Here is a 44,641-nt window from a genome sequence, read left to right as displayed (position 1 = left end):
TTGCTCGGCTAGTTGCTCATTGATTTGGTTGAATAAGGGTTCAATGAGTCCAAGTTCACCTAGGTGTTTGTGGTATCGCCAGATGGTGCTGTGGTCGGGTACGTTATCGGTAAGTGATAATCCAACAAAGCGACGAAATAGTAAATCTCTTGCCAGTTGTTTTTCCATGGCTGGGTCGGATAGGTTATAGAGTTTTTGTAGTAGTAAGATTTTAAACATGATGACAGGGTGAAAGGCACTTTCGCCACGGTCACTGCTATGGACGTGGCGTAGAGTGTGTTCGATAGTTTGCCAGTTGATTAGGTTATGTAGTTCATCGAGTTCTTCGATGGCTTTGTGAGCGTTAATGAGACTGTCTGCTAGGGACAGTTGCCCTGTTTGTTTCCATGCCATATCGGTGTCTTTTGCTATCTGGTTGATTTTACTGTATTATATCATTTTTACAAACTTTTGTGCATTTGTTCGTGCAAAGGTTTCTTAATGGATAAAAAATAGAAAACTAAATACAGAACTTGCAGCAGTAGCCCTGAAGCAATAATACGAAAAAAATCATTTTTTTTAAGTGTAGGTATTACAGCAGGATATTCTTTTTTGGATGAAAATATCATGATAAGCATAGATAGTGCCAAAGCTGACCTTAAAAAAAGAAAGCTACAAACGTCTGCATATTGTAAACCTAGCTTAGAAAATAGCGCCCCTCCACTCCAAATTATTAAAAAGACAAACGGTACAAGTCTATTTACTAGATTTGCTCCACCGAGTTTATTTGAATTAGCTAAACTCATAATTGTTACTCTAACCTAAAATCAACTGGATAATCAGGATGTGGCTTAGTAGAATCATAAGGAAAAGAGATATGCTTATCTAAGCAGGGTTTTCTAGTAAAAAAAATCAGCATATCCCTGGTTGCCCGTTTTGTTAGATTTATTTGAAAAACAGGGCTTAAGCTATGCTTAAATTCGTTATCTTTTATTAACCGACCATATAAGAATTTTTTATGTTGTATTGATTTCACAAGATTTTCTTTTTTTGCCTCAAAAAATAAATTAAAGAATAACCAATACAACAAGTGAACTGTAGCCAAAAAATATTCAAAAATATGCCAAAAAGATTTTTTATGCGAAAAAAATGACGCTGATTTAAAATTTGTTGTCTTGTCTTGTCTTGTCTTGTCTTGTCTTGTCTTGTCTTGTCTTGTCTTCGTCATTGAATTGATAAGACCTTTGAACCGCGCCAAGATTGTCGCCGCCATCAACATTTGAGACAATACCGCCCCAAATCTCAACCAATCGCAACCAAATGACCGCCACCAAACCACCAACCGCAAAATCCAGTCGGATTTATCTACCGCACGACACCGCCTATCTACAAGGCACATTGCTGGATTTTTTTAGCCAGCATTTTGCCCATATTCCGCGTGACGACTGGCAAGCACGGTTCGCAGATGGTTTGGTGACTGACACCAACGGCAACCCTCAAACAGCGTCCGCGCCATATCGGGCAGGGCAGACGCTGCAATATTACCGCGCTGTGGCAAATGAACCATACATTGCCGCCGAGCCGACCCTATTGCACCTTGATGAACATCTGTTGGTCATCGACAAACCGCACGGGCTGCCTGTCATCCCAACGGGGCAATATGTCGAGCAGACTGTCCTTGCCAAGCTGCGCGGCCATCCTGACTTGTTGGCGCGTCATGCCGCAGGGCAACTTGATATCATGGCGATATCGCCCTTGCACCGTTTGGACAAGGACACGGCAGGCGTGATGCTGCTGTCGGTCAATCCTGCCAGCCGTGGCATTTATCAACAAGGTTTTGCCAACCACACCATGCACAAGGTCTATCACGCCATCGCGCCCACGCGCACGGATTTGGCGTACCCGTATCGCGTGGCCAACCGCATTGAGCGCGGTGAGCCGTTTTTTTTAAGCCAAATTGTGGCAGGCGCGCCCAACGCGGTGACGGATATCAAACTGATACAACACGGCGGCGCGGTGAGCCTCTACGAGCTTACCCCATTAACAGGCAAAAAACATCAACTGCGCGTCCACATGGCAAGCCTTGGTATGCCGCTGCTCAACGACAACCTTTATCCAACCGTGCAGCCCATCGGCACAAGCGACTTGTCGCGTCCGTTACAGCTACTGGCAAAAACCATTGACTTTATTGACCCCATCAGCGGACAGGCGCGTCAATTTATCAGCCAACAGACGTTGGTATTATGCAGTGAATCATAAGTAACACTTGGTCACACAAGGTTAATTTATCATAAAACGCTTGACAACTACCCACCATCGGCTAAAACTAGCTTACTGGCACAACACACAACACACAACACACAACACACAACACCGAGTCCGAGGCAACGATGGCAACCAATTTTCAAATCGCAGGCGTAAATGGCAGTATTGAAGGCGACGGCGAGCAAACACTGGTCATGATTCATGGCTGGCCAGACACCAAAGCTCTATGGCAACAACAAGTTGCGTTTTTTAAGGATCATTACCGCTGCGTGACATTTACCTTGCCTGCGTTTGACCAGCCTGACGCACCCCCACGGGTATTTTCGTTGCAAGAAGTCATCGACACCATTCGCCAAGTCATTGATCACGTCAGCCCCGAGCAACCCGTGATTTTGATGACCCATGACTGGGGCTGTCTGTATGGCTACCAGTATGCGCTGCGCTATGCTAAGCGCGTTAGTCGTTTGGTTGGTGTCGATGTTGGCGACGCTTACAGCAAGGCGTTTAATGCAAGCTTGACGCTCAAAGATAGGCTAGTGATTGCAGGCTATCAACTGCCCTTGGCGGCCGCGTTTCGCATCAATGGCCGCATCGGTGATGCCATTGCCGAAACGGTGGGTAAGGTGCTGGGCGCGCCTGCCCCTGCCAAGTCAATTCATGCCAACATGGGCTATCCGTATTACGCGGCATGGACAAAAGCCAAAGGCGGATTTAACGACTTAAAACCGCTGGATTTTGCCTGCCCATTTTTGTTTGCTTATGCTACCCAAAAGCCGACGATGTTTCATTCAGCGGCATGGCTGATTGATGTGGCCAAAAAGCCTGTCAATCAAGTCAGCGGTTTCAAAACATCGCATTGGGTGACGGTGGATGAGCCCGAGCTATTTAATTACACCGTGTTGGCATGGCTAAAACGGCTTGATTCAACGCCTTAGACAAGGCAGAAAGTCAAACTGTTAGGGTAGGCGGCTATGACGTTTTAGCCATAAATATTTTAGTCATAGCCGCTGGTTTGAGAGCACGGTGTTTAAGTTAAGCGCACTTGCCAGTATTTGACCGCGATGTATTCATCGATGCCGTATTTTGAGCCCTCGCGCCCAAAGCCCGACTGCTTCACACCACCAAAGGGCGCAACCTCATTAGAAATTAATCCCGTATTTTGCCCGACCATGCCGTATTCTAGCTGTTCGGTGACGCGCCAAGAGCGTGCCAAATCGTTGGTATAAAAATAACTGGCTAAGCCAAACTCGGTCGCATTGGCGCGCGCGATGACCTCGGCTTCATCATCAAACGTTGCTATGGCCAGCACAGGCCCAAAAATTTCTTGCTGGCTAATCGCCATGTCATCGGTCACACCCTCAATGACAATCGGCTCAATCAATAAATTGGGTGCGCCATTGGCAAGTTTGGCAGGCGTGTCGGGTAGGGGCTCGCCCAACACCAACTTCGCCCCATTGGCCAATGCGTCATTGAGCAAATCGCGCACCTTGTCCACCGCGTTGGCATTGATAAGCGGCCCGATGGTGGTGCTGTCATCCATGCCATTGCCGACTTGCAGGGCGCGCACCTTGGGCAACAACACTTGTAAAAACGCCTCTTTGATATCAGCTTGCACAAACACGCGGTTGGCGCACACGCACGTTTGCCCTGCGTTGCGAAATTTAGATGCAATCAAGCCATCGGCAGCCGCGTCCAAATCCGCGTCATTAAACACGATAAACGGCGCGTTACCGCCCAATTCCATCGACAGCTTTTTGAGCGTATCGGCAGATTGCGCCATCAATAGCCGCCCCGTTTTGGTAGAACCTGTGAATGATAGTTTACGAATCCGCGCATCGCTTGTCAGCACACCGCCGACCACAGCGGATTTACCCGTCACCAACTGCAGCACGCCTGCAGGCAAGCCTGCGCGCTGCCCCAATTCGCCCAAGGCCAATGCGGTCAGGGGTGTCAACTCGGCAGGTTTGACGATAATCGCACAACCTGCCGCCAAGGCAGGCGCGACTTTGCGTGTAATCATCGCCGCAGGGAAGTTCCATGGCGTAATCGCTGCACACACGCCAACAGGCTGCTTGAGCACCAAAATACGCGCGTCGCTGGCAGGCGCAGGGATGGTGTCGCCATACACGCGCTTGCCTTCATCGGCAAACCAGCGGATAAAGCGGTTGGCGTAGTCAATCTCGCCACGCGCTTCACCAATCGGCTTGCCTTGCTCAAGCGTCATGATGGTTGCTAAGTCGTCGCGGTTGGCATCAATCAAATCGGCCCATTGGTGCAGAATCTTGGCGCGTGCCTCGGCCGTTTGTGCCGCCCAGTCGGCTTGTGCACGGGTGGCATGGGCAACAGCAGCGCGCACGTCATCGGCAGACAGGCTTGCCACTTGTGCAATGGTTGCACCATCATACGGATTGGTCACCGCAAAGGTTTGCCCATCGCTGGCAGCTTGCCACGCGCCGTTAATCAAGCAGTCGGTTTGTAGTAGGCTTGGGTCTTTGAGGTGTTGGCAAATGGTGTCGGTTGGTTGGTTTGACATGGTTTGTCCTTTTTTATTTGTGGCAAAAAAATCGGTTTACGCCCAGCTATTGTAGGCGATGGTACAACAGGCGTGTGTAATGTTTGTTGGGTGATTGTTATCGCTTAGATATTTTAAAAAAACAATCAAATCTATAAACTATACGTGAAGGAAAAAAATCCGTCAAGGCTGCACCCCAAGCCTAATACAATCTTTAAAAACTAGCCCTCATTCATCCACAGCCGCTTTAACGCGGCCGCAGCCGCGCGGCTATCATCTGCGCCCAAAATCGCTGACACCACGGCAATGCCACTGGTTTTGACCCCCGTGATCAGTAAGTTTTGTTGTAAGGTGGGTAAGGTTTTGGCATTGATACCACCAATGGCTACCATCGGCACGTCCACCGCCGCCCAAATAGCGGCAAGCGTCGGCATGTCCACCGTTTTGGCATCGTGTTTGGTGTGGGTGGCAAACACCGCGCCCACGCCGATATAATCCGCACCATCCGCTTGGGCTTGGCAAGCTTGTGCCACCGTGCGCGCTGACACGCCAATGATTTTATCCGCGCCCAGCAATCGCCGCGCGACAGCAGCAGGCAAGTCACTTTGCCCGACATGCACGCCATCGGCATCGACCGCCAGCGCGATATCCACGCGGTCATTAATCAGTAGCGGCACATTGTGGCGGTCGCAAATGGCTTTGATTTGTAACGCTTGTTCATAAAACGCGCGACTATCAAGGTTTTTCTCGCGCAGTTGCACCAACGTCACGCCGCCCACAATCGCTTGTTCAACCGCATGTGCCAACGTCACGCCTGCAGGCAGGCAGCTTTGGTCAGTCACCAAATACAGACGATAATCCACAGGCTTACGCATGGTTGTATCCTTTTCACAATCGGTGTTATGCCATCAGCTATCAAGCGTGATGGTGGGCTTTGCGCCCTGCTCACGATGGTGGCGTGCAATCATCCGCCGTGCCACCCACGACAGGCTAAACATCGGTAATTGCGCCGCACCCACCAGCGGCAAAAACATTGTACCCAAAAACGGCAGCGCAATGGAGTAGGTTAGCATCAAGTTGCGCCCACCGCTAATCAGCGAGGCGGTGATGTATTCCTCCAGCCCCTTTTTGCGATACAGCATATACATGCCAAAATAATACAACACCACCAACGCCACCGCGATGACAAACAACAAAACACCCGTGCCCAGATCGTCGTCAAGCTCACGCCGAAAACCGCCCACCAAGCCCAGCGGAAACGCCATCAACAAAATGATATTGTACCGCGCCACCAGCGGATAGGCGGTTTGCAGCCAGCGTGTGGGCAACGTGCGCCGTGCCACCGCCGCCAATATCATCGGCGCAATGACATACACCGCCAGCCGCCGCCCATACAAGGCAAAATCCACCGTCGCGCCATCTGCCGCTAGCAGCGTCAAAACACCCAACAAAATCGCGGGCATCAACAACGTTGCGGCAATCGTCATGGCCATAGCCTCAAGCGCATCAAACCCAAGCGCATTGACCAACGCACCACTACCAAACAACGGCGCGGTCACCGATACCGCCGCAATCGCCAGTAGCAAATCTCCACGCGCACCGCACAGCCACGCCACCCCCGTGGCAATCAGGGTCATGCCTGCCGTTTGCATGACCGCAAACCGCCACGTTTTGGGCAACGCCATGTTGCGTAGCAGCTTACGTTCATCCAACCCAAGTAAAGTAAAAAACATCAAAAAAAACAAAATTGCAGGCAGGGTCTTAAGCACCATCGTCGATAAATCGGGCAACACCATACCCAGCACACACAACGCTGGCATCACAATCGTGCTATTTTTGGCAATCCATCGCAACATCGTTTGATTCTCCCTAACCTTGCTGCCGCAACACAAAGCCAAATCTTACCACGCAGCACCCGCTTGGCGAGAAATATTTCTTGGCTTGGCGGTGCAGATATTGTCACCAATCTGACCGCTATGCTATAGTAATTGGTCACCAAAAGGCTTGCCAAATCGGCATGGGCACAAGAGGGCATATACGTGGCGATGACTATTGATTTGCAGCAGTTGGCGGACATACTGGCGCTTGCCGAACAAGCCAATATCGATGTTTTGGAGCTGCGCCAAGGCGATACCCAAATTCGCATTGTCTGCCATGCGCATGAGACAACCGCCTCAAATGCTGCCACCGCACCCACCCACGACATCCATGCACCGCGTCCGCCACACGCTCAACCAAAACCTGTGCAAACCGCCAATCCATCTCCCCAAGCTGCCAACGCTGACCCGATAGCCACGCCATCTCAACCAGCCACCAACACGGCTGCCGCTGCGCCCATCACCTCACCGATGGTTGGCACATTTTATCGCAAGTCCAGCCCCGACCACCCACCGTTTATTGACGTGGGTCAAACGGTGGCGGTGGGTGATACCTTGTGCATCATCGAGGCGATGAAAATCATGCACGAGGTCAAAGCCGAGCGCGCAGGCACGGTGCGCGACATTTTAGCCAAGGATGGCGATATGGTTGAATACGACCAACCGCTGATTGTGCTAGGCTAGTTGTTCATATTTGGTTTACATGGCGCGACCAAATTGACGCGCATTTGCCCACGCGCGTGACATACCGCGTGGGTTTTTATTGTTTTTATCGTTGGAACACCCCCATGACTGCAACTGCTCACAACGCTTTGACCAACCCCGCCACCAATCGCCCATATTTTGACAAACTATTGATTGCCAACCGTGGCGAGATTGCCCTGCGGGTGATTCGGGCGTGCCGATTACTGGGTATCCGCTCGGTGCTGGTGCATTCAACCGCTGACCGTGATTCATTGCCCGTGCGCATGGCGGATGAAACCGTGTGTATCGGTGGCGCACCTTCTACCCAAAGCTACCTCAATCAAGACGCGATTTTGGCGGCAGCAGAATTGACGGGCGCGCAAGCGATTCACCCAGGTTATGGGTTTTTGTCAGAAAATTCCGAATTTGCTGAGCGTGTGGCGCAGGCAGGCTTGACGTTTGTCGGGCCAACCGCTGCCAATATCCGCCAAATGGGTGATAAAGTTGCCGCCAAACAAGCCATGCTGGCTGCAGGCGTGCCGTGCGTACCAGGTTCGGACGGTGCACTGCCTGACGATGACGCAGCGATACTGGCATTGGCAGAACAGATTGGTCTGCCCGTGATTATCAAAGCAGCAGGCGGTGGCGGTGGGCGTGGCATGCGCGTGGTGACCCAACAAACTGAGCTGCTTGCCGCTGTGGCAATGACCCAAAAAGAAGCCAGCACCGCGTTTGGCAATCCCACCGTGTATATGGAGCGTTATTTGCAGCAGCCGCGTCATATTGAGATTCAAGTTATCGCCGATAACCATGGCAACGCCGTGCATTTGGGTGAGCGTGACTGCTCAAGCCAGCGCCGTCACCAAAAAGTTATTGAAGAAGCGCCTGCCCCACACATCAGCGCTGCCGAGCGCGCCAAAATCGGGCAGGCTTGTGTCAATGCGTGCCGCCAAATGGGCTATCGCGGCGTGGGTACGTTTGAGTTTTTGTATGAAAATGGCGAGTTTTTCTTTATTGAGATGAACACGCGCATTCAAGTTGAGCATCCTGTGACCGAGCTTGTAACGGGCATTGATTTGGTTGCCGAGCAAATCAAGGTCGCAGCAGGTGAGCCCTTAAGTTTTTGCCAAGATGATGTGACGCTTTTAGGGCATGCCATCGAATGCCGTATTAATGCTGAGCATCCGTTTAGCTTTATGCCGAGCGCAGGCAAGATTGACTATTGCCACCTGCCTGCAGGCAATGGCGTGCGCGTCGATAGCCATATTGAATCGGGCTATCGCATACCGACGCAGTATGACAACCTAATTGCCAAACTGTGCGTGTACGCACCGACCCGTGAGCAAGCCATCACAAAAATGCAAGCGGCATTATCAGAGCTGACCGTGACGGGGATTTTGACCAACAAGGCCTTGCACCAAGCGTTTTTGGCAGATACAGCCTTTGTCCAAGGCGGCAGCAGTATTCATTATTTGGCAGAATGGCTAGCGGCAAATCAAGCCAATCTACCGATGAACGGCGCAGATTTACCCAAAGACCGCTTGATCGCACCCAATGCGTAACCACGGGCACATTTGCTGTTCACCATATCAAACCATAGGATAAAAACCATGCCAACGGACGCTAACAACCTTATGCCGCATGAAACATGGCAAATTTGTGGTGAGCGATGCTTGACGCTGTTTTTGCCCAAACCTGTCACCCTTGAGCAGCAGCAGTTATGTTGGCGTTGGGCGGAGGCTATCTTGACGTTGGCAGGCGTCGGGCCGTGGGTGGTTGAAACGGTTGTTGGCATGAATACGCTAAGCGTGTATACCCACGCGTTAAGCGTTGCTCAATTGCACCATTTGCAACGCGCCTTGCAAGATTTTACCGACCATAACCGTAAGCCCAAGCAGATTGACGGGCAACACATCAAAATTCCCGTACGCTATGGCGGTGAATACGGCCCTGACTTGGCGGCCGCGGCAGCGATGAAAAACCTAAGCGTTGCCGAGCTGGTCGCGCAGCACACTGCGCCGATTTATACCGTGTATTTCATTGGTTTTCAGCCTGGTTTTCCGTATTTGGGCGGCTTGCCTGCCGCGTTACACATGCCACGCCACGCCACACCGCGCAAGCAAGTGCCTGCAGGTTCGGTCGGTATTGGTGGCGAGCAGACGGGCATTTATCCGTTTGCCTCACCAGGCGGTTGGCAGCTACTGGGGCGCACGGATTTGCCGTTGTTTGATATTGCTAAGCCTCAGCCGACGTTGCTCAAAGCAGGCGATACCTTACAATTTGTCGCGGTTGATGTGCTTGAATAGGTTAAACGACCATTTACATTCAAGTAATTTTTTAAACAATACCAAAAAACTTAAAAATCGAGTAGGGGATGCCAACCATGCAGCCGCAGCATGCAACCACACCAACCAACGCCAAGCCTGTGTTAAATATTCAAGCCGTCAGTGGCTTAGCCAGCGTGCAGGATTTGGGACGCTTTGGACAGCGCGGTTTTGGTATCGGTATCAACGGCGCGATGGACACATGGGCATTGCGTGCAGGCAACGCGCTATTGGGCAATGCCGACCATGCTGCCGCGATTGAAATCACGTTGGGCGGATTGACGCTAACCTTTAGCCAAGATACGGTGTTTTGCTTAACTGGCGCGCTCTTTGAGGCGTATTTAAGCAGAGTTATGGACGACAAACAGCGTGTGCCAAACGGTTGGCGCACGCAGGCGCGGGCAGGCGATACCCTAACGCTGGTGCGCGCGGTGCAAGGCATGCACGGTTATTTGTGCGTACAAGGCGGTATTGAAGTGGCAAGCGTGCTGGGTTCGGCAAGCACCAACAGCAAGGCAGGTTTTGGCGGCTATCATGGGCGCATGCTACAAGCAGGGGATAGCGTGACAGTCGTTGCCGACAGCCATGAACGCGGTCGTGCCAATAGCCAGCCGATTGGTGTAACGCCATTTGTGCCAACCTTGAGCCAAGATTTGCAAGCAATCGCTGCCGACCATCCTGACACACCGCTGATACGTGTGCTAAAAAATAGTGAATTTGCTGCATTTAGCCGCCGCGCACAGCAGGATTTTGTCAATACACCGTGGAAACTCACCAGCAGCAGTAACCGCATGGGCTATCGCCTTGAGGGGGTAGAGCTGACGCTAGACGCACCGCTACAGATGCATTCACACGGTGTTGATATTGGCATGGTTCAAGTGCCGCCACAGGGGCAGCCCATCGTACTGATGGCAGATACCCAAACCACAGGCGGCTATCCCAAAATCGCGACCATCATTGAGGCTGATATCGGGCGTTTTGCCCAGTTGCGTTTTGGGCAGGCGTGCCGTTTTGCTTATGTGGAATTGGCACAAGCGATTGCCGCGCGCACGCAATACGAGCGTTATGTGGCGCAGATTCGTCGGTATGCAAGTTTATGATTTTTAAATATTTTTTATAAGGATTTAACATGAACCCAGCATTGCGCATTGATTTAAACGCGGATGTGGCTGAAGAATGCGGGCAAGACGCGGCATTGCTTGAGATTGTCAGCTCTGCCAATATCTGCTGTGGATTGCACGCAGGCTCTGCCGTGACAGCGTACCAAACCTTGCAACTTGCCAAACAACACGGCGTGCGCGTTGGGGCGCACCCAAGCTATGATGACCGCGCAAACTTCGGGCGAACCAACCAATATCTAGCCGCCAGCGATGTTGCTGCCGTGCTAAGCTACCAACTTGGCGCAATACAAGCCTTATGCAAGCAAGTCGGCGTGACGCTATCTTATGTCAAACCACACGGCGCGTTGTACAACCAAGCCGCCAAAGACCCAACGCTTGCCGCCGTTGTGGCGCGTACCATTCAACAGTTTGACCCAAATCTATCCGTCATGGCATTATCGGGCGGTGCATTGATTGATGCCGCGCGCGCGCTTGGCTTGGCGGTAGAATCCGAAGTCTTTGCCGACCGCCGCTATGAAGACAACGGCGCGTTGGTCGCGCGTAGCCAGCCCAATGCCGTAATTGAAAACGACGACGAAGCCTTGGCACAGGTCCTACAAATGATTACCCAAGGCACGGTCACCAGCATCAATGGTCAAACCATTGCCGTACAAGCGGATAGCATTTGCCTACATGGTGATTCGGCACACGCGGTTGCCTTTGCCCAGCGGATTTTTGCCACACTAAACGAACAAGGCATTGCGATTGCCGCGCCCAGACGTGCTTAAACTTTTGCCAAAACCTAAGAGACCAAATTATGCTAAATTTTGACACCGCACAATTACGCACCGTGGTGCAGCTGATTGCCCAAAGTCAGCTTGTCAGTGTTGAGGTTGCGGTGGGTGACACGTGTGTGTATGTTAAAAACCGCACTGACCGCACGCTGACCAATGTGCCAGCTCGACTTATCACCGCTGAACACACCCCAAACCCAGAGCCACACCAACACCAAGAGCCGCTTGCCATTCGTTCGCCCTATGTTGGACGTTTCAAAACCGCGCCCGATGCCATCAGCCCTGTGTGTGTGCAAGTTGGTGATTGTGTGCAAGTTGGTGATACCATCGGCTATGTTGCATCATTGGCGCGGCTGCTACCAGTGGTCAGTGAATACGCGGGCACGGTGACAAGCGTGTTGGAGCATGATGCCAAGGTGGAATACGACAGCGTGTTGCTGACGCTGGGTTAATTTGCGTACGTTATGTATCAGCCCGTTTATAGATACGGGCTTTTGTTGCGCGATTTCTGGTCGATTTTATCATATTTCGCATAATGTATATTATGTTAAATAATATATACCAATGTTTGCCGTCTGATTGGTAAAAATATGTTTAGTTTAGCATATACGGTGCATTATACAACCCTATGGGTTTTTTAATAAAAAGCCCAGCATATTCGGCTAGGCTTTTTTGATTTAGTTTTAGGCTGGTTGGCGCAAGCCTAACCATACAACCCTGCGGCAAACATCTGACGCATGACCTTTTTGTCCAATTTACCGACGCTGGTTTTGGGCAGTTCGGGCAGAATTTTAAGCTCGCTTGGAATGGCGTATTTGGCAATCAGTCCACGCTCTGCCGCTTGCTGTCCCAATGCCAAAATATCCTCGGCATTGGTGTTGGCATGGTCGGGCTTGAGGGCAACTATCGCCAATGGACGCTCGCCCCATCTGTCATCGGATACGCCAATCACCGCGATATCGGCAACACTGGGATGCAACGACAAAATTGTTTCTATCTCAAGCGATGATACCCATTCACCGCCCGTTTTGATAACGTCTTTGAGGCGGTCGGTGATTTGTACGTTGCCTTGTGCATCCATGTGGGCAATGTCTTGCGTGTGCAAATAGCCACCTTGCCACAATGATTCGCCTGCATCACGGTTTTTATAGTAGCTTTGGGTAAGCCAAGGTGCGTGTACCACCAACTCGCCTGCGCTGCGCCCATCTTGTGGCTGGCGTTGGTCACCCTCCCCCCAAATATGGATTTCGGTCAGCATCGCGGGCGTGCCTGTACGAATGCGGCGTTGGATGGCTTGGTCGGGGTCGGGGTCATCATCTGCACGAAATGTCGCCGTCGCGATAATTGGCGCGGTCTCTGACATACCATAAGCGGCTGCCACTTCAATACCCTGTGCCACGGCTGCACGCGCCAGCCCTTCGGTTAGCCGTGAGCCGCCAACCAACATTTTTAAACCATTAAACCGTCCGCCACGGCTTGTCATTTCTTTGAGCAGCATTTGCACAATGGCAGGCACGCCGTGAGTGAACGTAACTTGATGCTGTTCAATCAAATCTACCAACCGTGCAGGGAGATAACGCCCTGGGTAAATTTGCTTGAGCCCCAACATTGTCGCCAAATACGGCGCACCCCACGCATGCACATGAAACAGCGGCGTAAGCGGCATATACACATCACTGTAGCGAATGCCGTGCGGATCACAGTTTGGCGCGACTGTTGCCACCAGCCCAAGCGTGTGTAAAACCAACTGACGATGGGTAAAAAACACGCCCTTGGGGTCGCCCGTCGTACCGCTGGTATAAAACGTCGTCGCAATGGTGTTTTCGTCAAAATCAGGAAAATCAAACGTCGGGCTTGCTGCGGCCAATAACGCCTCATATTCGCCCACAATATCGTTATTGCTAGTTTTGGTGGCATTTGGGATGGGCGTGCCGTCATCACTCATCCACACCACATGCTCAAGGCTTGGCACATCGTCACAGCGATTGGCAACCATGGGTGCAAATTCGGCATTCAAAAATAACGCCTTGGGTCGGGCGTGATTGAGCGTATAAAGCACCTTATCAGGTGATAGCCGCACATTGACAGTTTGCAAAACCAACCCACACATCGGCACAGCAAAATATAATTCCAAATAGCGCGGCGTGTCCCAATCCATCACCGCGACAATATCACCGCCTTGTAACCCTAAGCCCATCAATACATTGGCTAAGCGGTGGATACGAGCAAAAAATTCGCGATAGGTGTAGTGGGATTTATCAGCGTAATAAATACGCTCATCATTGGCCACCGCGCGCGCACGGTACAGCAATGATTTGACAAGTAGTGGAAAATAATGCGCCTGTGAAACAGCGTGGTAGTCGTCGTGTTGGTTTAAAATTGCACTCATACCTTCCTTGGCTCCTGTATTGAGTTCATCACTGCATGACACGGCTAAGGCTTGTCAATCACCACGACAACCGCCCTACCCAAGCCGCCCATGCTTGCCAGCGTCCTTGCGGCAATTATTATTGATATTAGGGCGTGTTGTGCTTAACATAACTGAAAAAATCACGCTTGTAAAGTACTGCGCCACCCACCCGATTAAACCCATTCCATCAGCGACAACTACCGACCCACCGCCAGCTATGCTACAATCACGCCAATCTTTAACCGCCCGATTAGACCAAATGATGCCAACGCCTACCCCAACCATTCCGCTATGCCTACCGCCCGACATCACCGCTGAGCAGTTTTTGGCAGAATACTGGCAACAAAAACCCCTACTCATCAAAAACGGCTTGCCGCAACTCATCGGCAGATTTGAACCCGATGACATCGTGGCACTGGCACAAGATGACAACGCCACCGCGCGGCTAATTAGCCAACAAGACCACCAATGGCAGCTACAAACCAGCCCATTTAGCCCGAATGTTTGGCAACACTTGCCCGAGCATTGGACAGTATTGGTACAAAACTTGGAACAATGGTCGCCCGAACTTGCCTTGCTGTGGCAGGCATTCGCCTTTGTGCCGCAATGGCAGCGCGATGACATCATGGTATCCTACGCGCCTGCAGGCGGCGGCGTGGGCGGTCATTATGACAATTATGACGTATTTTTGGCACAAGGCTACGGCAAACGCCGCTGGCGACTGGGCAAAATGTGCGACGCAAACAGCGAGTTTTTGCCCAATCAGCCGCTGCGTGTGCTAAGCGACATGGGGCAAATCATTTTTGATGACGTGCTATCGGCAGGTGACGTGCTGTATGTACCCAGCAATTTGGCGCATGATGGTGTGGCGTTGGATGATTGCCTGACATTTTCATTTGGATGCCGCCGCCCGTCGGTACTGACGTTGCTAGATGCGCTGGCAGATGTGGCGACGCATGAAGACGCGCTGGCAATTCCGCTAAAAATCGCCCAACCGCCCCACCCTGCTGCCCATCGGTCGGTGGGTATGGTCGCGCCCGAAAGCCTTGCTGACATCAAGCGTCAGCTACTTGCCATGCTACAAAGCGCACAAGGCGACGCACTGCTTAGCCGCGCCATCATGGAAACCGTCAGCAAACGCCAATACGATTTGCTACTGCCCGAGCTTGATGACGATTTGACCGATTTGGATGCATTGGCGCAAGCCTTGGCAGACGGTGCAGGCGTGCGGCAAGATTTGGCAGGACGCATGGTGTATCAGCCGCGTATCAATACCGCAAACCCTGACAGCTTGGCTGTTGATTTGTTTATCAATGGCGAATACATCGCGCCCGATGACATCGCACCCAACGCGCAAGCGCTGCTGCGCCGCCTTGCTGATGGGGAGCGTTTGACGGCGGCGGATTTTGACGCGGCTGGCGTGCCGCTAGATGACCTTGCCGACTGGCTAGAAAATGGTTGGGTGTGGTTAGACACAGACACAAGCTTTTAACGCTTAACAAATGATAAACATCTAAAACCAACCGCCTAAAGCCAAGCGTGCAAAAAACCACCGATTTCAGCGGTTTTGTTAAAATTGGTTGGCTAAACTTGTTCTGTGATTGTTCTGCCGATATTATCCTGTTAAAGTTATTGTCTAAAACCAAACACCTTATCCTTGTCTAGGTGCAGTTTTACTTTATTTAGATAACAACACGTGATGATTATGACTTACTATTTTGGTTTTCACCCCTCACAAGATTTGTCCGATAAAATCGACGAAGCCTACGCGCTGATTGAAGGCGGCGCGGATGTAAACTATGACACCTACCGCGACCAAATCACCCACATGGTCAATCAAGAATTGCTTGATGCCATGCTTGGCAAACTCATTGAAGCCATGCCCGAGCACTCCGAGCGGCGCGCGCATTTGGTCAAAGCCAATGACACCATCCATGTCACCGTTGATAAGCTGATTAACACGCTACTATCGCCTGCGGATAATGCACAGGTGCTGCCGAGTTTTGAATTTTTGGACAAACAAGTCTTGTTTCGCGATGCAGACGGGCAACGCCGTATCAGTGTGCCGCTAGATGACCGCTTAGCGCGTGAGCTGTTGGCGTGTATTGAGCGCGTGCAGCAAGGCCAAGGCGAAGCCGAGCGCGACAACTTAACGCGCCTATTCACCCAACTGGTGCAGGCGTGTTTGCAACATTTTATGGGCGATTTTACCAAAACCCTGCCGCTTGGTATGATTAAACGCCGCGCCATTCCCGTTGCTGAAGGTGTGATTAATAAAGTGGTATCGGTAGCCTTGCAACGGCTGATTCCACAAATGCCGCAAGATGCGCTGGCACGCTTTAGCGCGTATTATGGCACATTGATTTTTGAAGCTTGATTTTTTACGCCTGATGGTTGGCGCAGATTTTTTTAGTTTAGCCACTTAGCCAAATTTTGTTTAGTGTAAAGGAAACACCATGCCCGCGCTTAGTAATCAAGAGATTGAACGCGTACTGCGTAATTCAGAATGCTTAATCAGCCGTATTGAGGTACAAGCCGCGTATGAACGCCTTGCCGCCAGTGTCAATCTGTACTACGCAGGGCGCAATCCGATTGTGATGGTGGTGATGAACGGCGGTCTCATCCCTGCAGGGCAGCTTTTGACCCAATTTACCTTTTATCATCGCATGTACTACATCCACGCCACGCGCTACCGCGATAACCAAGGCACTGACAAGCTAACGTGGCTACACCGCCCCGATGTCAATTTAGCAGGCGAAGATGTCTTATTGATTGATGATATCTTTGATGAAGGCATCACGCTCAAAGCCGTGGTGGATGAATTACGCGCCGAAAACCCTGCCAGCGTGCGCACATGTGTGCTACTCAACAAAGTCCATGCACGCAAAGTGGCAGATTTTACGACAGATTTTGTTGGACTTGATGTTGCAGACCGCTACGTGTACGGCTGCGGCATGGATTATCACGGCTATTTGCGTCACATGCCGGGTATCTACGCGCTAAAAGAAAACGCGGTTTAGCGATTTAGCAGGTCACCTTTTAAATTTTTAGATACTCTAAAACTACAGCGTGTCAAACTGCAAGGTTAAGCCCGTTTGGCGGTTACCTTGTTGGGTAATCGCTTGGCCCAGCGTGGCTGCACTGCTCACCAGCGTCAATGCCCCACGGCTGCGCGTGATGGCGGTATAAACCAGCTCTTGGCTTAGTAGCCGCTGGTGGCTGATGTCAATACAGACCGCCACATGATCAAATTCTGAGCCTTGGGATTTATGAATGCTTAGCGCGTACGCCCATTCGCAGCTTTCTTGACTTAGGCGGCGACTGTCAATCACCTGCTCGGCAAAACACACCCACACGGTGTTTGCTTGCTGTACACAAATACCAATATCACCGTTAAACAGCCCCAGCTGATAGTCATTTTTATTGACCATAATCGGCACACCGTGATAGAAAAAATCTTGCGTTGCACTCATATGGGCAAAATTAAAATACGCTTGGCGCAACGTTTTATTAAGCGTTTGTGTGCCTAGCTGCCCCTGATGGCCGGCACTGAGTACACGGTAGGCATCAAATTTGGCAAATAGCCGCTGGCGGTCGGCCGCGTCATGCACATCTGCGCCACTACTTTGCCAATCACGCATCAGCGCAAAAAAGTCATGAAACGGCGCAGCGATGATGCGATATAAGTCAGCAATTGGCGTATGTTGGCGTACCTCAAACCAGCGCAAAGTTGGCTGATTATCGGCAGCAACTTGGCCAAGTCCTGTCTTGATGTCGGTTTTGGTCAATCCTGCTTTGGCTTGCCTGAATTTAGCCTGTTTGTCAGCGGTGGTGGTATTTGGCAACAGTACCACGCGCGCAAGTTGTCCCAAGGCAGAGTCTGCGGCAAAGCGTTTGGATTCGGTCAGCTCGGTATGATACGGCTGCAATGCAGGTACTTGGCACAAATCCGACAACACCGCGCCTGCCTCGACCGCCGCCAACTGATTGGCATCCCCCAACAAAATCAGCTGCGTGCTAGGCTTGATGGCATTGACCAATTGGCTGGCAAGCTCAAGCCCAAGCATTGAGGCTTCATCGACAATGATCACATCATACGGCAATGGATTGTTTGCATGATAGCGTGGTACGCCTGTTTGCCCAATACCCAACAGACGGTGTAAGGTCTTGGCATCATCAAGTGTGGAAATGGCATCTGGCATGCTGTTGGCAAGTGACTCGCGCATGCGTTGGGCGGCTTTGCCTGTCGGTGCGGTCAGCGCAATTGCTAGCGGTGGCTGATTGGGATTGATTTTGCGTTCACGTTCGTGATTTGCCAAACGCGCCTGTACAAGCTGCGCCACGGTAAAAGTTTTACCCGTACCCGGCCCGCCTGTGATGATGCTTAAGGCATGTTGTTGGGCATTGTGGATGGCTTGCTGCTGTTGGGCATTGGGTTTGGGTGCGTTGTTTTGCATGGTGTTTGGGGATATCGTCTGCCCTATTGCATCGGCTTGCTGGCGAATCTGCTGGCGTGCGATGGTCATCAGCTGCGCTGCCAATTGACGCTCGGCTGCCCATTCGCGCTGTAACCAAAATACGGCTTGGGTTTGGACATGGTTCAAGTATTGCATAACAAGCGGCGTATTTACCTTCCCCAATGCAGTTTGAGCGTTAGGATTTATCACCGTAAGCCAGTGCTGTTGCTGCCAGTGTGTGATGTTATCGGCGTTGATTTGGTCATTATGCAATGCTGGTTGGTAAACGGTATGCCCTTCGCTTAGGTTCTCGCTAAGTTGTCCAAAAAGGTTTTTTAAGTCATTGAATGAGTTGAGTTCGGGCTTTTCTTTGGTGTTGTTGGCTTTTGTATTTTTATTTTTGCTTAGGCTATTTTTATCGGCTTGTCGAGCCAAAATAAAATCTGCCACCGTCTGTAATTGCTGGCTAAACGTGCTGTATGGGTTTTCAATATTTTCAATAGCCGCTGGCGGCATAGGCTGCTCGTTTGCTTGATTATCATCTGTTTGATTCGATGGGTTTTGTGGCTGCATGTCATTGTCCTAAAAGTTTTTTATCAAAAAGTCATGTCAAAACGCGCCAAACAGCTGGTCGAGTTCTTGAATTAAGTCAATATTACTGGGCAACTGCAATTTGCCCGTGTGCTCCGCTTCGCGCGACACACCGCGCAAAAATACATATTCAACCCCGCCTAAATGCTCCGTGATGGCATAGTTTGGCAAGCGCAGTTTTAAAAACCGATGTAACGCGACTTGATAAATGTACGCCTGTAACCAATAGCCATGCTTATCCATCTCACGCGTCATGGCAGATGGGTCATAATCCTCAAAACTTGCGCCCAAAAAATTGCTTTTATAATCAACCACATAAAACTTATTTTGATATTGATAGACCAAATCAATCTCGCCGCGCAAATACCGCCAAATTGCGTTAGGACTGCCCTGCCCTTGCAAATTGAGCGTGATATCATATTTGGCGAGCAGTTTATTGAGCGCATTGATGGATAAGTGATGCTGCAGACGCAAACTAAAGCCCATTTCGGCAATTTTTTGTTTATGGCCAATTTGCACCAAACTTTGCCCCGTCGCGTCAAACGGTGTGTGAATGATATCAAACAACCATGCACTAAGCGCGATGTAGTCATCTTGTGGTTCGTCAATCAGCCCGTCGTATTTGATTGGCTGGTGGCTTGCAGCAAGGGTCGAAAAATACTTGGCAGGCATTTGCTGGTTGCGCAAGGCACGGTCAATCATCGCAGCCCAACGCGCTGATTTGAACAATTTATCAGTATCAACCGCGCCTTCTGACGGTGCTTCATGGTGGTATTGGGCGATGTCCTCTAGCACGCGGTGCAAAAATGTGCCTGCGCTGATACCTTTATCAAAACGAAACCGCATGGGCGCATCGGGTGAGATGGCAGCACGTGCGGCTATCGTACCATGAGGTTGCTGGTTGGCGTTGTCGTCGTGCGCGTTGTTATCGTCGCCACTTCTTGCCACATCGTCCTGATGAATGGCGGCGGCTTGTTGGTTAGGGTCTAAAAATTTTGCCAACGCGGTAAAGCTGGTATTTGCCCAACCTTTAAAATTTTGTACAAAATCCGCTTGCTGCGCTCTGTAATCCACGGTTTGGCGCGGCGTGCTATCGTCTTTGGGCGTATGGTAGCGGTAGGTTTTGCCCAAAAATGGTTGTAGCGCGTTGATATCAACCAACTTGACATACGGCTGTAACTCATCATGTAAGCTCAGGGTTTTGATATCTTGTACAAACGCATTGAGTATGTAGTCATCGCCCGAACTTGCTTTGGTGCTGGTTGTCACCACATACAGCCGCTCACGCGCGCGTGTCATGGCAACGTACAATAAGCGTAAGCTATCTTCATAGACTTGCCGCTTATGAATAGCGACCAAGTCGGTTTGGCTGGCGCGATGCTGCGGACTGGCCGACAGCCGCTGCCCTTGTAGGCCAATTTTGCTGCGATCGGTGCTAGGGTCAATGTCATGCGCGTCATAGCGATACAACAGATGCTGGTTGGTTTTGTTCTTGTTGGCTTGTCCACTGATACCTGCAACAAAGACAATGGCAAATTCTAACCCCTTAGAGCCATGCATGGTCATCAATTGTACGCCCTGCTCGGATGCCAACGTGTGCTGTTTTGCCCAATCGTCTTTGGGCGGCGCGCTGGTGAGCTGGCGCATCCAATCCACCAGTTGATAATCGTTGGCTTGCTGCTCGCTGCCTTGCTCGTTGATGATGTCAAGCAGTTGGCGCAAATCAACCAACAACCGTTCACCGTCACGATGACGGGCTAGGTTTTGCCAAAAATTCAACGTATGTTTGGTAGATGGTAGCGCGGTTTGGTGCAAAAGCCACTGTATCGCTGCCAAAAAACCCTGCCGCTGCCACAGCTCGCCACTGTGCGCCAAGATGGTTTGGAGATGTGCGGCATCGCGTTGGGGGGTGAGCGCGTTGCCATCGAGATGCTCGCTTACGTTGCTGTCAGTATCTTCAAGCACAATCTGCGCTTGCTGTATGGTCAGTTGAAAAAAGCTGGTCAGCAATAAGGCTTTGAGTTTACCACGTTGATAGGGTGCAAGCATGGCTTGCATCAGGGTGAGTAAATCTTTTGCCATACGGTCGGCAAACACGCTTTGGCTGCCGACGCGTATACTGGCAATACCGCGTTTGGTTAGCGCGCGCTCAACCTCGGTCAAATCTTTGCCAGTCCGTGCCAATACGCACACATCACTTGCTGCCAGCGGCTTGCCATCTAGTGCCAATGGCTTGCCAGTCTCACCTTGACTGAGCAAAGCGGCGATTTGGGCAGCGATGACTTGGCCTTCGGTGAAGTCTTGGTTGTCGTTTTTGTTGGCTTGTTGGTCGGTTTGGGCGGTGCTACTGGCGTCTGTGCCTTGTGGTTGTGCCTGTTTGTTGGCTTTTGGCTTTAAAATTTGCAAGTGGTACAACGTTGGCAAGGGCATGTCGCTATCGGCTGGGTCGGCAAGCGTCAATTCGGGTGTATCACGGGTGGCTTGAATATGCTGATAATAAATTTCATCGCCCAAATAATACCGCTGGTTGGCTGGCGACTTGTCACCGTTAGGCAAGGTTACTTGCGCGTTATCGGCTGGCGTTGGCGCACCAAACCACACATTCAGCGCGTCAATCAATGGTTTGGATGAACGGCGGTTTTGGGTCAAGGCCATCGGCTTGGTAGGAAACAACCGTTTTAGCGCGTTGTAGTTATAGACATCGCCACCGCGAAAGCCATAAATCGCCTGTTTGGGGTCGCCAACCAACAGCAAAAACCCTGCCGCCTGCCGTGCCGTTTGGCGTGATTTGTCGGCATGATTGGCAGGCGTGTCATGGCTGTCCAGATAAATCCGCTGAATCATCAACGCCTGCTCGGTGTTTAAGTCTTGTGATTCATCAATCAAGGCATTGGGGTATTGGTGGCGGATGTAACGCGCCAGTTGTAAGCCCCGCTCGCCTGCCAGCGCGTTATTTAGCCGTGCCAGTTGTAGGCTATAGGTGGTCAAACGCTGCGCCTCTAGCACATTGGGCAATTGCTCACGTACATAGCGGCTGATAAATTGGATAAAATAATAGCCGATATCGGCCAGATATTGTTTGGTGGCTTGTAGGGTCTCATAAAGCGCGTGCAACCGCTGAACCGTTGGCAACTGTTTAAAAGTTTCGCGCTTATCATCTTTATTTTTATTAAAACCTTTATTTTTTTTAAAAACTTCATCAATCGCGATTAACCACGCGTTTGACAGCTCATCAACCCTCTGTAAGTTCAGTAATTCTGCTAAATTCCAATGTGCCAATTTTTGTTTTAATTCTGTATAGCTATCAAATTTTTTTTCTAAATTAGTATTTGCGTTTATACCCTGTTTTCTACGAAAACTTTCATCCAAATATGGCAAAATATCACTGTCATCGGCTTGCGCAATTTCGCGCGCTAAGTGCACAGCGTGCGCAACGTCCAAGTCAAAATTTAGCTTGATGGTATCAATCGGTGCGCTATAAAATGACTGCGCCTGCTTGACTACCGACAAATAACCCTGTGGTTGTGACAATATATTTTGCTGCTTGAGTAGCTGATACAGTGTAGGATTGCTGTTATAAGCCTGTGCCAAAAAAGCGCGTAACTGATCGTGAATCATACCAAGCATGATATCATCGACATTCTCACAAATTTGAATATCTGGCGAAAAGCCCGTATCGCTGCTAAATTCACGCAACCATTTTTGACATAAGCTATCAAGCGTACCAACAAACAAACGGTCAAGCTGATTGAGCGCGGTTGCGGTGCGTTGATACGCGATGCGAAAATCCACACTGGGCATAGACTGACTGACCACATGGCTTGCCAGCCAGCGTATAAGATGCGTGTTGATTGGGTCTTCAAGCTTACTGGCTAAGCCATGATGGGTCGCAAGCGCGGTCAGCTGCTCAAAAAACGTGTCCACGGCCGCGCGCTGCTTGGTGGTTAAGGGTAAGTTGCCATCATGGTTGTTCGCGGTGGGTGATTGGCTAGCAGGCGTGTTGGCCGCCTGCCCGCGCTTGGCCAACGGGCGCGGCAAGGTTAGATCATGGCTGCGTACCAACTGCACCACACGGTAAAAATCCTGCAAACGCTCGCGGATACGTTGGCGCATTTCAGCCGCCGCGCTACGGGTGAAGGTCGTTGCGATGATACGATCACACGGCTGCCCCCCTTCAACAATCAAGCGCAACACCACGCCCGTCAGTGTCCATGTTTTACCCGTGCCTGCTGAGGCTTCAATCAGATGTTTGCCCACCAAAGGCAAGGCAATAGCAGGCGGCAAGACGGCAGCACTTAAGTCAGTTTGGGCGGTGGGTTGGGCGATTTGGTTTGGCATGGTCATTGTGCGTTGTTATCAGTTGTTATCAAATGGATTGATTGATTAAATGGGCTGATTTATCAAGTAACTATAAATTGGCTTGTTTTAAATTGTCCAACATTGGTTGATATAGCAGGCCTGTTAGGTGCTGTAAAAATGGCACAATCACCCATGGGTTGTCATCGTCTAACAACCATTGCCATAAGCTATAGGTGGCATGCTCTACCTCGTCATAGGTAACGTGAGTTTGCAACCAAACATCCAGTTTTGGCTTATCGTTCGGCTGTTCGGTTGCCTTTTGGATATAATCACAACTCACCTGTGGTGGCAAAATTGTAATTTGCGCTTGCATGAGTTGCCATACCATCAAGCAGTCTTGCAAATAGGTGTACGCTTGTTGGTGTTCGATGGGTGGTAAATACAGCAACGCGTCATGATACTGCCACAACGCGCTACCGTGATGCTGTGCCACTTGTTCATGACTGGTTTGGCGCGCGATTTGCCAGCACAAATGATGCAGCCAAAAATTTAGTTGATGTCTGGCTTTGTTTTTTTTGGGTAAATAATGCAGCCACACCGCCGTTTGGATATCTTTTGGCAACCATGCCTTGAGCACGTAGCCTTGCAGGGTCTCGCTTGGCATGGCGTTGTCATCCAGCGTTGGCACATCAACACGCCCAACGTTGGTTTCTTGGCTGATGGTCAGCCAGTTGTGAAACTGCTTGCTGGCAGGTTGGTTTGCAGGTATGCCCAAATGCTGCGCCAGTATCGGCAAGATGGTTTCTAAATTTTGCAAACGTGCTTCATGCGTGGCTTCATCGGTCAGGGCACTGTTTTGCGCTGCCTGTGTCAGACGCTCGCTTAAAGACTGTAGCGCTTGCTGAATCTGTGTTCGCTGCTCGTTTAGAGTCAAATAGCGGTTGATGCCTGCAGGCAATAGCGCGTTGTAAATGGCACTGCTGGTGTCATCCATCGCATCACGCCAATCATCCGCCAATAATTGCTGTATCAGCAAATCGTTAAGCCGATAGCTGTCCAAATGGTCAATCGATAGCGGCTCAAGGGCGGCTTGGGCTTCATATTTTTTGATAAAATCAATACATTGAGCGCACAAAAATGCCTGGGCAGGGTCTTGAACATCCCGAATGATAGCCGATAACTCACGGTAATGGACGCTTAGGCTGTCATGTGGCTGCTGGGCTATTTGAGGTTTGCGCGCTTGCCACGCTTCTAGCCACGCGGCAAGCTGGGCATTGCCCCAAATGTCTGCCAGCGCATTTGGTTCGGTTTTGTCTTGGTACAAAGCTTGATACACCTGCTGCCAAAGCCGTGCAGGTGGTGCTAGGTGCTGTTTGGCTTGGTGGATTTGATTGAGCTGCGCTTGTTGCACGGGTGTATCATCCGTGGTCAGCAATGGCTCAAAATACCGCGCATCAAATGGTAGGGCTTGGTGATAGGTTACCAAATACTGCGCCACTTGTTGGCCAAAGGTTCTGGATTGGGTCAAATTACTTAGGCTATTTTGTTGTGTCGCATTGTGTTGTTCAGCACTTTGTTTGGCGGCGCTAGAGGTTGGTGTGTCATACTCAACTTCATCTTGCAAAAAGTTTAGCAGCTCCTGCACGGGGCTGGCTGGCAAATGCTCGTGGGTTTCGGTCGTACTTTTGGCATTGTAAAATAGCCAGCACGCCTCACGCGCGCACAACAATGCATCCAAAAACGCGCCCAAATCATCGGCTTCACGAAAACGGTCGCCGCGCTTGCCCAATGCCGCTTGCGTCAAGTCATAGCGATTGAGCGGCTCGCGCTTGGGAAAGTCATTGAGATTGAGGTTGAGCATCGCCACCAGTTTGTACGGCACACCGCGCACCGCGCCAATCCGTGCAAAGGTAATCACGCCAGCAGGCTCAGCGCTCACTTGCTGGCTGGCTAATTGCTCGGCAACACTGTGCAAGACAAAATCCAGTTTTAGCGGCAATTCGGTTTGGGTTTCGCTTTGCGCGGGGTCAGCGGTGACCTTAAAATGTGCCTCGATGTTACGCCGTAAGGCGTTGAGCGCGGCAAAAATCGACAGCAACGCCTTGCCTTGGACAAACTGCCTAAACACGCCTTGAATGGTGTCCTCAATCTCGCGCAGCCACGCGCCAATCAGCTGCGCTTGTCTGCCGATGTCGCGTTTGGCATTGAGCATTTGGTACAAGTCACACAGCATGGCAATGATGGGCGTATCTGCCAACGTCACGCCTGCCAGCGGTACGATGGCCTCATGATGTCCGCTTAGGTTTTGGTAGTCACCAAACTGTGTGACCGCAGCGGTTGGCATCAAAAGCCCTGCCACCAGACGCTCTAGCGCGTAGGCAAAACTGTAGCGGTAGTCGTCATCGGCAGTGTGCAATGTGGTTTGTAAATGACGTTCATCAAATCCGCGCACAAACCCTGCCTCAGTCAAAAGCTCACACGCACGGTTGATTTGGCTGAGATTTAGTCCAAAACTTTCATACAACGGCGGCAAACGCAGCCAGTCAAACACCTCTAACCGTCCAAAACGCGCGCCTGCGTGGTTGAGTAGTGTATAAAACCCAACAATTGCTTGCCAAAATTGGTTAATATCCTTGCTGGTCACACCTGTGACTTTGGCAGGCAAAGTATAGCCATCTGTCCCCACCCCATCGGGAAAAATCGCCTCAATCAACGCCTGCTCTGCTTCAATATCGGGCAATAACACCAAAATATCGCTCAAACTGCGATGTTGCTTGGGCCTATCGGTTGGCACATCGGTGTGATTTAGCCAGCCAACAATCATACCGCGCAGCACCTCAAGCTGGCGCAAGGTACTGTGACACGCATGAATCGCCAAGCTATTGTCAATGGTTGGCGGTGTCCATGGTTGCTGATTGTGCTGCGCCTCTTGTTTCAGCTTTGCCAATAGCGCGTTAAACGCTTCATTGCGGTTAAAGCCTGCTTGTTGTAGCTGAGCAATCGCGTCAAGCGCGCTGTGATTGGGATAAAAATTTTTTTGAGAATTAGCTTGATTGATGCTGGCAAGTTGTTGTAGGGTGTGGATTTTTTGTTGGGTGGCTTGTGAATTTTTTTCATCAAAATTTAGCTCACCTTGCACCAAATCGCGCAATCGCTCGGCGGTTTGGCGTTCATCGAGCATTAAAATATCGTATTGCAGCTGGCTAAGCAGCGTATCATGCGGCGCGCGCTCATCAAACGCATCTTGCCAAGTAATCGTGCCGTATTCATTGCCCGATAGACTGACCAACATGGCAAACACCTCGCGCGATTGCTTGCCAAAGCGTGATAACAGCGTGTGCCCGTATTCGCGCAGTTCAGCGGCAGGCTCGCTGGTCATCTGTTGTTGTAACAGCCAGTTTTTATCCACGATATCCGCCCAAAACTGCATAGACGGGTTAAAATGTAGCAGCGTGATATCAGTCAGTTCTGCCAGTCGCTCAATTTCTAGCAGCTCACTTGGCGGCAACTGCTGCACCGTAAACAGTAGCAGCGATGCAGGCAGCTGCGCACGGCACGCCCTTTGTATCCAGTCGCGCCTTTCGTGCAGGGCTTGCCAAAAATTGGCGTGTATAGCTTGGCGCGTGGCAAAGTCTTGCACAAACAGCGTTTGCCACAAAAACCGCTGCGCCGCCTCAAGCGTTTTATAATGCTCAACCAACCAATCGGGCGTGGCATCCGCCGCGGTGGTGCTGCGTCCGTTTAGGCGGTTAAAAAAGTCATCGCGTTCCGCAATCATCTGCGCGATAGGCAACGCCTGCCCACGGTTCCACTGGGTCAGCCAGTCCGTGCGATAAGTCAAATAACGGCTTAGTACCGCCGCCATATCGCCTGCAAATTGCCACAAACGCTGGTCATGTGACCGATTTTCTGCCGCGTCAGACGCACGGGTATCGCCAAGCAGCGATTGGTTGTTTGCCCAATCGGTGGTAGAATTTTGTTGGGCAGTTGATGACGCGTTGGCTGGCTGGCTGGCGGTTCGGTGAGCCTGTTTGTCGGCTAACAGCGGCTGGATAAAGGCGTATAACGGGTGCTTATCATCGCGTAAAATCTGTGCCGCGTGTTGCAACAAATAACCAAAAATCTGCCATTGCATCACGTTTTTGGACAACATCGGCACATCAGGCACGCGCGGAACGTCCTTTTCGCTGGCTAGCCGCTCATAGGTGCGTAGCACGCGCTGCATCAGCCCCAAAAAATAACGCCCCCAAAACTCCGTCGTCACCAGCGTGCTGATCCCCGTTTGGTCAGCGACTTGGGTTTTGAGCCACTCGCCCAGCACTTTGGATGGAACAATCACGTCAAACGGCTCAAATACCGAGCGCGCGTCGGTCGGCTTGCGGTATTCTGCCAGCAGATGGTCAAATAAAACTTCTGTTTTGTTGCTTTGGATGATTTTTAGCATGGTTTAATTTTATGTATTAATAGATGTTATAACAGCCTGATTAAGTTGCGACGGCGCTTTGTTCGCCGCTCAACTTTAGCCACTAATGCCACTAAACAAAAGACGCTCAACAAAATTTTATGCTAAAGTATGCCAAAGAATGGAACACATCAAGGATGCGATTTATGTTGCCTAGCCCCGATGTAATTTTTTATCACCCCATCAAAAAATTTAGCGTACTTTATCACAACAACAAACTTTGGCAGTTGCCAAGGCGGGACTTTAATGGCACGTCTTTGCGCTACATGCAGCCATTTACGGGCAACCTTAGTGAAATCGTGGTCGCTTTTAGCCAACAGCTTGACCCCGATGATCTGGTTTTACAATCTCAGTTGCTCACCCTTGATCTACCAAAAACCTTGGTTGGGCGTAACGCCAACGAATTCATGCAATGGTGGCAAGCCAATCGCCATGCATATCGTCGTGAGCTGCAAGAAAAATCCGCCCGACAAGCCGAATACAAACGCCTGTTGCAGCAAAAAATGCCACAGCGTCATTCACCAATCAACGCCTCTCAATCCTATGTTACGCCAAATGCCGATGCTTTAACAAGCCAAAAACCATCCCACACGACAGCCAATGACGTGCCAGTTACGACCAGCCAATCCGATACCATTTTTGATGATTTGTTGGCGGATTTAACAAAGAATTTATAACGCTATCAGCCAAAAAAAGCACCAAAATGGTGCTTTTTTATGAATTGTTTAAACATCAACCATCCTTACGGCGCATGTGAGGGAACAAAATCACATCACGGATGCTTGGCGCGTCGGCAAACAACATCACCAAACGGTCGATACCGATGCCCTCGCCTGCTGTTGGTGGCAGACCGTACGACAACGCTTCAATAAACTCGGCATCATAGTGCATGGCCTCATCATCGCCTGCGTCTTTTTCGATGACTTGTTGGCGAAAACGCTCGGCTTGGTCGATGGGGTCGTTAAGCTCGCTAAAGCCGTTGGCAATCTCACGCCCGCCGATGAACAATTCAAAACGGTCAGTGATGTCGGGGTTGTCGTCGTTGCGCCGTGCCAGCGGCGAGGTTTCAGCTGGGTATTCGGTGACAAACGTGGGCTGACGCAGTTGGTGTTCGGCGGTCTCTTCAAAAATAATGGTTTGCAATTTGCCAATACCAAAGCTGTCTTTGACCTCTTGCTTGAGCACATGCTGAACATAATCCGCCAAATACGCACGGTCGGTGATTTTTGTCATATCAAAATCGGTGGCGTATTGTGCAATCGCTTGCGTCATGGGTAGCCGCACAAACGGCGCTTGCAGGCTAATCGCCTCACCTTGGTAGGTCAAATCGGTCGTGCCCAAAATATCGTGGGCAAGCTGGCTAAACATCTGCTCGGTCAGCGTCATCAAGTCTCGATAATCGGCATACGCTTGATAAAACTCAATCATGGTAAATTCAGGATTGTGCCGCGCGGATACGCCTTCATTGCGAAAGTTGCGGTTAATTTCAAACACGCGCTCAAAACCACCGACGACAAGGCGTTTGAGGTACAATTCTGGCGCGATACGCAAATACAGTGGCATATCCAGAGCATTGTGGTGTGTGATAAACGGCCGCGCCACCGCGCCACCGGGGATGACGTGCATCATGGGGGTTTCAACTTCCATAAAGCGCGCGTCAAGCATGAATTTGCGAATACCTGCAATCACTTGGCTGCGGATGATAAACGTCTGACGGCTGGCATCATTGGTCATCAAGTCCAAATGGCGGCTGCGATAGCGGCTTTCGGTGTCGGCAAGCCCGTGGAATTTGTCGGGCAATGGGCGTAATGATTTGGTCAAAAGCTGCACATCACTGGCATGAATCGACAACTCGCCTGTATTGGTGCGAAACAAATGCCCCGTGATACCCACGATATCACCGATATCCCACGTTTTAAAGTCGTTGTATGCATCCTCGCCAATGTCGTTTTTGCTGATATAGGCTTGAATGCGCCCTGTCATATCGGCGATGGTGGCAAAACTTGCCTTACCCATGACGCGCTTGAGCATCATGCGCCCTGCCACGCTGACGATGACAGGGTCGGCATCGGCAAGGGCTTGTTTGTCTTGGTCTTGGTAAGCGGTTTGTAGGTCTTGGGCGTAATGCTTGCGGCGAAATTGGTTGGGGTATGGGTTTTTGCCTGCTTGCTTGATGAGGTCAAGCTTGTGATGACGCTGCTTGATAAGCTCGTTTACGTCTTCTTGTGCGTCTTGGTGGTCGGCTGGGGTTTGCGGTTGGTTTGACATGGTTTTACCTTTGCTTTAAAACTTAAACAATTTCAGTAATTTTTCGGCAAGTGATTCACTTTTTTCATCAGGGATATTAACGTCTAAATTAACCGACCAAATGGTAAAATAGCCATACTGACCTTTTTTGAGTTCACCACCTGCCTGTTTACCTTGTTCAGTCAAAAAGATGTTCTTACCTTTGGTCTCAATATAACCTAGTTGTTCTAGTTTTTCGCTTAATTCACCAGACTTCATGCCTAATTTATCGGCAAGTTTACTGATAGTCAGTTTTTCAAATTTTCTAGGCTTATTTTCACTAAGTTGTGTTTCTTGCAATGGCTTTGATAAACTCGTATCAGTTTCAACTTTATCTGCTGATACCTTAATTTCTTCACTGATGCGTATGATGCGCTGCACTTCTTCATAGGTGTCCGCGTATAGCTGACCATCGCTATCACGGCTAATTAGCACACCCATTTCATTGTTATTAATTTGGCTAAATTCATAGAGATTTAAACTCGTAATAATACATTCATTTTCGTTTAAATAGCATTTTGCGTGTAAATTTTTGCAAAAACTGGTACGAGCATACTCTAAATTTTTTAACCAATTAATCTCTTCAGGTTGCAAATCGCTTTTGCCATAAATAATACGAATATCAATTTTTAGGCGGTTTTTATCTTCCAATAGCTCTTTGACGCGCTCATTGAGTTTAAGATAAGGGCTAATCAAGATAAGCCGTTCAGAAGCTTTTTTAATCAGTTCTTCAAGATGATAAGTTGTACCACTGGTATTTAAAAACTTAGCCATTTTATTCCTCACCGCTGACCGAAGCCATCAAGTCGGCTTGGTGCTCACGCAATAAGCTGTCAAGCAATTCATCCAAATCACCTTGCATAATCGCATCAAGCTTATACAACGTCAAATTGATGCGGTGGTCTGTCATGCGCCCTTGCGGAAAATTGTAGGTACGGATGCGCTCAGAGCGGTCACCACTGCCGACCAAGTTACGCCGTAAGTCGCTGGCGGCATCGACCTGTTTTTGTACCTTGTCTTGCTGAATTTTGGCGACCAGCATTTTCATGGCTTTGTCGCGGTTGGCGTGCTGACTGCGCTCTTGTTGGCACTCAACCACCGTACCCGTCGGAATGTGGGTGATGCGTACGGCCGAGTCGGTTTTGTTGATGTGCTGCCCACCTGCTCCGCTTGCGCGGTAGGTATCAATGCGCAAATCGGCAGGGTTAATCTCAACACTGTCATCGATTTCAACCTCAGGCATGACAGCAACGGTGCACGCTGAGGTATGCACGCGGCCTTGGCTTTCGGTCTCGGGTACGCGCTGAACGCGGTGCGCGCCCGATTCAAATTTTAGCCGCCCGTACACGCCTGTGCCCGAGACGCGGCTGATGATTTCTTTGTAGCCGCCGTGCTCACCCTCGTTGGCAGATAGTACTTCAACCGTCCAGCCTTGTGATGCGGCATAGCGCTCATACATACGGAATAAATCACCCGAAAAAATCGCCGCCTCATCACCGCCTGTGCCTGCGCGGATTTCCAAAAATGCCGGCACTTTGTCGTTCGGGTCTTTGGGCAGCATCATGACGTTGAGCACGTCCTCAAGCTCGGCAATACGCGCCTTGGCGGTGTCGATTTCATCCGCTGCCATTTCTTTCATGTCGGGGTCAGACAACAGCTCTTGGGCGGTGGCTAGGTCATCTTCCGCTTGGCGGTATTGCTGCCATGTGTCGGTCAGCTCGCTTAGGTCGCTGTGCTCCATCGACAACGCGCGAAATTTGTCATTGTCTGCGATGATATCGGGGTCAGACAACAAAGCGGTGACTTCTTCAAACCGCTCAACCAACTGGTCAAGGCGAAAACGTAACGATTCTTTCATGTATTCTGACGATTCAAACCGCCGACGGGCGGACGCGTGTCTAACGCGCAGCCAATCTGGGCGGATAAATTTTTATTCAATGCCTATTTAAAGGCGCTATTTTGCCATATTTTCACCCATTTTGCATGGCTTTTACGGGCGAAAAAACCGCTTGGACGCCGCAAGTCGTATTGGCAGACGGGCAACACGATTATTTTTATTAAAAATTGTTAAAATTTTTTAAAAAATTAGCCGTATTGGTGCAGCAGATGGTCAAAATTGTGGTGCGTGATGTCCGCAAACTCATCGACAGGCATGGCATACAGGTCCGCCAAAAACTGCGCAACATACGGCACAAATGTCGGCTCATTGGGCTTGCCGCGTTTGGGCACAGGTGCAAGGTAGGGGCTATCGGTTTCAATCAACAAGCGGTCTTTGGGCAGTTTTTTGGCAACTTCTTGCAAATCGGTGGCGTTTTTGAAGGTCACAATGCCCGATAGTGAAATATAAAACCCCAAATCCAGCGCTTGTTTGGCGGTGGCATAGTCCTCGGTGAAGCAATGAATCACGCCATGCTCAGCATGCTCAGCGCGTAAAATGTCCAGCGTGTCGCGGCGTGCCTCACGGGTGTGGACAATCAATGGTTTTTTAAGTGTTTGGCTGGCGTGAATGTGCCGCGCGAGGCTGGCTTGTTGTGCGGCGGCGTTTTCGCGTGACCAATGGTAATCCAGCCCCGTCTCGCCAATCGCCCACACCTCATTAGGCGCGGCAAGCTCGGTTAGGTGTTCAACGGTTGCCGCTTGCAGCACGCCGATATCCTCACACGGATGCACACCAACCGACATGCCAAGCGTCATGCCCGCAGGCGCGCGCGTGATGATATCGCGGATGGTGTCGTATTCGTCCAAATCGCACATGATAGACATGATGCGCGACACATTGGCGGCTTTAGCGGCTTGTAGTACGTTGTCGATGTTGTCTTGGTGCTTGCTTAAATCTAAGCGATTGAGGTGGGCGTGGCTGTCGGTAAAAGTTGGCATATGTTTTTATATCACAAATGGCTAAGGTTGCTGGCTTAATCGGGGCAAGTGGGCAAAAATCAAGCGGCTGGGTTTGACGGGTTTGCGGAATTTAGTTTGATATTCTCCCCACTTTAGTTGTATGTTTCACGCTTTATGAAATTTAAAAAACATTAAACCGTTTATGTTAGTTTAACAAATCTTGTTTGAGCATTTAGCAATATCTTTAAACCATGCACTGAGCCTACTGTAAAGCAAATTTTAAAATCCAAGTCGTATCAGCCGCGGCGTATTTTAACCGCCAATCAAAACGAACCCTATGCTATCAAGCTGGCCGCAGACCTTGCCAAATATCGCAGAAGTAGCCATGCTGCTGGGCTGTTGTGGCTGCGCGAAGTGTATGCTGACAACACCAACCCTAACGCGCTGACCAACGTATGCACATTATTTAGCGGATATTGGCAGAATTAACCAGCCTTAATGAACCAGTCTTGATGACGTGGACTACCGTGAGCACAAACCCGAAAAAATCAAGGTTGGTTTTTTAAAGCACTAAGTGTAACAATTTAAGCAGAACAATAATTTAAGCAGAACAATTAAGGGGTAAGCGCGGCTAAATGCGCCAACATGTCCAGCATACGGTTGGCATAGCCCCATTCATTGTCATACCATGCAAAGACTTTGTGCTGCGCCGCCGCGCCCGTACCCACCTGCATGGTCTGCAAGCTGTCAATGACCAATGACGCGCTGTGATGAATATAGTCGCTGGATACCAGCGGCTCATCACTGTATGCCATGATACCTTGAAACGCATGTGCGCTGGCGTGCTGTAGGCAGGCGTTGATCTCGGCACTGGTCACAGCGGTATTAAAGCACAGCGTCACATCAATCGCGGCAACATCAATCGTCGGCACGCGGATGGAATGCCCGTTGATTTTATCCGCCATGCTAGGCAACACCTTGCCGACAGCGGCAACGCTGCTTGAGGTGGTTGGGATGATGTTATGCCCCGAGGCACGCGCGCGCCGCCAATCGCGGTGGGCTTGGTCAAGCACCGTTTGGTCAGCGGTGACTGCATGAATTTCGGTCATCATGGCCGATTGCACACCAAATGCGCGGTCAAGCACAAACAGCAGCGGCACTAAGGCTTGCGTGGTACACGACACCCCCGACACAATCGGCTGCTTGCGCGTCAAAGCGTGACGATTGACCCCAAGCACAATACTGGCATCAACATGGTCAAATGGCGCTGCACCGATAATCACCTGCCTTGCGCCAGCGTGAATGTGCTGATACGCGCCATCATAGCCACGAAAATGCCCCGTGCTCTCTAGCACCACGTCAATGGTTAAATCCTGCCATGGCAAGCGTTTGGGGTCGGCTTCACGCAACAGCATCAACGTCAAGCGACGCGTCGGCAGATCAATACACAGCGTATTGCCGTCAAGCGTCACACCGATGCGCGCATCTAGCCGCCCGTGGGTGCTGTCGTATTTGAGCAAATGCAGCAATGTGGGCGCGTCGGCAAGGTCATTGATGGCAACAATGTGTATGCCCTCAACACCTGGTAAGCCGTTTTTGGGTGGGTCATCAAGCAAGCGCTCAAGATACGCGCGCAATACATTACGCCCAATGCGTCCAAAGCCGTTGATGGCAACGCGCAGCGGCGGCTGGATGGCTGACAACGGGGCTAAATTTGGCATAACGATTTCAACAAATTTTAATGGCTCTAAATGGCTCAAATGGCAACGCTTATTTTGTGGACGGGTTGGCAGATTTTGGCACAAACAACAACGCCAACCGAATGGCATTGTAGCCGTATTTATCGCCAATCACATCGCGCAATTCATGGATAAGCACTTCTTCACCGTCGTCTTTATCCGCCATCACTGTTTGGTAGGCGAAGGCCACCGCGTCAATCAGCGCATCATTGGGGCGAATATGCGCCAGTGGCAAATCGGCGTCGTGTTGTTGGAGTTTTTCGATATGCCCAATAATCGTACTTTGTGCCAAGCCGCGTTGCTCGGCAATTTCGGCAATGGTCAGGCTTTCATCGAGTAACGCTTTGGTGTTTAGTAGCGTGGGTGTCAGTTTAAGCAGCGGCTTGCTGTCAGGGTCGTCATCGCTGGGTGCTGTTTGGATTTGCTGAACCAATGCACGCTTACGCGCCAGTAGTTTTTGCTGCTCGGCATGGCGTTTTTCATAGTCTTGGATTTTGCGTTGATCCAGCGTGCCATGACTTTTTAAAATAAACGCCTCTTGTGCTTGCTGGATGGTTTCAGGATTTTTGCGTAAAAACTCATCCTCAAACGCTTTGGACAATGCCAAAAAGCGTATATCCGCCCCACGCGCGGTCGGGTCAAGCTTGAGGCTTAGTTCGTTGATACCCAACAAGCGCAAGCCCGATAGCCGCCGCAAGCGCGACAATGCCACATAGCCTTGCCCGTTTTCAAAGGTTTTGGATAAGTCAATCTCAGCGGCATCGAGCGTCATGCCTTGGCTTTTGTGAATGGTAATCGCCCACGCCAGCGTCAAAGGTATATGATAATACGCGGCGACAATCTCACCATCGTCATCATCAATGCGCCATGTGTCGTATTCCACAATCACCTGCCGCCCATCGTTGAGGCGTACCAGCGGATACAAGCCGTTGGCGATTTGGTTGAGGCGATTGTCGGTATCGGTATCGGTATCGGCCTTGGCGGTGGTGTCATTGTCCGTGTTAGCGTTGGCGTTGTCATCGGATTTTACAGCGGTTTTTTTGTCGGATTGTTTCGCGTTTTCTTGCTGGTCTTTTTCTTGCTGGTCTTTGTCAGCAGGCTTTAGCGGAACAAAGCCCACCACCTCGCCCAATGTGCCGTTCGATACATTTAAATCGGCGTTGTTTTTGATAAACATCACCTTTGCGCCGATTTTTAGCGTCAGACTGGGTGGGTTACGCACCCCTTTTTGCAACGTTTCAACCAATGCCGCATCGCCCTCGCTCCAGCTTTCGTAGGTTTGGCTTGGCGTATTGAGGTTGGACAGTTCTTGTTCGTTAATTTGATTGACATTAAAATTGTGGGTGAATAGGCGCGTGCGCGTGTTGCTCAAAGTATGGTTTGCCGTGGCGCGTAAGGCAGGCAAGATATCGGCGGTAAACTGCTGGGTACGAATCTGCTGCAAAATCGCCAACAAATCCAGCCCGTGGTAGCTGTCGCCCGTGGTGGCATCTTTGGACGCGGTTTGGCGTTGGCGGTGCTGCTCGGTCAGATAGCAAATGCGCAAATCTGCCTCAATCCATGCTTGCGCCATAAAGGCGAATTTGTCGCGCGGCGTTTCGTGACGCTCGCCCACAGGCGGCAGCTGAAAAAAATCCCCTGCCAAAAGCAGCTGAATGCCGCCAAACGGCGCATCATTTTCGCGTATGGCTTGTAGCACTTGGTTTAACACCTCAAACTGCTTTTTGTGTAGCATGGAGATTTCATCAATCACCAGCACTTGCGCGCGCTCTACCCGTTCAACCACCGCGTGGCGTTTTTGGATACGCTTTAAATCCGCAGGCGTTAAGCTGTCTAAAATCCCGATGCCAGCCCAGCTGTGAATCGTCATACCGTTCATATGGGTGGCGGCGATGCCCGTGCTTGCCGTCACCGCAACATTGACCCCTCGCGCGCGCAAATAATGCAAGTATTGGTTGATGGTATAAGTCTTGCCCGCGCCTGCTGAGCCTGTCAAAAACACGTTTTTGCCCGTTTTTAGGATATCCAGCGCGGTCGATTGTTTCATTGATGATGGTTTTCTTTAATTTAAGCAAAAGTTAGTAACATTTGGCGAATATCACTGGCAAAACTCAAACACTTAGCACATGATATTTGATAAGCCTGTGCACCAAACACGGTGGCTTAAAAAGCCGCGGTTTAAAAGCCGCTGGTTCGTTGATGTCAAAACTTTGTACTATACCGCCAAATGCGGTGCGGTGCAATGCTTAAGCCGTGTATTCACGCCACGCCAGCCCACGCTTGCCTTGGCAGGCCGGCTAAAAAATTTTTCACCCATAACGCCCATGGACAGTGTATGCTAGCCAATCAACCCATGAATTCAGTGACCACTGACAGCGCGCCTGCGATTGATACCGCGATGCTTGCCGAATTGCAAGACCTACTTGGCACAGATTTTGCCCCGATGATGCAAGGATTTTTGGCGGATTTGCAGCAAGGGCTAGATGGGCTGCGGTTGGCAAAAGCTGATCGTGACAACACCACAGGCTATGACATTGCCCACCGCCTCAAAGGCGCAAGCTTAAACTTGGGTGCTAATGCCCTTGCCGAGCAGTGCCACACCATGCAAACACTGTGCCAATCGGGTTATATTGCCGAATCACAGGCAACGCTTGCCGCGATAGCCGCGCAGGCAAAGCGCGTGCAAGCACAGTTATTGGCCATGCTGTCAGACTGAGGCACGCTCAGTTTGGTGGTGTGCTTAACGATTGGTTGGTGGCCTAAGATAGGTCAAAACAAAAGCCCTTTGCAAGTGCCCAAAAATTTGCCACAATAGCCGACGTTTTTTTGCCATATTTTGCGCCGCCTATGACCAGCACTCACCCCACCACGTTAGCAACCACCTTGGACGATTTTTTAGCCACCATCCGTGTGGTTATGGTAAACACCACATTGCCTGCCAATATCGGTGCAGCCGCACGCGCCATGCACACGATGGGGCTACGCTATCTGACACTGGTTGCGCCCAAACACGCGCTGGACGACACCGCGTTTGCCAATGCAGCAGGCGCGACCGACGTGCTACACCATGCGCGTGTGGTTGATGACCTGGCCGCGGCGGTGGCAGATTGCACGTGGGTTTTGGCGACCAGTAGCCGCGTGCGCCACTTGCCAAAGCCTGTCATCAGCCCCCAACAAGCCGCAAATTTGTTGGTTGATTACCACCGCAAACAGCCCACGCAAGGTCATACGCCAAGCGTTGCCTTGGTTTTTGGGCGTGAGGACAGGGGCTTGACCAATCAAGAATTGATGTTGGCAGATTATCATGTGCAAATACCTGCCAATCCTGCCTACCCCGTGCTCAATGTTGCCGCGGCGGTGCAAGTGATTGCTAGCACACTGTACGCCCACGCGCTAGCAGCGTTTGATAGCAAAAACGAATCAACGCCACCCAACGACAACACACTTGATGTGGTTTTGCGCCAACACTGGGACGCACCTGCGGTTAGCCACGGTGAGCAAGCCGCACTTGAGCAGCAGTTTTTGACGTTGTTACAAAGCCTAGACCTGTACCAACCCGAGCAGTCCAAACACATGCCACAACGGGTCAATCGTCTGTTTGGACGGCTACAGCTTGATCAAAAAGAATACCAGTTATTGCAAGCGTTGTGGGCAAAGCTCAACCAACGCCCACGATAAGCCGCCTGTTTGTGCAAACGCTAATGCCAAGGATTAAGGCTTGCGGCAAGTTATCATAACTATATCGTGTATCTGCCGCCTGATTGCTCTCAAGCCTAGCAAGCAGATGTGGGTGGCGGCGTAGCATAAGCTGCGCTTACAAGTTAGTCAATTTAAATCACTTCACGCAACGGATACACCCAAACTGTAAAATTTTACTGCCCATACCCAAAGCCTGGCAAGCATGTTATGATACATGCCTGTTTGATTGTCGTTTTGACTGTGGTTTTTGTGAGACGTTTATGCTAAACCGTGCCCGCCGCTTGCGCCATCGTTGGTTACTCATTCGCCGTGAACTGCAAGAAGATGTGCAAGCGGTGTTTGACCGTGACCCTGCGGCGCGTAATACGCTAGAAGTGCTTTTGACCTACCCAGGTGTTCACGCCCTGCTGCTACACCGCGTGGCGCATGGCATGTGGCAGCGCGATTTTAAGGGCGCGGCGCGCATGGTGTCATTTGGCAATCGGTTTTTGACGGGTATTGAGATTCACCCAGCGGCAAAAATCGGGCGACGGTTTTTTATCGACCACGGCATGGGCGTGGTGATTGGTGAAACCGCTGAAATCGGCGACGACGTGACACTGTACCATGGCGTAACCTTAGGCGGCGTATCGCTCAACGAAGGCAAACGCCATCCCACCTTGCAAGATGGCGTGGTGGTGGGCGCAGGCGCTAAGGTATTGGGCGGTTTTACGGTGGGCAAATATGCCAAAATCGGCTCAAACGCGGTGGTGGTCAAAGAAGTGCCCGAAGGCGCGACGATGGTTGGCAGCGCGGCGCGGATGATTTTGGACAAAAACTTGGCGCAAAAAGCTGGACTAGACAGCCTTGCCAACAACAGCGCCATCCCCGAACCTGCGGTCAATTCTGCCCCACCCCTGACCGACCCTGCGCACGAACGACAAGCCGCCCACCCCACAACCAGCGATTTGCGCGCGGTCAATGTGCCCATTGACCCATCTGCTGCCACGCATCCACCAAGCAGCAATACACCCAACCAGCAAAGCACCGACAGACAAACCGCAACAACCGCCAGCGACCGCAGCGCAATATTTCATCAATACGGCGTTGATCCAAACTCACCCGACCCGATTATTCAGACATTTTTAAAGCTGCTTGAGCATATTCGTCAATCCGATGCGCGGCTTGATGAGCTACAAGCTGCCATGTGCCGCCTTGACCCAAATTTTTGCAAAAAACAATACCCCAAGCTTAAAGCCATTGACCTTGATGCCGTCGCGCCGCAAGTGATTTTGTCTGACGATTAATTGCCTTGCCAAAACTTGCCTTTAGACACGGCTGATTGGCTGATGGCGCAATTTTGCCACCAGCCAACACAATAGATAAATACCGAATGACAGCGTCGTGATATACGGCGATACAGGCAACCCTGGAGACAACGACAACAAAATCCCCCCCACCGCGGCAACACTGGCAAACACCATGGATAGCACATACAGCCACAGCGGTTTTGCCGTGACCAAACTTGCGGCCGCCGTTGGCGTGATAAGCAGCGACAACAGCAACAACGCGCCCACAAGCTGCACACTCACCGCCACCACAAGGCTTAGCATCAGCATAAACAACAGTGACATACCACGCAAGCTGATATGCTGCGCCTGCGCAATCTGCGCATCAAGCGCGGCAAACAACATGCGCTGCCCAAAAAGTGCCATCACCAACCAAACCACCGCCGCCACCGCCAGCAAGGTTTGGATCTCGGTGGGCGTGACCGCAACAATTTGCCCCGTCAGTAAGCCAAATTTGTTGGCCGCGCGCCCTTGGTATAGCGACAAAAACAACACACCAAGCCCGAGCCCAAACGGCAACACAATCCCAATCACCGCATTGCGGTTTTTGCCATCCAAGCCCATCAAGGCCAGCACCGCGCCTGCCACCAGCGAGCCAATAATCGCACCCCACGTCACCGACGCACCAAGCCACAGTGCGCACGCCGCGCCAGCAAACGACAGCTCCGCTGTACCATGCACGGCAAATGCCATGTCACGCGCTTGAATAATCGGTCCAATCAAACCTGCCAATGTGCCCAAAATCAACGCCGCCAGCAGCGACGATTGGACAAGCGGTAGCAGCTCAAAAAAGCCATCAAAATTGATAATGGCGTGAAGCGTATCGGTTAAAGGCATGAGATAAAGGCTTCTTAGACGGCGGCTTGCCGTGCGCACGGTGTAAAATAGATTGGATACTTACAAATTGGGTGGCAGTGCTTGATGGCTATGCTTGATAGCCATGCTTGGCAAAATTCATTAAAACATACTGGACAATTTTCAAATTTTATTGAGTAATTCGCGCCCACCCACTTGCGTATGGCTGCTGGATAAATACACCACCTGATCAACCAACGGTGCGATGATATCACGCTCATGGCTGACCATCAAAACCGCCGTGTGGTGCAACTGCTTGCGGTGCGCCAAAATATCACCAACAATCTGTTGGCTTGCCCTATCAAGGCTTAGCAGTGGCTCATCCATCAGCAGCAAATCGGGGTCATTGACCAAGGCTTGCGCGATGCGCATACGCTGCTGCTCACCGCCCGACATCAGGTGTAGCGGTGCGTTGCAAAACGCTTGGCCATTGACCTCGGCAATGGCTTTATCGACCAACCGCTGTTTGTGTTTGGCTGTCCACCAACGCCGCGTGGGCGGTGTGCCACCAGATTTGAGGCTTAGCCAGCCAAATAGCAAATTGCCGCCATCTAGCCCAAGCTGCACCAAATCGCGCCCACGAATGGGCAAACGCGGATCAAAGTTTTTCAGCTGCGGCACATAGCCAATCCGTACGTTGGGCGCAAGCCACACCTGCCCATGTGACAGCGGCTGCAATGCCAGTATACTTTGTAACAACGTGGTCTTGCCTGCCCCATTTGCGCCAAGCAAAGCGACAAATTCGCCTGATTTGACCGCAAAACTCACACCATGCCACAGCGTGCGCTCACCCAAACGCATACTGGCAGCGGTGAGGCGCAAAATATCACGCGGCGAAGCTTGGGTATTCGGTGGCAGGCAAGCAAAATCCAGTGTGGTGGATGGCGTTGGCATGTTTATCAATCAGTTATCGGCGTGTGTTTGGGAGGCGTGTTGGCTGGCAGCGGCAAATCGTGCGATGGTATCGCGCATCAAGTCGATGTAAGTGGTCGTGCCTGTGGGCAGGGTTTCATAGACCGTGACCACAGGAATGTGCATATTTTCAGCCGTTGCACGCAAAGCACGGCTGGCAGGGTCTTCGGTTTGCGCGTTGATGACCAGCATATCAACCTGTTTTTGCGCCAACAGCTGCTCAGCGCTGTGCAATGCCTTGACCGATACCCCTTCATCATTGGCTAGCTGATTGACAAACTCGGCTGGTGTGACATTGGCAATGCCCATCTCTGCCAGTAAAAAATCCGCCACAGGCTCGGTGGCTAACGCGGTTAGGTGCTTGCCCTGCCCGATTTTTTGCGCGGCGGTTTTTAGCTGTGCCAACTGGGCATTAAAGGCAGCGGCGTTGTGTTGGTAAACTGCCTGCTGGCTCGGATTGGTTTCACTCAACGCTTGGGCAATCGCATGCGCCACCTGCTGCACAGCCGCTAGCTGATAAAACACATGCTCATTTTGCTCGCCGTGATGGTGGTGATGTTGGGTGGCATCATGCGTGGGCGTTGCCGCATCGTCATGCGCGTGGGTTTCGTCAGCGTTTGGCTGGCTGATGGCCACCGCATTTATGACGCGCGGTGCAGGGTTCAGTGATTGGGCAATTTGCTGCGCCCAGTCATCATAGCCGCCGCCGTTCATTAATACCAACGCGGCTTGCTGCATATCTGCCTTATCGCGCGCGCTGGCTTGGTAGGCGTGTGGGTCTTGGGCAGGGTTGTCTACTGCGGTGATGACATCGGCGGTATCCCCTGCCACGGCTTTTGCCACCGCTGCCCATAGATCGGTTGAGGCATAAATCACAGGGCGTGCGTTGGTGGTTGGGTGTTGGCTAGCCACCGTTGCGGCACTGGCGGGCGGGCTATCAGCGGTGGGCTTGTGGGCGGGCTGGCAAGCCGATAAGGCTATGCCGCATGTTAGCAGCATGAGATGTTTATTAAAATTAAATTTGCTTAGGCTATTTAGCATGTATGTGTGCCTTCTTAAAAACCTATGACCACTAAAGCCTATGACCACCGCTAAAAAGCGTTATGTTATAATATAACATTTGATAGCCTTGCGCAAACTTTACTTTTACGTTACGCCAGTTTGTGGCACAATGCGTTTGATGACCCTTTTAATCGGTGGGTAAAACGTACGGAAAAATAAGTGATGCAACGGTTATTCAACAAGACGACGTATAGCCAACTTGGTTTTGGCATTTTTTTGGCCAGTGCTGGCATAACTGCCGCCAACGCTGAAGGCTGGCTCAACCGCGAAAGCTCCTTGCCTGTGGATACAAACGCGCGGCTAAGCGTCGGACTAAACGCCGCTTACAACCAATCAAGCTACGATAAAGATCAAAATGTCACTGTACTGCCACAAGCGTTTTATGACAATAACCGCGTGTATCTAGAGGGCAGTGAGGCAGGCGTGTATGCGTACAAAGACCATGCCAATGAATGGCGCGTGTCGGTGGCGTATGATGGACGCAGCTTTGACCCCGATGACGCTGACAAGGCCGCGTTACGGGGGCTTGATAAGCGGAAGTGGTCAGCATTGGCAGGCACTAGCTACATGCGTATCACACCGTATGGCGGCCTAAAGGCGCAGGTTGAGGCGGATATCTTAGGACGCAGCAAAGGCACGCGCGTTAAACTATCGCATCTAAGCCGCTTTCGCTTAATGGATGCGCGTTTAACGGTGTATCCTGAAATTGGCTTACTGTGGGGCAGCGACGACTACAACCAGTATTATTATGGCATAAGCCAACCAGAGGCGGCACGCACAGGCTTACCTGCCTATACCGCTGATAGCAGCGTGCGCCCGTTTGTCAATGTCAGCGCCAGCTACCGCGTCAATCCGCGTTGGAGCGTGTTTGTCAGTGAGGGTTTAGAGCGCATGAGTGATGCGCAAAAAGATAGCCCGATGGTCGATGGCAGCTGGGATAGCCGCTCGCGGATTGGGTTTAATTATCAGTTCTAAACGCTATTTTACGGCTACAAAAACGGATTGCGTATGGTATCAACGTTGGCTTGTTGATGGGCTTGGTGGTCGTTGCGATCAAAATCCTGTGCATCATGCGCTTGTAGATAGCCGACAATTTGCCCCAATATATCATGCAGTTTACATGCGTGCGCCAAGCTTTGGCGATCAAGGGTGAAGGTGACGCTGCCATACAAATTAACCTGTTGCCCTTGATTTTCTAAGGTTAGCTCAGCAAGGTTTAGGCTTGCGTCGTCATCGGCAAACGGGACAAAATCGGTGGTTTGGGTGGGCTTAGCCATGGCGTCGATTTCCTTAAGTCATAACCGTGGTTAGCAAAACTTTGCCACAAAAAAACCCGAACGCGTCGGGTTTTTTGGTTTAACAGGCACTGATTATACCAATTTTGCGGTGGTCACGCCTGCCATTTTTTGTGCCACGCGCAATACTTGCGCACTGTAGCCCATTTCGTTGTCGTACCACAAGTACAAGTGTGCTTGGTTGCCGCTGACAATTGTTGCTTTGGCATCAAAAATACTGGTTTCTTTGGCGCTGACATAGTCGGTTGAAACAGCATCGGGCGAATCGGTGTAGTCGATTTGCGCGCTCCACTCGCTGCTTGAGGCGATTTGACGCATAAAGTGATTTAATGTCTCAGCATCGGCAGGGGCATTGTCAAAGGTAACGTTTAATACCGCAAGGCTAACGTTTGGCGTTGGCACGCGAATTGAGTTGCCCGTCAATTTGCCTTTGAGCGCAGGCAAGGCTTTGGCAACCGCTTTGGCAGCGCCTGTTTCGGTGATGACCATGTTCATGGCAGCGGCACGCCCACGACGATCGGCTTTGTGATAGTTATCCACCAAGTTTTGGTCATTGGTGTATGCGTGGATGGTTTCCACGTGGCCTGCTTGTACGCCGTATTCATCGTGTAGCACTTTTAGCGCAGGTGTGATGGCATTGGTCGTGCAGCTTGCTGCGCTGATAAGTTGGTCATCGGCCGTGATGTCGTTGTCATTGACAGCAAATACCACGTTTTTCATCTCGCCTTTGCTTGGCGCGGTCAAAAGCACCTTGGCAACGCCTTGGCTTTGTAGGTGTTTGGCAAGGCTGTCTGGGTCACGCCATTTGCCTGTGTTGTCAATCACTAAGGCATTGTTGATGCCGTATTGGGTGTAATCGATTTGGCTTGGGTC

Annotated in this window: 37 protein-coding genes (1 of these 37 running past the window's edge); 16 read left to right on the top strand and 21 right to left on the bottom strand. The window is 50.9% G+C overall.

Annotated features, from left to right (window positions below):
• The 3 genes from AC5L4R_RS02360 to AC5L4R_RS02350 all read right to left on the bottom strand — a co-directional run.
• Nucleotides 1-393 (bottom strand): transposase (locus tag AC5L4R_RS02360; protein ID WP_494478025.1); only part of this gene is annotated, 393 nt, incomplete at its 3' end.
• Nucleotides 394-440: 47 nt separating this feature from the next.
• Nucleotides 441-785 (bottom strand): hypothetical protein, encoded by a 345-nt coding sequence (locus AC5L4R_RS02355; protein ID WP_494472195.1) that lies wholly within the window; start codon nucleotides 783-785, stop codon nucleotides 441-443.
• Between the two features lie 5 nt (nucleotides 786-790).
• Complete coding sequence (locus tag AC5L4R_RS02350) at nucleotides 791-1,267, bottom strand: hypothetical protein (protein WP_494472194.1); 477 nt, start codon at nucleotides 1,265-1,267, stop codon at nucleotides 791-793.
• A 32-nt stretch (nucleotides 1,268-1,299) separates the two neighbouring features.
• On the opposite strand from AC5L4R_RS02350, the gene AC5L4R_RS02345 reads away from it, so the two are divergent.
• Together AC5L4R_RS02345 and AC5L4R_RS02340 are read left to right on the top strand one after the other, a co-directional pair.
• Nucleotides 1,300-2,238, top strand: coding sequence for a pseudouridine synthase (locus AC5L4R_RS02345; protein ID WP_494472193.1), 939 nt, complete (start codon nucleotides 1,300-1,302; stop codon nucleotides 2,236-2,238).
• A gap of 131 nt (nucleotides 2,239-2,369) precedes the next feature.
• A complete protein-coding gene (locus tag AC5L4R_RS02340) occupies nucleotides 2,370-3,179 on the top strand; it encodes an alpha/beta fold hydrolase (protein ID WP_494472192.1) in 810 nt (269 codons plus the stop codon).
• Between the two features lie 92 nt (nucleotides 3,180-3,271).
• Here the strand turns inward: AC5L4R_RS02340 and AC5L4R_RS02335 are convergent, their stop codons facing one another.
• The 3 genes from AC5L4R_RS02335 to AC5L4R_RS02325 form a co-directional block, all read right to left on the bottom strand.
• Nucleotides 3,272-4,777 carry an NAD-dependent succinate-semialdehyde dehydrogenase gene (locus AC5L4R_RS02335; protein ID WP_494472191.1) on the bottom strand — a complete coding sequence of 502 codons (1,506 nt, stop codon included), beginning with the start codon at nucleotides 4,775-4,777 and terminating at the stop codon, nucleotides 3,272-3,274.
• A gap of 200 nt (nucleotides 4,778-4,977) precedes the next feature.
• Nucleotides 4,978-5,631: a thiamine phosphate synthase gene (gene thiE, locus AC5L4R_RS02330; RefSeq protein ID WP_494472190.1), complete on the bottom strand. Its 654-nt coding sequence runs from the start codon at nucleotides 5,629-5,631 to the stop codon at nucleotides 4,978-4,980.
• A 33-nt stretch (nucleotides 5,632-5,664) separates the two neighbouring features.
• The gene (locus AC5L4R_RS02325) at nucleotides 5,665-6,612 is read right to left on the bottom strand and encodes a lantibiotic ABC transporter permease (RefSeq protein ID WP_494472189.1); all 948 of its coding nucleotides are present in this window, start codon (nucleotides 6,610-6,612) and stop codon (nucleotides 5,665-5,667) included.
• A gap of 189 nt (nucleotides 6,613-6,801) precedes the next feature.
• Between AC5L4R_RS02325 and accB the strand changes: the two genes are divergently transcribed.
• The 6 genes from accB (at nucleotide 6,802) to AC5L4R_RS02295 (ending at nucleotide 11,987) form a co-directional block, all read left to right on the top strand.
• Nucleotides 6,802-7,317, top strand: a complete 516-nt coding sequence (gene accB, locus AC5L4R_RS02320) for an acetyl-CoA carboxylase biotin carboxyl carrier protein (protein ID WP_494472208.1) — start codon at nucleotides 6,802-6,804, stop codon at nucleotides 7,315-7,317.
• A gap of 104 nt (nucleotides 7,318-7,421) precedes the next feature.
• Nucleotides 7,422-8,879, top strand: a complete 1,458-nt coding sequence (gene accC, locus AC5L4R_RS02315; RefSeq protein ID WP_494472188.1) for an acetyl-CoA carboxylase biotin carboxylase subunit — start codon at nucleotides 7,422-7,424, stop codon at nucleotides 8,877-8,879.
• A gap of 48 nt (nucleotides 8,880-8,927) precedes the next feature.
• Complete coding sequence (gene pxpB / locus AC5L4R_RS02310; RefSeq protein WP_494472187.1) at nucleotides 8,928-9,623, top strand: 5-oxoprolinase subunit PxpB; 696 nt, start codon at nucleotides 8,928-8,930, stop codon at nucleotides 9,621-9,623.
• Between the two features lie 77 nt (nucleotides 9,624-9,700).
• Nucleotides 9,701-10,741 (top strand): 5-oxoprolinase subunit C family protein, encoded by a 1,041-nt coding sequence (locus AC5L4R_RS02305; protein ID WP_494472186.1) that lies wholly within the window; start codon nucleotides 9,701-9,703, stop codon nucleotides 10,739-10,741.
• Between the two features lie 29 nt (nucleotides 10,742-10,770).
• A complete protein-coding gene (pxpA, locus tag AC5L4R_RS02300; protein ID WP_494472185.1) occupies nucleotides 10,771-11,529 on the top strand; it encodes a 5-oxoprolinase subunit PxpA in 759 nt (252 codons plus the stop codon).
• A 29-nt stretch (nucleotides 11,530-11,558) separates the two neighbouring features.
• Complete coding sequence (locus tag AC5L4R_RS02295) at nucleotides 11,559-11,987, top strand: acetyl-CoA carboxylase biotin carboxyl carrier protein (protein WP_494472184.1); 429 nt, start codon at nucleotides 11,559-11,561, stop codon at nucleotides 11,985-11,987.
• A gap of 251 nt (nucleotides 11,988-12,238) precedes the next feature.
• On the opposite strand, the gene AC5L4R_RS02290 is transcribed toward AC5L4R_RS02295, so the two are convergent.
• Nucleotides 12,239-13,924: a fatty acid--CoA ligase gene (locus AC5L4R_RS02290; RefSeq protein WP_494472183.1), complete on the bottom strand. Its 1,686-nt coding sequence runs from the start codon at nucleotides 13,922-13,924 to the stop codon at nucleotides 12,239-12,241.
• Nucleotides 13,925-14,063: 139 nt separating this feature from the next.
• On the opposite strand from AC5L4R_RS02290, the gene AC5L4R_RS02285 reads away from it, so the two are divergent.
• The 3 genes from AC5L4R_RS02285 to AC5L4R_RS02275 all read left to right on the top strand — a co-directional run bounded on the left by AC5L4R_RS02285 (nucleotide 14,064) and on the right by AC5L4R_RS02275 (nucleotide 16,965).
• A complete protein-coding gene (locus tag AC5L4R_RS02285) occupies nucleotides 14,064-15,437 on the top strand; it encodes a JmjC domain-containing protein (RefSeq protein ID WP_494472182.1) in 1,374 nt (457 codons plus the stop codon).
• A gap of 213 nt (nucleotides 15,438-15,650) precedes the next feature.
• Nucleotides 15,651-16,322, top strand: a complete 672-nt coding sequence (locus tag AC5L4R_RS02280) for a hypothetical protein (RefSeq protein WP_494472181.1) — start codon at nucleotides 15,651-15,653, stop codon at nucleotides 16,320-16,322.
• Between the two features lie 79 nt (nucleotides 16,323-16,401).
• A complete protein-coding gene (locus tag AC5L4R_RS02275) occupies nucleotides 16,402-16,965 on the top strand; it encodes a hypoxanthine-guanine phosphoribosyltransferase (RefSeq protein WP_494472180.1) in 564 nt (187 codons plus the stop codon).
• A 42-nt stretch (nucleotides 16,966-17,007) separates the two neighbouring features.
• Here the strand turns inward: AC5L4R_RS02275 and recD are convergent, their stop codons facing one another.
• The 3 genes from recD to AC5L4R_RS02260 form a co-directional block, all read right to left on the bottom strand.
• Nucleotides 17,008-18,975, bottom strand: a complete 1,968-nt coding sequence (recD, locus tag AC5L4R_RS02270) for an exodeoxyribonuclease V subunit alpha (protein ID WP_494472179.1) — start codon at nucleotides 18,973-18,975, stop codon at nucleotides 17,008-17,010.
• Between the two features lie 36 nt (nucleotides 18,976-19,011).
• Complete coding sequence (locus AC5L4R_RS02265; protein ID WP_494472178.1) at nucleotides 19,012-23,337, bottom strand: UvrD-helicase domain-containing protein; 4,326 nt, start codon at nucleotides 23,335-23,337, stop codon at nucleotides 19,012-19,014.
• 64 nt (nucleotides 23,338-23,401) lie between these two features.
• Nucleotides 23,402-27,736: an exodeoxyribonuclease V subunit gamma gene (locus tag AC5L4R_RS02260; RefSeq protein WP_494472177.1), complete on the bottom strand. Its 4,335-nt coding sequence runs from the start codon at nucleotides 27,734-27,736 to the stop codon at nucleotides 23,402-23,404.
• 164 nt (nucleotides 27,737-27,900) lie between these two features.
• Between AC5L4R_RS02260 and AC5L4R_RS02255 the strand changes: the two genes are divergently transcribed.
• Complete coding sequence (locus AC5L4R_RS02255; protein WP_494472176.1) at nucleotides 27,901-28,431, top strand: hypothetical protein; 531 nt, start codon at nucleotides 27,901-27,903, stop codon at nucleotides 28,429-28,431.
• A gap of 55 nt (nucleotides 28,432-28,486) precedes the next feature.
• Here AC5L4R_RS02255 and lysS read toward each other — a convergent pair whose 3' ends face one another.
• From lysS to AC5L4R_RS02225, 6 genes are all read right to left on the bottom strand, one after another.
• Nucleotides 28,487-30,022 carry a lysine--tRNA ligase gene (gene lysS / locus AC5L4R_RS02250; protein ID WP_494472175.1) on the bottom strand — a complete coding sequence of 512 codons (1,536 nt, stop codon included), beginning with the start codon at nucleotides 30,020-30,022 and terminating at the stop codon, nucleotides 28,487-28,489.
• A 15-nt stretch (nucleotides 30,023-30,037) separates the two neighbouring features.
• The gene (locus AC5L4R_RS02245; protein ID WP_494472174.1) at nucleotides 30,038-30,814 is read right to left on the bottom strand and encodes a phospholipase D family protein; all 777 of its coding nucleotides are present in this window, start codon (nucleotides 30,812-30,814) and stop codon (nucleotides 30,038-30,040) included.
• Between the two features lies 1 nt (nucleotide 30,815).
• Complete coding sequence (gene prfA, locus AC5L4R_RS02240; protein WP_494472173.1) at nucleotides 30,816-31,898, bottom strand: peptide chain release factor 1; 1,083 nt, start codon at nucleotides 31,896-31,898, stop codon at nucleotides 30,816-30,818.
• 227 nt (nucleotides 31,899-32,125) lie between these two features.
• Nucleotides 32,126-32,917 carry a TatD family hydrolase gene (locus tag AC5L4R_RS02235; protein WP_494472172.1) on the bottom strand — a complete coding sequence of 264 codons (792 nt, stop codon included), beginning with the start codon at nucleotides 32,915-32,917 and terminating at the stop codon, nucleotides 32,126-32,128.
• 575 nt (nucleotides 32,918-33,492) lie between these two features.
• Complete coding sequence (locus AC5L4R_RS02230; RefSeq protein WP_494472171.1) at nucleotides 33,493-34,599, bottom strand: type I glyceraldehyde-3-phosphate dehydrogenase; 1,107 nt, start codon at nucleotides 34,597-34,599, stop codon at nucleotides 33,493-33,495.
• Nucleotides 34,600-34,648: 49 nt separating this feature from the next.
• On the bottom strand, nucleotides 34,649-36,664 hold the full coding sequence (locus AC5L4R_RS02225; protein ID WP_494472170.1) for an AAA family ATPase: 2,016 nt from the start codon (nucleotides 36,662-36,664) through the stop codon (nucleotides 34,649-34,651).
• 288 nt (nucleotides 36,665-36,952) lie between these two features.
• Here AC5L4R_RS02225 and AC5L4R_RS02220 point away from each other — a divergent pair, with 288 nt between their 5' ends.
• The 3 genes from AC5L4R_RS02220 (at nucleotide 36,953) to cysE (ending at nucleotide 39,602) form a co-directional block, all read left to right on the top strand.
• Nucleotides 36,953-37,333 (top strand): Hpt domain-containing protein, encoded by a 381-nt coding sequence (locus tag AC5L4R_RS02220; RefSeq protein ID WP_494472169.1) that lies wholly within the window; start codon nucleotides 36,953-36,955, stop codon nucleotides 37,331-37,333.
• 131 nt (nucleotides 37,334-37,464) lie between these two features.
• The gene (locus AC5L4R_RS02215) at nucleotides 37,465-38,295 is read left to right on the top strand and encodes an RNA methyltransferase (protein WP_494472168.1); all 831 of its coding nucleotides are present in this window, start codon (nucleotides 37,465-37,467) and stop codon (nucleotides 38,293-38,295) included.
• A gap of 281 nt (nucleotides 38,296-38,576) precedes the next feature.
• Complete coding sequence (gene cysE / locus AC5L4R_RS02210) at nucleotides 38,577-39,602, top strand: serine O-acetyltransferase (protein ID WP_494472167.1); 1,026 nt, start codon at nucleotides 38,577-38,579, stop codon at nucleotides 39,600-39,602.
• A gap of 21 nt (nucleotides 39,603-39,623) precedes the next feature.
• On the opposite strand, the gene AC5L4R_RS02205 is transcribed toward cysE, so the two are convergent.
• From AC5L4R_RS02205 to AC5L4R_RS02195, 3 genes are all read right to left on the bottom strand, one after another.
• Entirely contained in the window at nucleotides 39,624-40,481 is an 858-nt protein-coding gene (locus AC5L4R_RS02205; protein WP_494472166.1) for a metal ABC transporter permease, read from the bottom strand.
• A gap of 141 nt (nucleotides 40,482-40,622) precedes the next feature.
• Nucleotides 40,623-41,393: a metal ABC transporter ATP-binding protein gene (locus AC5L4R_RS02200; RefSeq protein ID WP_494472165.1), complete on the bottom strand. Its 771-nt coding sequence runs from the start codon at nucleotides 41,391-41,393 to the stop codon at nucleotides 40,623-40,625.
• A gap of 9 nt (nucleotides 41,394-41,402) precedes the next feature.
• Entirely contained in the window at nucleotides 41,403-42,452 is a 1,050-nt protein-coding gene (locus AC5L4R_RS02195) for a metal ABC transporter substrate-binding protein (RefSeq protein ID WP_494472164.1), read from the bottom strand.
• A gap of 183 nt (nucleotides 42,453-42,635) precedes the next feature.
• Between AC5L4R_RS02195 and AC5L4R_RS02190 the strand changes: the two genes are divergently transcribed.
• A complete protein-coding gene (locus AC5L4R_RS02190) occupies nucleotides 42,636-43,448 on the top strand; it encodes a MipA/OmpV family protein (RefSeq protein WP_494472163.1) in 813 nt (270 codons plus the stop codon).
• A gap of 14 nt (nucleotides 43,449-43,462) precedes the next feature.
• On the opposite strand, the gene AC5L4R_RS02185 is transcribed toward AC5L4R_RS02190, so the two are convergent.
• Both AC5L4R_RS02185 and AC5L4R_RS02180 read right to left on the bottom strand, forming a co-directional pair.
• Entirely contained in the window at nucleotides 43,463-43,750 is a 288-nt protein-coding gene (locus AC5L4R_RS02185) for a hypothetical protein (protein WP_494472162.1), read from the bottom strand.
• Nucleotides 43,751-43,843: 93 nt separating this feature from the next.
• Nucleotides 43,844-44,641 carry the 3' portion of a glyceraldehyde-3-phosphate dehydrogenase gene (locus tag AC5L4R_RS02180; protein WP_494472161.1) on the bottom strand. 630 nt of this gene lie beyond the right edge of the window, so only the last 798 of its 1,428 coding nucleotides appear in the window; its start codon lies beyond the right edge, outside the window — the gene reads right to left on this strand; the stop codon is at nucleotides 43,844-43,846.

Source organism: Faucicola sp. SE7633 (assembly GCF_059264685.1).
This window is presented reverse-complemented; position numbering and strand designations above follow the sequence as displayed.

What these genes read in the sequence shown, in the direction of transcription:
- prfA (WP_494472173.1), bottom strand. Translation starts at nt 31,898, where the DNA reads ATGAAAGAATCGTTACGTTTTCGCCTTGACCAGTTGGTTGAGCGGTTT.
- AC5L4R_RS02260 (WP_494472177.1), bottom strand. Translation starts at nt 27,736, where the DNA reads ATGCTAAAAATCATCCAAAGCAACAAAACAGAAGTTTTATTTGACCAT.
- AC5L4R_RS02335 (WP_494472191.1), bottom strand. Translation starts at nt 4,777, where the DNA reads ATGTCAAACCAACCAACCGACACCATTTGCCAACACCTCAAAGACCCA.
- AC5L4R_RS02280 (WP_494472181.1), top strand. Translation starts at nt 15,651, where the DNA reads ATGACTTACTATTTTGGTTTTCACCCCTCACAAGATTTGTCCGATAAA.
- AC5L4R_RS02255 (WP_494472176.1), top strand. Translation starts at nt 27,901, where the DNA reads ATGTTGCCTAGCCCCGATGTAATTTTTTATCACCCCATCAAAAAATTT.
- AC5L4R_RS02265 (WP_494472178.1), bottom strand. Translation starts at nt 23,337, where the DNA reads ATGACCATGCCAAACCAAATCGCCCAACCCACCGCCCAAACTGACTTA.
- AC5L4R_RS02290 (WP_494472183.1), bottom strand. Translation starts at nt 13,924, where the DNA reads ATGAGTGCAATTTTAAACCAACACGACGACTACCACGCTGTTTCACAG.
- AC5L4R_RS02355 (WP_494472195.1), bottom strand. Translation starts at nt 785, where the DNA reads ATGAGTTTAGCTAATTCAAATAAACTCGGTGGAGCAAATCTAGTAAAT.
- lysS (WP_494472175.1), bottom strand. Translation starts at nt 30,022, where the DNA reads ATGTCAAACCAACCGCAAACCCCAGCCGACCACCAAGACGCACAAGAA.
- AC5L4R_RS02185 (WP_494472162.1), bottom strand. Translation starts at nt 43,750, where the DNA reads ATGGCTAAGCCCACCCAAACCACCGATTTTGTCCCGTTTGCCGATGAC.
- pxpB (WP_494472187.1), top strand. Translation starts at nt 8,928, where the DNA reads ATGCCAACGGACGCTAACAACCTTATGCCGCATGAAACATGGCAAATT.
- cysE (WP_494472167.1), top strand. Translation starts at nt 38,577, where the DNA reads ATGCTAAACCGTGCCCGCCGCTTGCGCCATCGTTGGTTACTCATTCGC.
- AC5L4R_RS02305 (WP_494472186.1), top strand. Translation starts at nt 9,701, where the DNA reads ATGCAGCCGCAGCATGCAACCACACCAACCAACGCCAAGCCTGTGTTA.
- AC5L4R_RS02345 (WP_494472193.1), top strand. Translation starts at nt 1,300, where the DNA reads ATGACCGCCACCAAACCACCAACCGCAAAATCCAGTCGGATTTATCTA.
- AC5L4R_RS02295 (WP_494472184.1), top strand. Translation starts at nt 11,559, where the DNA reads ATGCTAAATTTTGACACCGCACAATTACGCACCGTGGTGCAGCTGATT.
- AC5L4R_RS02275 (WP_494472180.1), top strand. Translation starts at nt 16,402, where the DNA reads ATGCCCGCGCTTAGTAATCAAGAGATTGAACGCGTACTGCGTAATTCA.
- AC5L4R_RS02230 (WP_494472171.1), bottom strand. Translation starts at nt 34,599, where the DNA reads ATGCCAAATTTAGCCCCGTTGTCAGCCATCCAGCCGCCGCTGCGCGTT.
- recD (WP_494472179.1), bottom strand. Translation starts at nt 18,975, where the DNA reads ATGCAGCCACAAAACCCATCGAATCAAACAGATGATAATCAAGCAAAC.
- thiE (WP_494472190.1), bottom strand. Translation starts at nt 5,631, where the DNA reads ATGCGTAAGCCTGTGGATTATCGTCTGTATTTGGTGACTGACCAAAGC.
- AC5L4R_RS02220 (WP_494472169.1), top strand. Translation starts at nt 36,953, where the DNA reads ATGCTAGCCAATCAACCCATGAATTCAGTGACCACTGACAGCGCGCCT.
- pxpA (WP_494472185.1), top strand. Translation starts at nt 10,771, where the DNA reads ATGAACCCAGCATTGCGCATTGATTTAAACGCGGATGTGGCTGAAGAA.
- AC5L4R_RS02225 (WP_494472170.1), bottom strand. Translation starts at nt 36,664, where the DNA reads ATGAAACAATCGACCGCGCTGGATATCCTAAAAACGGGCAAAAACGTG.
- accC (WP_494472188.1), top strand. Translation starts at nt 7,422, where the DNA reads ATGACTGCAACTGCTCACAACGCTTTGACCAACCCCGCCACCAATCGC.
- AC5L4R_RS02235 (WP_494472172.1), bottom strand. Translation starts at nt 32,917, where the DNA reads ATGCCAACTTTTACCGACAGCCACGCCCACCTCAATCGCTTAGATTTA.
- AC5L4R_RS02245 (WP_494472174.1), bottom strand. Translation starts at nt 30,814, where the DNA reads ATGGCTAAGTTTTTAAATACCAGTGGTACAACTTATCATCTTGAAGAA.
- AC5L4R_RS02205 (WP_494472166.1), bottom strand. Translation starts at nt 40,481, where the DNA reads ATGCCTTTAACCGATACGCTTCACGCCATTATCAATTTTGATGGCTTT.
- AC5L4R_RS02190 (WP_494472163.1), top strand. Translation starts at nt 42,636, where the DNA reads ATGCAACGGTTATTCAACAAGACGACGTATAGCCAACTTGGTTTTGGC.
- AC5L4R_RS02215 (WP_494472168.1), top strand. Translation starts at nt 37,465, where the DNA reads ATGACCAGCACTCACCCCACCACGTTAGCAACCACCTTGGACGATTTT.
- AC5L4R_RS02325 (WP_494472189.1), bottom strand. Translation starts at nt 6,612, where the DNA reads ATGTTGCGATGGATTGCCAAAAATAGCACGATTGTGATGCCAGCGTTG.
- accB (WP_494472208.1), top strand. Translation starts at nt 6,802, where the DNA reads ATGACTATTGATTTGCAGCAGTTGGCGGACATACTGGCGCTTGCCGAA.
- AC5L4R_RS02340 (WP_494472192.1), top strand. Translation starts at nt 2,370, where the DNA reads ATGGCAACCAATTTTCAAATCGCAGGCGTAAATGGCAGTATTGAAGGC.
- AC5L4R_RS02195 (WP_494472164.1), bottom strand. Translation starts at nt 42,452, where the DNA reads ATGCTAAATAGCCTAAGCAAATTTAATTTTAATAAACATCTCATGCTG.
- AC5L4R_RS02200 (WP_494472165.1), bottom strand. Translation starts at nt 41,393, where the DNA reads ATGCCAACGCCATCCACCACACTGGATTTTGCTTGCCTGCCACCGAAT.